General features: G+C 38.8%; 65 protein-coding genes, 2 tRNA genes and 1 riboswitch (1 of these 68 running past the window's edge). Of the genes, 18 read left to right on the top strand and 49 right to left on the bottom strand.

Going from position 1 to position 57671, the window contains the following annotated elements; genetic code table 11:
- Nucleotides 1-961: the 5' portion of an N-acetyl-gamma-glutamyl-phosphate reductase gene (argC, locus tag H9649_RS13325; protein ID WP_191695392.1), read on the bottom strand. It extends 74 nt beyond the left edge of the window; 961 of the gene's 1035 nt are visible here — the first part of the coding sequence; it begins with the start codon at nucleotides 959-961; its stop codon lies off the left edge, out of view.
- A 208-nt stretch (nucleotides 962-1169) separates the two neighbouring features.
- Here argC and fabI point away from each other — a divergent pair, with 208 nt between their 5' ends.
- The 4 genes from fabI (at nucleotide 1170) to H9649_RS13305 (ending at nucleotide 5159) form a co-directional block, all read left to right on the top strand.
- Nucleotides 1170-1949, top strand: coding sequence for an enoyl-ACP reductase FabI (gene fabI, locus H9649_RS13320; protein WP_191695391.1), 780 nt, complete (start codon nucleotides 1170-1172; stop codon nucleotides 1947-1949).
- Between the two features lie 147 nt (nucleotides 1950-2096).
- Nucleotides 2097-2993, top strand: coding sequence for a DoxX-like family protein (locus H9649_RS13315; RefSeq protein WP_191695390.1), 897 nt, complete (start codon nucleotides 2097-2099; stop codon nucleotides 2991-2993).
- Nucleotides 2994-3001: 8 nt separating this feature from the next.
- Complete coding sequence (locus H9649_RS13310) at nucleotides 3002-3610, top strand: DUF4166 domain-containing protein (RefSeq protein ID WP_191695389.1); 609 nt, start codon at nucleotides 3002-3004, stop codon at nucleotides 3608-3610.
- Complete coding sequence (locus tag H9649_RS13305) at nucleotides 3603-5159, top strand: YndJ family protein (protein ID WP_191695388.1); 1557 nt, start codon at nucleotides 3603-3605, stop codon at nucleotides 5157-5159. Before H9649_RS13310 ends, H9649_RS13305 begins: the two co-directional genes overlap by 8 nt.
- 38 nt (nucleotides 5160-5197) lie before the next feature.
- Here the strand turns inward: H9649_RS13305 and argH are convergent, their stop codons facing one another.
- Complete coding sequence (argH, locus tag H9649_RS13300) at nucleotides 5198-6520, bottom strand: argininosuccinate lyase (protein WP_191695387.1); 1323 nt, start codon at nucleotides 6518-6520, stop codon at nucleotides 5198-5200.
- A 296-nt stretch (nucleotides 6521-6816) separates the two neighbouring features.
- Here argH and H9649_RS13295 point away from each other — a divergent pair, with 296 nt between their 5' ends.
- The 3 genes from H9649_RS13295 to H9649_RS13285 are packed head-to-tail and all read left to right on the top strand — an operon-like array spanning nucleotide 6817 to nucleotide 9294.
- Nucleotides 6817-7719, top strand: coding sequence for a cation diffusion facilitator family transporter (locus tag H9649_RS13295; RefSeq protein WP_191695386.1), 903 nt, complete (start codon nucleotides 6817-6819; stop codon nucleotides 7717-7719).
- A gap of 55 nt (nucleotides 7720-7774) precedes the next feature.
- Nucleotides 7775-8341, top strand: coding sequence for a hypothetical protein (locus H9649_RS13290; protein WP_191695385.1), 567 nt, complete (start codon nucleotides 7775-7777; stop codon nucleotides 8339-8341).
- Nucleotides 8338-9294, top strand: coding sequence for a TRM11 family SAM-dependent methyltransferase (locus tag H9649_RS13285; protein ID WP_225229884.1), 957 nt, complete (start codon nucleotides 8338-8340; stop codon nucleotides 9292-9294). Before H9649_RS13290 ends, H9649_RS13285 begins: the two co-directional genes overlap by 4 nt.
- A 96-nt stretch (nucleotides 9295-9390) precedes the next feature.
- Here the strand turns inward: H9649_RS13285 and H9649_RS13280 are convergent, their stop codons facing one another.
- The 22 genes from H9649_RS13280 to H9649_RS13170 all read right to left on the bottom strand — a co-directional run bounded on the left by H9649_RS13280 (nucleotide 9391) and on the right by H9649_RS13170 (nucleotide 25061).
- Nucleotides 9391-10125 (bottom strand): hypothetical protein, encoded by a 735-nt coding sequence (locus H9649_RS13280; RefSeq protein WP_225229883.1) that lies wholly within the window; start codon nucleotides 10123-10125, stop codon nucleotides 9391-9393.
- Nucleotides 10115-10612, bottom strand: coding sequence for an RNA polymerase sigma factor (locus H9649_RS13275; RefSeq protein WP_191695383.1), 498 nt, complete (start codon nucleotides 10610-10612; stop codon nucleotides 10115-10117). Before H9649_RS13275 ends, H9649_RS13280 begins: the two co-directional genes overlap by 11 nt.
- Before the next feature lie 274 nt (nucleotides 10613-10886).
- Nucleotides 10887-11390 (bottom strand): hypothetical protein, encoded by a 504-nt coding sequence (locus tag H9649_RS13270; RefSeq protein WP_191695382.1) that lies wholly within the window; start codon nucleotides 11388-11390, stop codon nucleotides 10887-10889.
- 414 nt (nucleotides 11391-11804) lie between these two features.
- The gene (locus H9649_RS13265) at nucleotides 11805-12119 is read right to left on the bottom strand and encodes a hypothetical protein (protein WP_191695381.1); all 315 of its coding nucleotides are present in this window, start codon (nucleotides 12117-12119) and stop codon (nucleotides 11805-11807) included.
- Nucleotides 12120-12246: 127 nt separating this feature from the next.
- Nucleotides 12247-12795: an aspartyl-tRNA synthetase gene (locus H9649_RS13260; RefSeq protein WP_318241691.1), complete on the bottom strand. Its 549-nt coding sequence runs from the start codon at nucleotides 12793-12795 to the stop codon at nucleotides 12247-12249.
- A 573-nt stretch (nucleotides 12796-13368) separates the two neighbouring features.
- On the bottom strand, nucleotides 13369-13803 hold the full coding sequence (locus H9649_RS13250; RefSeq protein WP_191695379.1) for an NUDIX hydrolase: 435 nt from the start codon (nucleotides 13801-13803) through the stop codon (nucleotides 13369-13371).
- 339 nt (nucleotides 13804-14142) lie between these two features.
- Complete coding sequence (locus tag H9649_RS13245) at nucleotides 14143-14373, bottom strand: ATP-dependent Lon protease (RefSeq protein WP_191695378.1); 231 nt, start codon at nucleotides 14371-14373, stop codon at nucleotides 14143-14145.
- 180 nt (nucleotides 14374-14553) lie between these two features.
- The gene (locus H9649_RS17870) at nucleotides 14554-14871 is read right to left on the bottom strand and encodes a DUF4275 family protein (RefSeq protein ID WP_225229882.1); all 318 of its coding nucleotides are present in this window, start codon (nucleotides 14869-14871) and stop codon (nucleotides 14554-14556) included.
- Nucleotides 14825-14959, bottom strand: coding sequence for a hypothetical protein (locus tag H9649_RS17990; protein ID WP_263614338.1), 135 nt, complete (start codon nucleotides 14957-14959; stop codon nucleotides 14825-14827). The genes H9649_RS17870 and H9649_RS17990 overlap by 47 nt, the downstream gene beginning before the upstream one ends.
- Nucleotides 14960-15305: 346 nt before the next feature.
- A complete protein-coding gene (locus H9649_RS13235) occupies nucleotides 15306-15746 on the bottom strand; it encodes an RDD family protein (RefSeq protein ID WP_225229881.1) in 441 nt (146 codons plus the stop codon).
- 240 nt (nucleotides 15747-15986) lie between these two features.
- Nucleotides 15987-16475, bottom strand: a complete 489-nt coding sequence (locus H9649_RS13230; RefSeq protein ID WP_191695376.1) for a GNAT family N-acetyltransferase — start codon at nucleotides 16473-16475, stop codon at nucleotides 15987-15989.
- Between the two features lie 63 nt (nucleotides 16476-16538).
- Entirely contained in the window at nucleotides 16539-17051 is a 513-nt protein-coding gene (locus H9649_RS13225; protein ID WP_191695453.1) for a nucleoside deaminase, read from the bottom strand.
- Between the two features lie 131 nt (nucleotides 17052-17182).
- A complete protein-coding gene (locus tag H9649_RS13220; RefSeq protein ID WP_191695452.1) occupies nucleotides 17183-17716 on the bottom strand; it encodes a histidine phosphatase family protein in 534 nt (177 codons plus the stop codon).
- Nucleotides 17717-17856: 140 nt separating this feature from the next.
- Entirely contained in the window at nucleotides 17857-18585 is a 729-nt protein-coding gene (locus H9649_RS13215; protein WP_191695375.1) for a Fic family protein, read from the bottom strand.
- Nucleotides 18586-18768: 183 nt separating this feature from the next.
- The gene (locus H9649_RS13210; protein ID WP_191695374.1) at nucleotides 18769-19236 is read right to left on the bottom strand and encodes a DinB family protein; all 468 of its coding nucleotides are present in this window, start codon (nucleotides 19234-19236) and stop codon (nucleotides 18769-18771) included.
- A 398-nt stretch (nucleotides 19237-19634) separates the two neighbouring features.
- Nucleotides 19635-19799: a hypothetical protein gene (locus H9649_RS13205; protein WP_191695373.1), complete on the bottom strand. Its 165-nt coding sequence runs from the start codon at nucleotides 19797-19799 to the stop codon at nucleotides 19635-19637.
- A gap of 687 nt (nucleotides 19800-20486) precedes the next feature.
- Nucleotides 20487-20693: a hypothetical protein gene (locus tag H9649_RS13195; RefSeq protein ID WP_191695372.1), complete on the bottom strand. Its 207-nt coding sequence runs from the start codon at nucleotides 20691-20693 to the stop codon at nucleotides 20487-20489.
- Between the two features lie 145 nt (nucleotides 20694-20838).
- Nucleotides 20839-21285, bottom strand: coding sequence for an NUDIX hydrolase (locus tag H9649_RS13190; protein ID WP_191695371.1), 447 nt, complete (start codon nucleotides 21283-21285; stop codon nucleotides 20839-20841).
- A gap of 90 nt (nucleotides 21286-21375) precedes the next feature.
- Nucleotides 21376-21993 carry an NUDIX hydrolase gene (locus H9649_RS13185; RefSeq protein ID WP_191695370.1) on the bottom strand — a complete coding sequence of 206 codons (618 nt, stop codon included), beginning with the start codon at nucleotides 21991-21993 and terminating at the stop codon, nucleotides 21376-21378.
- Nucleotides 21986-22636: an HAD family hydrolase gene (locus tag H9649_RS13180; RefSeq protein WP_191695451.1), complete on the bottom strand. Its 651-nt coding sequence runs from the start codon at nucleotides 22634-22636 to the stop codon at nucleotides 21986-21988. The genes H9649_RS13185 and H9649_RS13180 overlap by 8 nt, the downstream gene beginning before the upstream one ends.
- Before the next feature lie 823 nt (nucleotides 22637-23459).
- Nucleotides 23460-24836, bottom strand: a complete 1377-nt coding sequence (locus tag H9649_RS13175; RefSeq protein ID WP_191695369.1) for a leucyl aminopeptidase family protein — start codon at nucleotides 24834-24836, stop codon at nucleotides 23460-23462.
- 69 nt (nucleotides 24837-24905) lie between these two features.
- On the bottom strand, nucleotides 24906-25061 hold the full coding sequence (locus H9649_RS13170) for a hypothetical protein (protein WP_191695368.1): 156 nt from the start codon (nucleotides 25059-25061) through the stop codon (nucleotides 24906-24908).
- Between the two features lie 233 nt (nucleotides 25062-25294).
- Between H9649_RS13170 and H9649_RS13165 the strand changes: the two genes are divergently transcribed.
- On the top strand, nucleotides 25295-25618 hold the full coding sequence (locus tag H9649_RS13165; RefSeq protein ID WP_191695367.1) for a PadR family transcriptional regulator: 324 nt from the start codon (nucleotides 25295-25297) through the stop codon (nucleotides 25616-25618).
- Entirely contained in the window at nucleotides 25611-26639 is a 1029-nt protein-coding gene (locus H9649_RS13160) for a DUF4097 family beta strand repeat-containing protein (protein ID WP_191695366.1), read from the top strand. The genes H9649_RS13165 and H9649_RS13160 overlap by 8 nt, the downstream gene beginning before the upstream one ends.
- A 45-nt stretch (nucleotides 26640-26684) precedes the next feature.
- Here H9649_RS13160 and H9649_RS13155 read toward each other — a convergent pair whose 3' ends face one another.
- A complete protein-coding gene (locus H9649_RS13155; RefSeq protein ID WP_191695365.1) occupies nucleotides 26685-26915 on the bottom strand; it encodes a hypothetical protein in 231 nt (76 codons plus the stop codon).
- Nucleotides 26916-27043: 128 nt separating this feature from the next.
- Here H9649_RS13155 and H9649_RS13150 point away from each other — a divergent pair, with 128 nt between their 5' ends.
- From H9649_RS13150 to H9649_RS13140, 3 genes are all read left to right on the top strand, one after another.
- Entirely contained in the window at nucleotides 27044-27496 is a 453-nt protein-coding gene (locus H9649_RS13150) for a YaiI/YqxD family protein (RefSeq protein WP_191695364.1), read from the top strand.
- A gap of 182 nt (nucleotides 27497-27678) precedes the next feature.
- Nucleotides 27679-28758: a type III polyketide synthase gene (locus H9649_RS13145; protein ID WP_191695363.1), complete on the top strand. Its 1080-nt coding sequence runs from the start codon at nucleotides 27679-27681 to the stop codon at nucleotides 28756-28758.
- Nucleotides 28759-28770: 12 nt separating this feature from the next.
- The gene (locus H9649_RS13140; protein WP_191695362.1) at nucleotides 28771-29301 is read left to right on the top strand and encodes an isoprenylcysteine carboxyl methyltransferase family protein; all 531 of its coding nucleotides are present in this window, start codon (nucleotides 28771-28773) and stop codon (nucleotides 29299-29301) included.
- A gap of 256 nt (nucleotides 29302-29557) precedes the next feature.
- Here H9649_RS13140 and nhaC read toward each other — a convergent pair whose 3' ends face one another.
- The 9 genes from nhaC to H9649_RS13095 form a co-directional block, all read right to left on the bottom strand.
- Entirely contained in the window at nucleotides 29558-30937 is a 1380-nt protein-coding gene (nhaC, locus tag H9649_RS13135; RefSeq protein ID WP_191695361.1) for a Na+/H+ antiporter NhaC, read from the bottom strand.
- A gap of 328 nt (nucleotides 30938-31265) precedes the next feature.
- Nucleotides 31266-31997 carry a thermonuclease family protein gene (locus tag H9649_RS13130; protein ID WP_191695360.1) on the bottom strand — a complete coding sequence of 244 codons (732 nt, stop codon included), beginning with the start codon at nucleotides 31995-31997 and terminating at the stop codon, nucleotides 31266-31268.
- Nucleotides 31998-32102: 105 nt separating this feature from the next.
- Entirely contained in the window at nucleotides 32103-32462 is a 360-nt protein-coding gene (locus H9649_RS13125) for a fluoride efflux transporter FluC (protein WP_191695359.1), read from the bottom strand.
- Entirely contained in the window at nucleotides 32459-32836 is a 378-nt protein-coding gene (locus H9649_RS13120; RefSeq protein ID WP_191695358.1) for a fluoride efflux transporter FluC, read from the bottom strand. The genes H9649_RS13125 and H9649_RS13120 overlap by 4 nt, the downstream gene beginning before the upstream one ends.
- Nucleotides 32833-34992: an ATP-dependent helicase gene (locus H9649_RS13115; protein WP_191695357.1), complete on the bottom strand. Its 2160-nt coding sequence runs from the start codon at nucleotides 34990-34992 to the stop codon at nucleotides 32833-32835. Before H9649_RS13115 ends, H9649_RS13120 begins: the two co-directional genes overlap by 4 nt.
- Nucleotides 34993-35131: 139 nt before the next feature.
- Complete coding sequence (locus H9649_RS13110) at nucleotides 35132-35320, bottom strand: hypothetical protein (RefSeq protein WP_191695356.1); 189 nt, start codon at nucleotides 35318-35320, stop codon at nucleotides 35132-35134.
- 76 nt (nucleotides 35321-35396) lie between these two features.
- Entirely contained in the window at nucleotides 35397-35924 is a 528-nt protein-coding gene (gene lepB, locus H9649_RS13105; protein ID WP_191695355.1) for a signal peptidase I, read from the bottom strand.
- A 106-nt stretch (nucleotides 35925-36030) separates the two neighbouring features.
- Entirely contained in the window at nucleotides 36031-36603 is a 573-nt protein-coding gene (locus tag H9649_RS13100; protein ID WP_191695354.1) for a histidine phosphatase family protein, read from the bottom strand.
- 21 nt (nucleotides 36604-36624) lie between these two features.
- Nucleotides 36625-37413 (bottom strand): alpha/beta hydrolase, encoded by a 789-nt coding sequence (locus tag H9649_RS13095; RefSeq protein WP_191695353.1) that lies wholly within the window; start codon nucleotides 37411-37413, stop codon nucleotides 36625-36627.
- A 108-nt stretch (nucleotides 37414-37521) separates the two neighbouring features.
- On the opposite strand from H9649_RS13095, the gene H9649_RS13090 reads away from it, so the two are divergent.
- A complete protein-coding gene (locus H9649_RS13090; protein WP_191695352.1) occupies nucleotides 37522-38034 on the top strand; it encodes a gamma carbonic anhydrase in 513 nt (170 codons plus the stop codon).
- Nucleotides 38035-38265: 231 nt separating this feature from the next.
- Here the strand turns inward: H9649_RS13090 and metK are convergent, their stop codons facing one another.
- The gene (metK, locus tag H9649_RS13085) at nucleotides 38266-39471 is read right to left on the bottom strand and encodes a methionine adenosyltransferase (protein ID WP_191695351.1); all 1206 of its coding nucleotides are present in this window, start codon (nucleotides 39469-39471) and stop codon (nucleotides 38266-38268) included.
- A gap of 186 nt (nucleotides 39472-39657) precedes the next feature.
- A riboswitch (SAM riboswitch) is annotated at nucleotides 39658-39770 on the bottom strand.
- 174 nt (nucleotides 39771-39944) lie between these two features.
- Between metK and pckA the strand changes: the two genes are divergently transcribed.
- Nucleotides 39945-41531, top strand: coding sequence for a phosphoenolpyruvate carboxykinase (ATP) (pckA, locus tag H9649_RS13080; protein ID WP_191695350.1), 1587 nt, complete (start codon nucleotides 39945-39947; stop codon nucleotides 41529-41531).
- 78 nt (nucleotides 41532-41609) lie between these two features.
- Here pckA and H9649_RS13075 read toward each other — a convergent pair whose 3' ends face one another.
- The 7 genes from H9649_RS13075 to H9649_RS13045 all read right to left on the bottom strand — a co-directional run bounded on the left by H9649_RS13075 (nucleotide 41610) and on the right by H9649_RS13045 (nucleotide 47647).
- A complete protein-coding gene (locus H9649_RS13075; protein ID WP_191695349.1) occupies nucleotides 41610-42485 on the bottom strand; it encodes an ABC transporter ATP-binding protein in 876 nt (291 codons plus the stop codon).
- Between the two features lie 2 nt (nucleotides 42486-42487).
- Entirely contained in the window at nucleotides 42488-44974 is a 2487-nt protein-coding gene (locus tag H9649_RS13070) for an ABC transporter permease subunit (protein WP_191695348.1), read from the bottom strand.
- Nucleotides 44975-45185: 211 nt separating this feature from the next.
- Nucleotides 45186-45986: an alpha/beta hydrolase family protein gene (locus H9649_RS13065; protein WP_191695347.1), complete on the bottom strand. Its 801-nt coding sequence runs from the start codon at nucleotides 45984-45986 to the stop codon at nucleotides 45186-45188.
- Nucleotides 45976-46440 (bottom strand): NUDIX domain-containing protein, encoded by a 465-nt coding sequence (locus H9649_RS13060; protein ID WP_191695346.1) that lies wholly within the window; start codon nucleotides 46438-46440, stop codon nucleotides 45976-45978. Before H9649_RS13060 ends, H9649_RS13065 begins: the two co-directional genes overlap by 11 nt.
- 53 nt (nucleotides 46441-46493) lie before the next feature.
- The gene (locus tag H9649_RS13055) at nucleotides 46494-46826 is read right to left on the bottom strand and encodes a transposase (protein ID WP_225229878.1); all 333 of its coding nucleotides are present in this window, start codon (nucleotides 46824-46826) and stop codon (nucleotides 46494-46496) included.
- Nucleotides 46827-46955: 129 nt separating this feature from the next.
- Nucleotides 46956-47135 (bottom strand): putative motility protein, encoded by a 180-nt coding sequence (locus H9649_RS13050; RefSeq protein WP_225229890.1) that lies wholly within the window; start codon nucleotides 47133-47135, stop codon nucleotides 46956-46958.
- Nucleotides 47136-47197: 62 nt separating this feature from the next.
- A complete protein-coding gene (locus H9649_RS13045) occupies nucleotides 47198-47647 on the bottom strand; it encodes a Dps family protein (RefSeq protein ID WP_191695344.1) in 450 nt (149 codons plus the stop codon).
- A gap of 97 nt (nucleotides 47648-47744) precedes the next feature.
- Here H9649_RS13045 and yidD point away from each other — a divergent pair, with 97 nt between their 5' ends.
- Both yidD and H9649_RS13035 read left to right on the top strand, forming a co-directional pair.
- Nucleotides 47745-47972 carry a membrane protein insertion efficiency factor YidD gene (gene yidD / locus H9649_RS13040; RefSeq protein ID WP_191695343.1) on the top strand — a complete coding sequence of 76 codons (228 nt, stop codon included), beginning with the start codon at nucleotides 47745-47747 and terminating at the stop codon, nucleotides 47970-47972.
- A gap of 118 nt (nucleotides 47973-48090) precedes the next feature.
- Nucleotides 48091-49074: a metal ABC transporter solute-binding protein, Zn/Mn family gene (locus H9649_RS13035; RefSeq protein ID WP_191695342.1), complete on the top strand. Its 984-nt coding sequence runs from the start codon at nucleotides 48091-48093 to the stop codon at nucleotides 49072-49074.
- Between the two features lie 37 nt (nucleotides 49075-49111).
- Here the strand turns inward: H9649_RS13035 and H9649_RS13030 are convergent, their stop codons facing one another.
- The 5 genes from H9649_RS13030 to H9649_RS13010 are packed head-to-tail and all read right to left on the bottom strand — an operon-like array spanning nucleotide 49112 to nucleotide 55373.
- Nucleotides 49112-50566 carry an o-succinylbenzoate--CoA ligase gene (locus H9649_RS13030; protein ID WP_191695341.1) on the bottom strand — a complete coding sequence of 485 codons (1455 nt, stop codon included), beginning with the start codon at nucleotides 50564-50566 and terminating at the stop codon, nucleotides 49112-49114.
- Between the two features lie 59 nt (nucleotides 50567-50625).
- A complete protein-coding gene (gene menB / locus H9649_RS13025) occupies nucleotides 50626-51444 on the bottom strand; it encodes a 1,4-dihydroxy-2-naphthoyl-CoA synthase (RefSeq protein ID WP_191695340.1) in 819 nt (272 codons plus the stop codon).
- Nucleotides 51445-51462: 18 nt separating this feature from the next.
- Nucleotides 51463-52290 carry a 2-succinyl-6-hydroxy-2,4-cyclohexadiene-1-carboxylate synthase gene (gene menH, locus H9649_RS13020; RefSeq protein WP_191695339.1) on the bottom strand — a complete coding sequence of 276 codons (828 nt, stop codon included), beginning with the start codon at nucleotides 52288-52290 and terminating at the stop codon, nucleotides 51463-51465.
- On the bottom strand, nucleotides 52283-53995 hold the full coding sequence (menD, locus tag H9649_RS13015; RefSeq protein WP_191695338.1) for a 2-succinyl-5-enolpyruvyl-6-hydroxy-3-cyclohexene-1-carboxylic-acid synthase: 1713 nt from the start codon (nucleotides 53993-53995) through the stop codon (nucleotides 52283-52285). Before menD ends, menH begins: the two co-directional genes overlap by 8 nt.
- Nucleotides 53988-55373, bottom strand: coding sequence for an isochorismate synthase (locus H9649_RS13010; protein WP_191695337.1), 1386 nt, complete (start codon nucleotides 55371-55373; stop codon nucleotides 53988-53990). The genes menD and H9649_RS13010 overlap by 8 nt, the downstream gene beginning before the upstream one ends.
- Nucleotides 55374-55565: 192 nt before the next feature.
- On the opposite strand from H9649_RS13010, the gene H9649_RS13005 reads away from it, so the two are divergent.
- Entirely contained in the window at nucleotides 55566-56477 is a 912-nt protein-coding gene (locus H9649_RS13005; protein ID WP_191695336.1) for a 1,4-dihydroxy-2-naphthoate polyprenyltransferase, read from the top strand.
- Between the two features lie 166 nt (nucleotides 56478-56643).
- The gene (locus H9649_RS13000; RefSeq protein ID WP_191695335.1) at nucleotides 56644-57378 is read left to right on the top strand and encodes a TraR/DksA C4-type zinc finger protein; all 735 of its coding nucleotides are present in this window, start codon (nucleotides 56644-56646) and stop codon (nucleotides 57376-57378) included.
- Nucleotides 57379-57423: 45 nt separating this feature from the next.
- Here the strand turns inward: H9649_RS13000 and H9649_RS12995 are convergent.
- Together H9649_RS12995 and H9649_RS12990 are read right to left on the bottom strand one after the other, a co-directional pair.
- Nucleotides 57424-57495 (bottom strand) — tRNA-Glu (locus H9649_RS12995).
- A 7-nt stretch (nucleotides 57496-57502) separates the two neighbouring features.
- Nucleotides 57503-57593 (bottom strand) — tRNA-Ser (locus H9649_RS12990).
- Between the last annotated feature and the right edge of the window lie 78 nt (nucleotides 57594-57671).

The raw sequence follows: 57671 nt of genomic DNA, 5'->3' as shown, positions 1-57671 counted from the left end.
CTTGCCCCGCTGCTCCTTTAACGACATTGTCTATGACTGAAACAATCGTCGCCCGATTAGTACGCGGATCCACCTTCACATGGATATCGCAGAAGTTAGAACCGTACACTTGCTTTGTACAAAATTTCGCCGTTTCGGTTACGATTCTTATGAATGGACTATGTGCATATTTCTCTTTCAGACATTCGATTAAATGTTGTTCGGTGACATTACTTTTGAGAGGTGCATAACTCGTTATCATGATTCCTCTAGTCATTGGAATGAGATGGGTAGTAAATGTCACTGCTACTTTTTCATTACTGAAAAGGCTAATTCCCTGTTCGATTTCTGGTATATGCTGGTGCTCATGAATTTTATAAATAGAGAGATTTTCATTTGTTTCGCTGAAATGCGTCATCCGGCCAGGTGTATTCCCCGCTCCTGACACACCACTTTTTGCATCTATGATAAGTTGCGATGCATCGATGAGCCGCTCTTTTACGAGTGGTAATAATGACAGTAGTGTCGCTGTAGGATAGCACCCCGGATTCGCAATAAGTTGCGCTCGCCGGATACTATCTCTATTCCACTCGGTCAATCCATATGCACTTTCTGCTATTGCTCCACTCGGAGGCGGGCTCTTCCCATACCAATGTGCATATACATCTGGATCTTTTAACCGAAAGTCACCTGCTAAGTCTATTAGTCGCGGTCCATTTCCGATAAGTGGGGGAAAAATTTCCGTTGTGACGCCTGCAGGTGTACTTGCAAAAATGACATCAAGAGCTTTCAAATGAACCTCTTCAATTTGTTTGAGTGGCCGGTCGTATAATTTCGACAAGTGGGGAAATTTACTGGAAAACTGGGTCCCCTCTTCTGACGAACTGTATAAATCGATATGTTCTACTTCTCGATGGTTATGCAATAAACGGACAAGTTCAAGTCCTCCATATCCTGAAGCACCTATGATTCCTACCTTCATGACTGCCACCCCTTTTATCATTAGGAATAGTATACGTATGTATAAATATAAAGTCAACTGCATTTTTATAAATTAATAGATTTATTTTCAACTACTTTATATGCTAACTTCTTTAGTAGTTTTGAAAAGATGATTAGTATGGTATAATTCATTTATCATCTGGTACTAATATTAGGTAATAGATTTTTTACCGGCTCAGGAGGTTATTATGGAAGATTTATTGAAACTTAAAGGCAAAAATATCGTCGTCATGGGTGTGGCAAACGAGCGTAGTATCGCTTGGGGAGTAGCAAAGTCACTTTTTGACGTCGGAGCAAACGTCATTTTCACTTATCGCAAAGAACGTTCTCTTGTAAAGCTTGAAAAAGCACTAGAGAAAAATGAATTGGAAGCAAAAATGATTGTCCAATGTGATGTTAATGAAGATGAAAGCATTAAAAATGCATTTTCACAAATCGGTGAAACACTAGGAGCAATTCACGGTGTCGTTCACTCCGTTGCATTTGCACATGCAGAAGATTTGAAGAATGATTTCGTTGAGACGTCGAGAAGCGGCTATGCATTTGCACAAGATACAAGTGCTTATTCACTTGTTGCTACAGCTCGGGAAGCACGTCCTTATATGACGGAAGGCGGTTCAATCATCACAATGAGTTATCTCGGTGCTGAACGTGTACTTGACGGCTACAATGTAATGGGCGTTGCAAAAGCAGCACTCGAAGCATCCATGCGATATTTGGCAAACGATCTTGGTAAACAAGGAATCCGAGTAAATGCGGTTTCTGCGGGTGCTGTTCGTACTTTATCTGCTAAAGGAGTACCATCCTTCAATACAATTTTGAGCCAGATTGAAGAAAAAGCACCTTTAAAGCGCAATATCACAAATGAGGAAGTCGCTAAAATGTCCATTGTAATGTTAAGCGATCTATCCAGCGGTGTAACCGGTGAAGTTATTTACGTTGATGCGGGCTATCATATAATGGGATGAAAAAAGGAGCAGATCATGCTCCTTTTTTTCTTAATTGAATATAGGTTTTTCATTTCTATTCAGGGTATGGTTCCAGTGTATAAGATGAGCAATTTCCGACGGTAACTTTCATTTTCCAAAAACGTCATGTCAATGAGGTGGATTTCAATGAAAACAAGACCAATTTATGTTGAAATAGATATCGATACTGAAATGGAGGATATCTGGGATGCCTCCCAGCAACCCGATTTGCATGCCCAGTGGGATTTACGATTTTCATCCATTCATTACTTGCCTAAAAAAGAAGGTGAACCGCAAAAGTTTACCTATATTCGCAAAGTTGCACCATTTATAACAGTCAAGGGCTGGGGGAAAAGTGTCGGTACAAGAAGCGAAGCGAGCGGTCCTCTTTCCTCTTCCCTCCATTTCGGAACAGATCAATGGTTTTCCCCAATTAAAGAAGGAAAAGGTTATTGGAAGTATATCCCGCAAGATCGAGGCGTTAAATTCCTGACACAATATGATTACAAGCCGAATTTTTCTGGTGTCGGCAAGTTTGCTGACGCTATTGTTTTCCGCCCCCTGATGGGTTGGGCAACTGCCTTGAGTTTCGATGTCCTAAAAAGATGGCTTGAAAAGGATGAAGCACCCAGGTCACAATATTTACGGTTTTTCATTACATATGGACTCGCTATGCTTTTTTCATTAGTGTGGATCTATCAAGGACTCATACCGAAAATTATCGCAAGACATCCCGAAGAACTTGCAATGGTTCAAAGTGCAATACCTGGAAACCATGCAACAGCAATCGTCATTGGCATAGGGATCGCTGAAATACTGTTCGGTCTGTTTTGGCTAGTTTACAAACGCAAGAAGCATCTATTTGCGTTTCAACTTGTTGTTTTCCCACTCCTCACAGTTGCAGCGATTGTTTCAGTACCGGAGACAGCAATGCATCCTTTTAATCCTGTTATGTTCAATCTTTCTTTAATTGCATTATCATTGATTGGGTATTTCAGCAGTGGAGATGCACCAACAGCAAAAAGTTGTAAAAGGAAAAGGTGATTCAATTCATGTCCATTTATGAGAAAGTGCTTGGTGATGACTTCTATCGCTTGCATCCGATGCTTCAGAAACGGTATGCAATTGAAGAAGGTAAACCGTTTAAAGCCTCTGGTACGATGAAGACAATCAAAGGTGGTCCAGCATGGCTGTACCCGATTTTTAAGCTCGGTGTCCATTGGAAACTGCTGTTTCCTGAAAGGGGTAGTGCTATTCCTTTTACGATTAAGAACGAAGCCATGATGGGATTACATGGAGAACAGCAAGTGCACTGGGAACGGGTCTTTTACTTTGGATCCAAAAAACGCTATTTTAATGCATTGATGAGTATGGATTCCAACCGTTCAGTTATCAAAGACTATCTTGGGGAACCCGCTTTGATTTACTCCGACTTGGCATTTGACGTTTCCATCGACGGTGCAATTACAATCCACTCATTGCATCAACGCCTAGTTCTAGGAAAGATTGAACTTCCACTCCCGAAGATTTTACATGGGCTTGCGACCATCTCAGAACGGTATGATGAGATGAAGGACGTATACCGCATACATGTAAGCGTCAGAAACCCATTGATCGGACCTATTTTTTCGTATGAAGGAGAGTTTGTCCAAGATGCGTAAATTCGCCTTTATTCATTTGGTATTATTTTTGATCATTGCCCTATTCGCTGAAAATCCGTGGCCTTATCTATTATTGACAGTCGCCCAGATTGTCTATGTACCTATTGCATTGAAAATGGTGATGCAGCGGACTGAATGGCTTTCAAAATACTATTATTACTTTTCGATTCCTGCCTATTTGTCCATTGCGCTGTTGCAGACAACAAACTTGTTTCCCGTCTTCTTTGCATCTATCTATTTTGCATTCACAATTTGTATCGCTTTGCTCGGATTGACGCGTTTCTTAAAAAGAGGGTTCACAAATATAGAAGAGTTTGCGATCGATCTTGCCATGATGTATATCGCTCTTGGAGGGGCATGGTATTTTGCATACGTAGCGGATATTGACACAGGTTTTACACCATTGCTGACATGGCTGACCGCCATCCACTTCCACTACTCTGCATTTCTGCTGCCGCTTTTCATCGGCTTTTTAGGCAGGCTATCCAAACCTCGTTCTTATAATTTTTACAGTGGATTACTGCTAATTGCTCCGATGATTGTTGCCATCGGAATCACGTTTTCCAGGTGGATTGAACTATTTTCAGTTCTATTATATATCGTCGGATTAGCAGGTATTATAATGGCCTCTTGGCGCACCACATTTGCAAATCGATTGCAGAAATCGTTTGTCGTCCTATCATTCACCTCTCTTGCCGTGACGATTGCATTCTCGCTTTTATATGTGCTCGGCAACGGATTTGGGCTGACTTCTATTACGATTGATTTCATGCTCCGTTTCCATGGTTTCCTGAACTGCGTTGTATTTGCTCTTTTCGGCATTGTAGGATGGTCATTGTCCGTCCCTATTCCTGTGTTCCAGTTGCCCACATTCCCGATAAGTCAAATTAGAGGGAAGCAATCTGTTACTAGTCTCGGAAAAGTAGGACAGCATCACGGACTCGTTGATGACATGGAGTTGTACAATATCAAACACGTATCCCCTGCCGTATCCGATTTCTATGAAAACACGATGGATTACCGCCTGCACGCCTCAGTCCGATGGCATCGTTGTTTTTTGCCGTTTGCGTTTATCTATTCATTAATCAGTCGAAAAACGGAGCAGATTAACTTGCCACTGCACTCCAGAGAAGTTGAAATGACTGGGGACATTCTCATGCTCGATCAACAGGATCGACGGAAAAACACCCGTGCCTGGGTACGTAAAATCGGGGACAGGTTAACCTTCCTTGCCCTCTATTCACATCATCAGAACGAGTTTGGGAGAAGCTTCATGAATATCGCCTTGCCACTTCCTTTTTCGACGATGACAGGTGTTCTCGAGTTGAATAAAATCGGAGAGGACTTGCAACTGACTAGCCAAAAAAGCAATGTTGAATCTGACGCTGGCACTTATTTATCTTTCAGATGGGGAACTTATTTCAAGCTGCCTATAGAGGAAAACTTCCTCGTAAGAGAAGAATCCGATGGAAGGCTGTCGGCAAAACATACAATGCGGATTTTCTTGTTTCCGTTTTTGACGATTGACTATACGATACGGAAAAAATGAAAACAGCCGAGTGGATTAATATCCTCTCGGCTGTTTTATTAGACTTCCTTCATCAGTCCTTTATTGCCTTTCGTCAATATATTTTCATAATCGATATATGCATATATATCATCCGAAATATCCGGACTGAAAGCAGCAAGCTCTTGAACCGTCAGATCCTCGATTGCTTTCCTTTCCGCTTCACAATAAATAATGATCTTGCCGACAATTTCATGAGCATTACGGAATGCTGTACCTTTACTAACTAAATAATCCGCAACTTCAGTGGCATTCAAAAAGCCCGCTTTGATGGCCGCTTTCATATTATCTGCATTCACAGTAAGTGTATCGATCATTTTCGCCATAATTTCCATACAGTCGAGCACAGTATCGAGCGCATCGAAGAATTGCTCTTTATCTTCTTGCATATCTTTGTTATACGTAAGTGGTAGACCTTTTAATGTTGTAAGTAAAGCAAATAACGAACCGTATACTCTACCCGTCTTCCCTCTAATCAATTCTGCCGCATCGGGATTCTTCTTTTGAGGCATAATGCTGCTTCCTGTCGAATAGGCATCCGCCATCGTAATGAATTTAAATTCTTGGCTACTCCAGAGAATCAATTCTTCACTTAAACGGCTTAAATGCATCATAATAATGGAGAAATCAGACATGAGTTCAAGCATATAATCCCGATCACTTACGCCATCAAGGAAGTTGTCGACAGGTTTCGCAAAGCGCAACAGTTCAGTCGTCACATTCCGATCGATATCATGCGTTGTACCCGCTAGCGCACCGCAACCCAATGGATTCTCATCCAGCAGTTCCAGCGCATTACCGACCCGCTTGCGATCACGCGTGAACATTTGGACATAAGCACCGAGATGATGTCCGAACGTGACCACTTGTGCACGTTGCAAGTGAGTGTAGCCGGGCATGATGACATTATTCGCTTTCGCTTTTTCACTTAAAGCATCGATCAGCACCTGAAGACCGTCCATTACATTGACAGCTTTATTCTTCGCGTACAAACGCATGTCCACCGCGACTTGATCATTACGGCTTCTCGCTGTGTGCAATTTTTTCCCTACTTCACCGACTCTTTCTGTCAAATGCACTTCGACAAATGAATGGATATCCTCATAATCTCCTTCAATTAGCAAATCACCAATTTCAATATCGCGTAGAATCGATTCCAATCCCTCTACAAGTACATCGCCTTCTTCTGGCGTTAACAAATCACTATAAACAAGCATCGTAACATGTGCCAAACTACCCGCAATATCCTCCTGGTACAATCGGTAATCGACCGGTAATGATGTATTGAACTGTTCCATTATTTCATCTGCACGGCTTGAAAAACGTCCTCCCCAAAGCTTCATATATAATCAACCTCTCATATGTATTTTTATTCACTTTATTGTATTATAATGATTTAGTCATTCGTTTGCAATAATATCCATAGTACATGATAAATTCCACTTATAGTACATTTTCAATTTCTTGCTACCTTTTCTTTAACGTGCTATGATTGACTGTACGGTTTAAAATACGATTAAAAAGAGTGATGACAATGTTATTTTTCATTGACACAACTGTATATAATTTTTCACCAACAAACCCCTGACTAACTGTCAGGGGTTTTTCTTTCCCTGGGAAAACAATTGGAGGTTACATGATGACTACTAGACACGCCCACTCTTTCGCTTCAGTTTTTGCAATCTGGATCAGTCTAATTAGCAATATCATTCTTACTGTACTAAAAATAACCGTCGGAATTCTCTTTAACAGTCCTGTTCTACTTGCTGACGGCTTCCATAACGCAGGAGATGTAGTCGCTTCCGGAGCCGCCTTGACATCTATGCGATTCTCCCAAAGACCGGCTGACGAAGATCATCCGTATGGACACGGAAAAGCAGAAGTAATCGGTTCGGGACTCGTGGCAATCATTTTAGTAATTGCCGCGTTATATATCGGATTTGAAGCCATTGCCACTTTCTTTGAAGAACCGGCTAAAGCAAGTTTTATCGCATTGCTCACTGCAATCGTCTCCCTCGTTTGGAAACAAGTATTATATGTGTATACAATGCGTGTCGGTAAGAAAGCGAATAGTAAAGGCTTGATCGCTACTGCGTATGATCATTTGGCGGATGTGTATGCTTCCCTTGCAGCAGTTATCGGAATTGGATTAGCACTTGTTGGTGATGCATATGACATTCCATTTCTTGCATATGGTGATCCATTTGCCGGTGTCATCGTTTCTGTCCTTGTCCTTCGTCTCGCCATCACAATCGGACAAGAAGCCATGGATATACTGATGGAGAAGTCAGTTTCTGAAGCGCGCCTAATGGAATTTGAAGCATTGATACTAACAGTGCCAGAAGTGAAACGCATTGATCGACTACGCGCTCGCGAACATGGACATTATGTACTTGTTGACTTGCGTATTGCGATACCTGCTACATTAACCGTGCAGGATGGCCATGATATATCGAGTAAAATACGCAATTTGATTATTAACGAGCAGACAGATGTAGATGAAGTACTCATCCATTTGAATCCTTGGTATCCAGGGGAATAACAACACGGGAATTCTCAAATTAAGGTATACTGTACAATGTAAAGGAGTGTTATTCATGTTAAAAGATAAAATTACGCACATCATTGAGAACGAATTCGACAACGGATTATTTCCGATCGAAAAGGAATACGCGGAGAAAAATGATTTACTTGGCGATAAACATACAATCGAAGATAAAAAATGGACGTACCCTATTATTGAAAGATGTCTGAAAGAGACGGAGGATGTAATCAAGGAAGAAGATGCTTCTTTCATGGAACAGCCTATATCTTACTTTTCTAACCATATCGAGGAATTCGTCTATATCGATTCTCTTGCTTTTGACACGATCCGAGTAGATGGCATGGCGTTTGAAACAGATGATGTGTTCCACACGTTCACTGTTTTATTCGGCTTAAAAGTTCAAAAGAAGCATGGATCTTTCCTGAAAGACTATCTGAAGGACAATGTTGGCTTACAGACGTCCAGTGCAATGTTTTCCGATCAGGATGGTCTATGGGACATCAATATACCGCTTGATGCATTAGATGGTTTCCAAAGTGACATGACACTCGCAGAAGCCGTCGACCTCGCCTACCGTTTCATATTCAAGCTACTTGAAACGCTTGAGGTAACCAATTGAAACACGCATTTGAAACCAAAAATCGGGAATTCATCTACACGTATGTAAGACAAGTGGATGAGCATGATTTGTGCAGATTGGAAATGCGGGCTTTTTTCGGTTTCGATCGTCCAGGTAATATTCTAAAAAGCTCTATTGAAATTGATCCTAGCCGAAGTCCATTCATGAAAGAACGACTTGAAGTTCTATTCTCAAGCGGCGATTGGGATGGATTACTTGAACAGGCTACTGGTTTTGTCAGCCATCAATCATTCAAAGTGACTTGCTTGAATTCCATTGCATTTGACAGCACAGAAAAGATTCATCATCCGGAGAGAAGAGTTTTGGAACGGGAGATCGGTGAATTGATCCAAGGAGAAGCCGATTTGAATGATCCATCTGTAGACTATGGATTTATTTTATTTGAAGACATATGGTATTTCGGTATCGTCCGCTTGAGTGAACCTTTTTGGCGATACCATTTAAAAAAGCCACATATGTATTCCACCGCTTTGAGCACCCGTGTTGCCCGTGCCGTCGCTAATATTGCAGTGCCTCATCCTGAAGGGATCCGAGCGATCGATCCGTGTTGTGGAATTGGTACTGTACTCGTTGAAGCCCGTTCAATGGGAATCGACATGGTCGGCAGAGATATAAACCCACTTGTAGTTCTAGGATCCAGAAAGAATCTTGCCTATTTTGATTTGGAAGGTGAAGTGAAACTCGGTCCAATTGCGGAAGTGAAAGATACATACGATGCAGCGATTATCGATATGCCCTATAACCTGTTTACACATATATCCGCTGAAGGTCAGCAGGGTATATTAACTGCAGCAAGAAGCATCACGTCGAAACTTGTCGTCGTGACAATAGAACCGATGGATCATATGATTAAAGAAGCTGGTTTTGAAATTGTAGATCGCTGTGTAGCTAAAAAAGCGAATTTCAAAAGACAGATTGTTGTTTGTGTATAAACACTAATAAAAGCCCTAATTCGCATATGAATTAGGGCTTTTAATTATTTGTTGCATGGCTTTTGGTGATTCTTTCAAGAATCGACGACATCAACGTTAATTAAGCTCTAACGAAACCGAATCTGCTTCTTGCGTTACAAGAATGTCTTGCTGTTCAGAAGTGCCGTCTGTATATGTTACATTTACATTAATGATTACGTCGTCAGCTATTACATTATTGCCATCGTGAGGAATTGCGAGTGTATATTTATGATTATCTTGTTCATTATAGAGGACTGTGTAGGAATTCCCGATTTCCTTTATACCTTGGTATACACCCGAACCAGGCTCACTAGTAATGAAATTTATCTTTTCCGATTCAAACCATTCATAGTCCAGCAGATGATTTTCAGATGTAAATGTTACATCCTCTACAAACATGCCTTCACTTAAGGTGTATGTGATTGATTCGATATGCTTCCCAGTTATGTTAAGCAAAACATCTGTAAAAATTAAATTTGCTCCATCACCACCTAAACCGATAATACCAAGTCTAAATTCTGTTGCTAATTCAATAGTAGCTTTTTCTGATGTAATTAGCTGATTCACATCATCACTTAATGCATAGGCAGTGATTGCAAAATTTGCAACTTGGAGCTCTCCATTTTTATTAAAATATGGAATACCCATCAGAATCGCCAATAAGATTGCAAATACACTTGCTACTGGGATCCATCTTTTATAATATACTTGTCCCGATTTTCTCTTTCCAATATTCTCTTTCAAACGATTTTCCATAGCTTTTGACATTTCAATAGAAGTAACAGCATCTTTGATTTTCTCAAAATCCATATTCATTCTCCTTTCGATAACTTTCTCTAAGAAGCTCTCTTCCCCGTTGTAACCGCTTTTTCACTGCTGACGTAGTAATGGTAAGGATTTTAGCTATTTCATCGACTTTATACCCCTCCACATAATGAAGTAGCAAGACAACTTTAAGTTTAGTTGGCAATCTCATTAGATGGTCAAGTAAATCATGGTTTTTAACATTCTTAGAGTATAGTTGTAAATCATTGATATCTATATGCTTACGGATAATATTGTACCTTCTCATATTTTTGCAGCGATTCGTGGCAATCTTTATTAACCATGCTTTCTCATGTTCTGAATCATTAAAAGTTGGGGATTTCGTTAGATAAGTAATAAGAGTATCTTGTACGACATCCTCTGCATCTTTTTCATTACATAAAATAACAAGACAAATACTAAATAGCATATTGCCATATGTATCAACAATTCGTTCTACATCTAGTTCAGCCGACCAAACTTGTTGCAACATTCCTCAACTCCTTTCACTACTAACACACTTGAAGATGCCAAATGGTGACATTTGTTTCTAAAAAACCATAACTTAATTAATATGTGACCTTTTCAGTACAGTAATGAGGCAACAATTATTCGAAATCATGTTTAAATAAGTAAAATACCGGCACAGCAAGACTTCTGTGAATAATTTCCAAATAAAGAAGTGCTTAGTTCAGTGAAAACTAAGCACTTCTTTATTTGGGGATTAAAATATTCAACAAAATTGTTGTTTGCCATGCCTCGTAATTTTATAATGGTATTTCCAAAAAATCTCTCATTAGCTCGTTTGAAATGGTTAATGCTTCAAAATAATCTTTAGCAGGAGCTGTAATCATAAATCCTTCATTTGCATTCCAAGACCCTTTTAATATAGTTATTTCTGTAAAGTTATAATTTGCGAAGATACTAGCATAATGATGCGTATACGGATGGCCGTTTGAAATTCCATAGTATACAATATCGCCCCGACCGTCACTATCAAATTTAATAGTAACATTTCTCTCTCCTTTAGGGATTGGGAGTTCTTCATCTTCTATATCGATAACACCTTCAAAAGTCTTTCCCCCAAATAGACCACGCCGTAATTCCCCATCGATTTGAATAGACACTTCATATAGTTCTTCTTCATTCCCTAATTGATAATTTATTCCTTGCAGTGTTTGATTAAATTGTTCCGGGAAGGTAACCCAAACCGAATAAGTTGCTAAAATTAGGAGGATAGGTATACCTAGTCGCACTATATTTTTCTTCATTCTTCACAACCTCTCTCTTTATGCGTCAGAAGAACTTTATTTATTAAACTATTTAGCTCTTATTTTCGATATAATTGTGTTCCATTAATGCTCCCATGTCTGGAACATTGTTAGACACGTTGATTTGCGTTCCAGCCGTTCGCTTTCCGGAGGGCGTGGCTTGAGCCAAGCGAACAACGAAGAGTTCGCTTTGCCGTATTTCTGTGCACTTTACAGAAATTGAGGCAGGGATGCTCGAAATGCTACCGCTTTGTCTCGCAAAAGCCGTTCTTCGTTACGGCTTTCGCTGAGCCTCTCGGAGTCGACGGCTGCCACTCCAATCAACTAAGAGTGTGGTACTAAACAAACGCATCCGATAATCCAATACACAGTTATGTATTCCCAACATATTATATCCATTTTTTATAATAAGTTCTAAAATTGACCATTGTAATCTCCAGGTACAATTGTTCTTAATTTATACGTACCAGGCTTTTTCCTTAAATCATATATAATAGTATAGTTTTCGTTTGGTTGTATTAATGCCCAGATACTAAAATCTTCTACATAGACTTGCTTGTCGTTTGAAAGTACTATCCATTGTTCCCCAGTAGTTAAATTTTGTCCTTTACTAACCACATCAATATTTTGGGTAGTATTTTCAAGAACAGGATTGTAGATTACAAAACGATACAAAAAAAATATTATAAATAACACAAAGACTAATAGTACTATAGATTTTCTCTTCATAATCTTCTCCTTTGAAAGATAATGAGTCTTTAAAATTCAAAAGATATGTTACTTAACAATCTGGTCCCATTGAGGCACTAACCTTTTGCCGTTAAAGCTCCGATTCTTGCATAATTGCCTATATGCCTTAAAAATTTGCCGGATTTAATTCTTCACCTGTATCCTTATCCAATAATTTAATCTCATCTTCAGTAATGGATTCATCACCTTCAAAATACCAGATAAATAATTCTTCTAACCGATATTCTTCTATGTTTTCTTGACCCACTGTCGCCAGATTGAGCATTTTAGCCTGTTCTTCGTTGACCTGAACAATTCTGTCATTTCCGTTCTTAATCAAACCATAAAGTAAGCTCCCACCTTGCCTTTGTGTCCCATTAAGATGATAACTGTCATAATGTCTTTCTTTATCAATCGCACTCCAAGTCAACATACCTGCTTTCCAACCAAAAAGTCCTTTTCGAACATATACAGCTCCTAAACTATCCTTGTCCTTTATAAAAAAGAAGAGGGCTTTGTCATTCATCTGATATGCGGGTATTAATAACAATTCATTATCAATTGCAAAAAGTGCTTTTTGGGGTTCTGAATATGTTTCGGATTTCTCTACCATCACCCAAACAACAGCTAAAATAATTGCTACCAGAGCTACCGTCGTTATTCTCCACTTTTTCACTATTCCACCTCATTAAGAACATTGAATATCACGATTTTGACCTTTTACAGAAGAGGGCACAAACCTTATTTCATAATCACTCCCCGAATCCGGAATAACTAAAGTGATTTTTCAGTGAGTTGATTCAATTAGTTCCCCATTTTCTGTACTTACGTAGTAATAAACAGCGAACATATCCTCTGGCGTTGATAGCAACACGTCGTATACTTTCATGTCTCTGTCATACTTAATTGAGTAAACGAAAGCAATTTTCGAGGAATTCCCATCTAGTAAAGTAGGGGATTCATAACCATCAGCCCTGGCTTGTTGCAAGGCAATCTCGATTGCTTCTTCTTCTGTGATATTTACAGGATCATCTATGTGACTTTTTATTTCAACATCTTCTTTTGAATGCGAAGATTGGTTATCCGAACATCCGAAAAGAAGAAAAAAAGCGAAAAATAATATCATAACTTTTTTAATATTAATTAAGATTCTTCCTCTCTTCTATTGCAATAGATTCCTCTTATAAGACTAAATGGACCGATCCTGGTACAGTGTAGTCCTACAATCGCCCCGATTCCTGAAGGGAAATTAAATTATCTCCTTCAGCAAATCCTTTAATCCATTAGGATAAATAACTTTTTTTCCGGAAATTATTTCATCCTTAGATACCCACTTAGCAACAGTAACCTTCATCCCTTCTGATACAGTGAAGTTTTCTTTCTGATATAATTTTTTATCCTTGAAATCAACTAAATACATTTGTGTTAATTCGTGATCTATTTTGTCATCTATTCTGAAGATATTTTCTACACAAGAAATATATCGATTTATAATAATTTCAACGTCCAATTCTTCACGGAACTCTCTAATTAATGTCTCATCTGACTTTTCTCCAAGTTCTATTGTTCCACCAATTGGACGGTAATAATATCCTATTCCTTTCGAATGCTTTCCTTCTTGTTCCTCTAAAAGAATATAATTGTCTTTAATAATTAATCCTAATGTTTTTGCCCTTGGATACATCAAATGCCTCCTAACTACAATGCTTTATAATAAAACTACAACGTGCAATAAAATGGCTAGTTGATAGAGAACGTCCCAGAATTAGACTTGTTATTTTTATTCTTTTCTACCAATAAAACCAGTTAAAGTAATTCCAAATCAATATATATAATTCAAAACCGTTCCAATTATTTGATTGGTCCACCATGATAAATCCGGCTAATAACATAACACTTATACCCAGTAGCATTTGCTGAATAGCTTTCAAAAAGATTGTCTCATTTAAATAAAGTCTTAAAATAAATGATAATAACAGGGCGTTGTTCCTTAAGTGGCCCGAATGTTTAAGTACGTCGTACATTAGTTTTCCGTTTCTTTTTCATCGCTCTCTTTTATATATCTTTCGTAGGCCTCTTTCGCCTTGTCATTGCTATGGGCTGGTACTAATTGTTTATGAATCTCATTAATTAAAATAAAGGACCTGAAAATGACTCCGGCAATAATTGCGCAAAAAATATAAATTCCAATAAAACCTTGAATAGCCAAGATTCCTAAAAGCCCAGCAAATAGAATGGATAATAATAACTTCATAGAACTCTCCCTTCAAATGAATAATTAATTCATCAATCTGGCCCGATTGAAGCACAAGTCTTATACAAGAAATGCCACCGATTATGGAATTCTAAATTATAAGTGATCATTGGGCTTATTATTTTCTATGCATCATAATGTTGAAAGTTTTTATCAAAGTTCCACAAGATTAGAAAATAGTCATTTTACCTTGTAAAAGTATGGTCCACACGTTGATTCATGTGTATGCACGTAGGTCCAATTGAGGTCTTTGTTAAAGATATATATATCTTGCTGGTTATCAAAATCAGTCGCTACGATTTCTTTTGCTTGGCTGCAGTGTATAGTACGAGGTGAATTTTGATACATCATATAAAGTTCATCCTTTGATTCAGTATCAAAGGCTATTCTTGCTTCCTCTGCATTCAGACAATCTTGCTTTTCATAGCTGAAAATATGCCATTTAAATTGATTATAGTGTATTGAATTCCCGGGTCTCTTTATTGATATTGTTGGCAAATGTATTGTCCCATAATTCCCTAATCTCTTCTTCGTCAAATAATTCTTCGAGGATTACGCCTTTATCAAGTAGATTCTTTTTGAACATGTAATCTTCTTGGATATATTTAATTTACCAATAAAATTTTTCCAACTCTTCTTTTGGTAAACTATCTAAGATAACATTAACTTTGTCTCTAATCATTATTATCTCCTAATATTAATAGTTTTTTTAATAAGTAAGTAAGTATCTGAGCGTGGTTTTCACGACGAGGAGGCTGTAGCCGTGTCCGCGGAAAGCGCACGCCGTAACGGAGAACAAACAGTAGACTCGAAACATAGTGGGCAGTTTAAAGCATCCCCCTTATTCCTTTATTGTCCCGTTTGTCGTTTTGTTATGTAAAAGTCTTGCAGATTCAATAAGGGAAATTCCGTTAGTCCAAGAAATCAATATATTAGAAAATACTCTTACCTTTAAATCGTTCATCATAACTAACGTAAGTTCCACCTATTAAATCATGAATAGCTCTTTTGTCTTCTCTGAAAATCACCATGAAAACACTTACTATATTCGATATGCCGAATGTTATATATACGAGAAGAACTTTTCCTACAACTTCTCTTAAAAGCATGTTTTTCAGAGTTAAGTTTTGCTCGTCAATTCTTTTCACCTTAATTTTTAACATATACTTTCCGATGCTATATCCGCGCCACATAAGAGGGACAGCTGTTAAATATAAAAGATCAATAACTTGCCAAGTTATTCCTGAGGTCCAATCATACGAATATTCCCCTCTAATAAAGTACAAAACAAGAGTAAAAGGTAAAACAATAATAAAAAAGTCCAAAAAATTAGCTATCACCCTTTCACCAAAACCACCTGGATTTTTCCTCATCAATCCCTCTCCTTCATTCCTTCATCCAACATACTTTTCATTTCTTGATTTTGGATGGGATAAAATCACCCTGTTTTTTTAAAAATATTCTTACAAATTAAATCATAATTATTTACCTAGCTTTTATCACTAAATGGCCCAATTCAGGCAAGTTTCTCCCCCTATAACTAAATAATGCTTTCAAGAATCTGGCCTGATTGAAGAACAAGTCTTATGCAAGAGAGGCCCTCGTTAATTGAATTAAATACTAAACGTTTGAATTAGGCATAGCTCCTCATCAACTAAGTCTTGTCTTTCGATAGTTTCAATATCTAATTCAGAATATACCTTTTTCCAAAATGCAACTGCACGTTTATTCTCAACAACCTGTATTATAAAATATTGCCCTTGTTTCTTTTCAAATATCTTTTTAACAGCTTGAACAGCCAATCCCTTACCTTTATATTGATTAAGTATAAAAAAATCGTTTATTCCATAATCATTGCTTTTTTTCAGAAAAGGGCGTTCTAGCAGCAATATAAAACCAATAATACTTTCATTCAAAGTTATAAAATAGGGGGATAATCCATCTACCTTCCAAAAGTCATCCAATTCCTCATAATGAAAAATACCGTCTACACCTATGTTTAAATGTGTAGTGAAATTCGAGAGCTCATGAAGATACAATGAATAAAGGTTACGCAAAATAGATTTTTCTGATTCCAAAACTTCTTTGAGTTTAATAGTCAACCTATAACATCCCTTCTCTGCGCTATTGCAATATTGGCGAATTCCTTACCACAGAAACGCGCCCTATTCTGGAACAACAGCCTTCCGTAAGTTTGTAACATTATTAGGATTCGCAGACCATTTACCCATTAGTTCCATTTGTCTCTTCTTTAAATCATCATAAGGTTCTTCAATAGCTTCAATTTCACTGAACTTCCTATCAAAGACTTTTGCATCTTTTATTTTTTTGTAACCACCAAAACCTATATCGTCATTTAGTAACCAAACAACTCTTTTTATTTTGGCAAAAAGAATTCCACCAGCACACATTGGACAGGGTTCCAAAGAAGAGTATATTGTATACTTTTCACCATTAATTTTAGCGTTAAATATTGATTCCCCAGCATTACGGATAGCATCAATTTCAGCGTGAGCAGTCGCGTCTTGTTGGGGATGTACCTTATTGCGTCCTTTTGCAATTATGTTTCCATTGTCATCAACTATAATTGCCCCAACTGGATAGGTATTCTCATTCAACGCCTTTTCTGCTTCCTCAAGAGCCAACTCTAAAAAATATCTATCTTGATTGATATTTATAATAAACAACCTCCCTACATCTCTTTATTTCACCACAAAATGGCCCTTTTATGAAAACGGGCCAGATCTTTCTTTAAGAATCGCGCCCTTTTGCGGATTATCTTTCACTTTCAGATAAATAGAAAAGAGATTCAGATCTTCTTAAAATTAAATGTTTTATAATCACCAGTATCAGATGAGAACTTCAATAAGTTCTCCTCAGTAGGTATCCCTTCAAAATAAGCACCAATACAACCAGTGGTACATCTGTGGCCAGATATGAGAATGTTGAGTTCCTTTTTTCCATATTGAGATTCAAGTACTTTCATAAAACTAAAAACACGGTTAACAAATATGCTTGGTTCTTCAACACCCTTATATACAGTTGAATCAGGCAGTGAGCCAGCCATAATTACTTCACTAACGTGCAATCTGTCTGCCTCTCCTAAATCAAAAACATCTAGCCTGTCATCTACAACAGTTTTTAGGCCAGTAGCAATTTCTGCTGTTTGTATAGCTCTCTCTTGTGGAGATGAAAATACTAAGTCGAAATTTATATTTTTAAGTTTTTCTTTTAAGGACTTAGCTTGTTCTATCCCATATTCGTTTAATGGTAAGCCCTTTCTTCCCTGCATTTTACGCTCTCTATTTAAATCTGTTTGCCCGTGCCTAATAACATAAATCACTTTTATTCCCCCATAAAGCCTCTTCATTCTAACCATCTTGGAAGATTTGGTATTTTCTTGCATCCCCTGTTCAAATTTCAAGATAATGGCCCGATTGAAGCACACCTATTGGTTGCAAAAAAGCACCTCATAGGTACTTTCTAACTGATTGTACTTAGATATAAGTCAAGGGAGTCTTCTACTTCACGTTCTACTAGTGCTATAAAGTCACTATAATTTTCTGTAGTATGTGCTTTGTCGAGCGCTTCATAATAGGCCAATCGATTTTCCACCTTAATAATGACTGGAGGAAATCCTTCTTTCATTACTTCTAAATTAAGCAAAAGTCTTGATGTACGTCCATTTCCATCTATAAAAGGATGAATGCCTACAAAAATAGCATGCAACATCGCTCCACGCTCAACAGGATGAAGATAACTACCTTCGTTACGATACCAATTCATCATTTGTTCCATTTTTTCTTGGATTAGATAATGCGCTGGTGGTATATGCGTAGCGCCAGAAATAAAGACTTGTTCTTTACGATAAATACCTGCGTACTCGTCATGAATTCCTTTAAGTACTAAACGATGTAAATTCTTTATTTGCCATTCAGAAAGTGATTCTTTCATTTGGACAATTTCTTCAACATAAGAAATGGCATCACGATGATTGATTACCTCTAAATGTTCTCTCAGTGTCTTACCACCGATTGTAATTCCTTCAAGGACCACTTTCGTTTCGTTCATTGTTAAGGTGTTTCCTTCAATGGCATTCGAATTATAGGTCCACTCTAGAAATAACTTTTCTCGTAAACTTTTCAATGTATATTTTGGTAAAGGACGAGCAGCATCTAATTGTGCCTTCTTTTTATTAATAACTTCAAACAAATGATTAACCCCCCAAGTATACAAGTAAAGCATTTCTATTATTGTACCGCATAATGGAAAAGTTCTATACCAAATTGATATTCATCATATTTTTCAAATTAGAACTATGTGATTTCAGTTAATTATTTCTATTACATCTGTTTTGTCTTTATCACGCAAACGCCCCCTATTCTTGAATAAGAATTAAATTGATTTGAGGTCTCTTCCAATAAAATTAGCTGAAACTGAGCTTAATTCTAATTCTCTTGCCCAAACAGAAAGTTGACCAACATGATGAATTTCGTGCGTAATTATATGATTTAATATTTCACCCTTGGTATAATTATCTTCATCCCATGGAATAGACACAAGGTTATCATTTGATTCATCCGAATTTGTTTGCATAAACTTAACTATGTCACTACAAAATGTATTTGATAGAGATTTTATTTTTTCAAGAGTATTATAATCATTAAATTGAACTACCACATCGTCTTTTCCCTCAATAGCACGAATCCAACTATACTCCACATCAATTATATGAAAAAGGGTATATAAAATACTTCCTACCCCTCCAACACGGTCTTTTAACAAATCATCTGTGGATAATTGATTACACCAGCTAAACCATTCGTCCCTTACCTGCCAGTTATACTTAAAAAACTTTATCATTGAAAACACCCCAATGTTTAATTGTTAGTCTGACATAAGACTCTTATCCTAAAACTCCTTATTCGTTTTAAAATGAAGTGGCCCGATTCTGGCACAAAGCTTTGCTATTGAAGCCCCTTTTACTTTAATAAAACTATTTTTTTATCCGTAATTTTATAGGGTAGAAAAATACAACAGTTAATACCAATCCTAAATACAAAGAATATTTTAAAATGTTATTAGTTGAGTATCCCAATAAATAAGGCATGCCTATTAGAGAATGTAAGATACCAATTACTAACAAAATAAATCTTATTTTGTAGATCATATATTTCCCCCTATAAAAAACTGAGTTCGTTTTTGTCATACTTTTCACAATCTGGTCCTTTTGATTAGTGAACGCCCCAGGCTGTGATTTATTATTTCTCTTCTTTTCTACCAATAAAACCAAATAAAGTGATTCCAAACCCTATTAACAATATATATAGTTCAAAACTGCTCCAATTATTTGATTGATCCATCAGGATAAATCCGCCTAATAACATAACACTTATACCCATTAGCATTTGCTGAATAGCTTTCAAAAAGATTGTTTCCTTTTAATAAAATATTATAATAAATGATAATAACAGCGCGTTGTTTCTTAAAGTGGCCCTATTGCGACATAGTGGTGTTACAGAAAAGCACCCATTTGTGTTTAAGTTATTGAATTAGAATATTCCCTACGTATTGCGCTCTACCTGCTTGACTTTTAAATACAACCACTAAAACATAACTTCCTTTGTCGGATGGGAATCTAAATTCTCTAAGGTTTTTCAATTCAATTTCAATTTGTTTCTCATCACTTATTAGAACAGCTGTAATCTCTGGATCTGTCCAAATATCTCCACCATTTTTTTCATTTTCTCTAAAATCTAAAATGGCTTCCTGATTTGCAGAAACTTTAACTTCGTCCTGAGATAGTCCGAATTCTTGGACATCCTTTATTATTTCGTGGACATTCTCACTCTGCGTTTCCCAACTGATATTGGCTTCTGTTAATTGTATATCTCAAATATCAAGGTATAAATAGGCAGTTGGAACACCTACGTCATAATCTTCTCCAAAACAACCTGTTAGCGTTAAAATAAAAACTAATCCTATAGGTAACTTCAAATATAGTTTCATACTTCACCCCCCATGATTTCAGTTTTCATTAAACAAAATCGCCTGATTAGTGCATAGAACTTGTTCAATTAATGTCCACGATAATTGAATGAATAAGTAAAATTTTAGAGATGCTGTTCTTTAATAACCTTTTTTCCATTTGGTTGAGTAATCATTTTTATAACTAACGTAGATAGTACGATAAACATCATAATAGTATAAGCTCCTACGATTAAACCACCTGCTCCACTGTTAACAAGTGCGTATATTATTAACACATTAAAGAGATTAAGAATAACAACAAGTAACGCTCTTTTTTGATTTTTTTCCACATTGCTCGCCTCCTTATACCTCAATTTGGCCCGTTTGTTGAAATGGCGCAACTCCTTGTCCAAGAATTGCGCCTAATTGGGATAATCATAGTATTGAACTTGTTGAGTAACGCTTAGTGTTTATTGAATAAGCAAATTACCTATACTAATCTAACACGGGACCAAACTCCACATAAAATGGGTGTTTGTTGTTATCAAGACAGTATTCTATTCTTTGTCTGAAGTTTTCAATAGTTATCATTTCTAAAGCTTGATCAATGGGGAAAAATCCAACCTCTAAACTTTCTGATGAGGTTGTAAATTCTCCACCAATTGGCTTAGCTAAAAAGAGTGTATTACAAATTGACTTACTCACATTTTGAAATACCCCACAAAATTTTATAACTTCAATATCAATACCTGATTCCTCTTTAGTTTCCCTTATTGCAGCATCTTTTATAGATTCCCCTTCCTCCACTATTCCTCCAGGCATTTCCCAACCCCTCATTGGCCCTTTAATCAACAGTATCTCCCTTTGGTCGTTGAGTACGATAGTTGCAGCTGAAATAAAGTGTTTAGATGGTGTGTAAGTATGAGATGTGTTTTGTCCCATAGATGTTGCCCCCTTTTTTTGTGAAAACCTTCCTCGCTTAAATGGTCCGATTGTTGAATGGTCATCTAAACATAATACTTTCTTTTAATTTCAATCAAATAGTGTTTCCTTTTTAGGGTTTCTCAAGAACTCAAAGAGTGTCTTAATCTGAGATTCGGTATTTCTATTAGTAGATAAGTTTGGTAAATGATGTTCCGAAAAAAAATGAATATCTTTCGTTTCTATACCAATAGTAGCCTCCCCACCAATAATTTCACACAAAATAAACACTTTGTAGTAATGATAAGGTTCTGGGGGGTGTGGATGTTTATTATTATCCAACAATGCTATTAATCTAACTGGGATTACATCATAACCAGACTCCTCTTTAATTTCCTTTACTACATTCTCAGTAGGGGATAATCCAATATCACAAAAACCACCGGGTAAAGCCCATTTATCATCAATACTTTCTTTTACCATTAAAATCTGTTCGTTTTTAAAAACTACACCTCGAACATCAACTTTTGGAGTTTGGTAACCAGTTTCATTGGCAAACAAGTTTTTAATTCTTTTCATGTCAAGTTCAGTGTATTCCGACATAATCTCTACACTAATCTTACGTAACTCCTCATATCGCTCGATATCATATATATCTTTAGAAAATGTTAATCCTGCCTGAGATAATGCTTGTATTCTTTTTGCCCACTCCAACCATTGATTACTCATAAGCGCCTACTTTATAGAATATCTTAAATTCCTTTATACTGTTTATTAACAAATCAGGTTGTTTGCTGAAAACCGGTGTTTGGTATTCAGGTAACCACTGTACGCCAATCGTATAAACATTAGCCTGTACACCGGCTAGTATATCCGCATCACTATCTCCAATATAAATTGCAACGGAGTTTTCCACTTCTAAAAGAGACAAAGCTTTCAGCAGGCCCTCGGGATCAGGTTTGGGTTTTACTACATCATCACCAGTTATTATGACATCGAATAATCCATCCATATCTAATGCTTTTAGAGAAATATCCAAACTTCTTCTTGCCTTTCCAGTAAAAATTCCGAGTTTAATTTCTGCTTCTTTCAAGGAATTCAGTAATTCCAGAATTTCTGAGTTGGCTTTGACAAGACTTGTGTGTAACTCCGAATACTTTGTGTAGAAATATTCAATTGCCGCTTCCTTATTAGGATTTAAAAGGTTATTTTTTATAATACCTGTTTCAGAAGGACCAAACATTTCTTGAATTTTTTTTGTTGTAAGATCCTTTTTATCAAACTCTATAAATACTTTTTGAAAAGCATAATAACAAATTGGTAACGTGTTCGCCAATGTCCCATCAAAATCAAATATTATAGCTTTCATAATTATCTCCTTTTAGTTAGCAAAAGAAACGTACTATACACGTAAACATAAATAATCTAAGTGATTATGTTCTCTATTTTTAAGTAAATCATTATTTTTTAATTATCTGCTTCTTACTCAACTAACTTCAACTAAATGGTTAGTTTGTTTAAGTGACTTTATACGTAATACTTTCCGTCGCTTGGAGTGCAGGTGCCGACTCTAGAGGATCAGCGAAAGCTGTCACGTAGAACAGCTTTTGCGAGTGAAGCGAAGCGTAAGGAGCACATCTTTGCACTGAGCCTTGAGACCCCACTATGATGCCTTAATTTCTGAAATACACAGAAATAAAACCGCCTTCCTTAGTTTCTATAAAGAGCACAGAAACTAAGGCAAATGAACTCCTCTTTATTCGCTTGGTTCAAGCCATGTCCCTCGGAAAGCGTGCCATCTGACAATGACGCTGGCCCGTTTCTTGAATAAACTTCTTTTATTAAGGGTTAAAGATTATTTGAAACTCTAAAAACCTCGGCAATAAGAAAATTAAACATAAACCTGTAAATGAGTATTTTATGAAACCTTTTTTATCCACGCCGACTCTTAGTTCCCAGAGTCCCAGACTAACTAAAAACAAACCTATCAGTATACTAATAGATGGTAAAATATTTATATCTATAACGTTCTCCCCCTCATTTAAATTATCCTAATTCACACATATATTACCTTATTCTAATTTTACCATATCAGAATTATTTTAAAAGACTAAAAAAACCAATTAGCCACCTCTATAAAGAGATGCTAATTGGTTTTCTATTTTGGTGTTAATTGGATCAGAACACACTATTGTTTATTCAGAAATTTTAACCGTATAATCAGCAAGCAATCTTGCTCCGTAACCAGTTGCCGACTTTGCATAATAGCCCGAGTTGCTTGTCTTGCTCATCATGCCTGCCATATCGACATGCAACCATTTGCTGCCTTCAGGGACGAATCTCTTTAAGAACAGGCCAGCAGTAATGGAACCAGCAAAATTCATTGAGCTGATATTATTCATATCTGCATAATCGCTTGCCAATGATTTGTCATATGCCTCTACTAATGGCATCGGCCAGACGAAATCACCATTCACATCGCCGACTTTTTTCATGACATGAGATAGCTCCTCGTCACCGAATACGCCACCAAGCTCTGTTCCTAGTGCTGCAACGACAGCTCCCGTAAGCGTTGCAATATCCACGATATATTCAGCATTCAATTCACCGGCACGGATTAGTCCGTCAGCTAGGATCAAACGACCTTCTGCATCGGTGTTACCTACTTGAACCGTTTTACCGTTCTTATACGTAATGACTTCACCCGGGAATACAGAAGTATTGTCCGGACTGTTTTCCACCATTGGGATGAGCGCAACGACGTTCACTTTTGCATTTGTTTTCGCAAGCAATTGCATTGCGCCTGCAACAGCGGCCGAACCACCCATATCCATACGCATATCGCTCAAGTCTTTACCGCTCTTCAAACTGATTCCGCCTGTATCGAACGTAACCCCTTTACCGACTAGCGCAACTAACGGTTTGGATGCATCTCCTTGATAAACAAGCTCCACGAATGAAGGCTTATATTTGCTTCCTCGGCTAACTGTCAGTACACCGTGCATCTCCATCTTCTCAATAGCTTCTTTATTGTGTACAGTCACTTCAATTTCGGTGCCTTCGTATTGCTTTTTCAATACTTCAGGATATGTTTCTGGATTTAGGACGTCTGACACTTCATTCATTAAATCGCGTGAGAATGCCATTGCCGCTGCACGGATTTTACCGAGTCCAACAGCATTTTCCGCACTTGCATCTTCTACAGCCAATTCAGTCCGGAAAGGTTTTTCTTCTGATTTATATGTCAAGAATTGATAAGAACCGAGGTCCCATCCTTCCGCAAATGCAGTAAATACAGATTCTCCATCCAAGTCTTTGAAAAGCTTACCAAAAGTGCCTTCGACAACAGTTGCCTTGTCTAGTTTTTGGCTTGCTAAATCGCGAGCGATATTGCCTGCTGTTGAACGTACTTTTTCAAGTGTTGCTTCTTTCACTGATTTAATGACGACATACTGTGTATCTTCGATGACTACTGAACAATGTCCAGCTTTTTGGTTATCTACAAAACTTTTCAATGTGGCATTTCCATCGATCAATTCATTACACGCACAGATGATTTTCACTTCAGTCATTTTATTTCCCCCTAGATATCTATTTCGACTATAGAAATAGTTTACCATAAGTTTGATTGATTGAAAGAATTATCTCTTTTCGCTGATAACGAGGAAAAATGTCGCAATCGGTCCGAACAATAACGACAATAAAAACCAATTGAGCCCGCTTCTATTTTTACCCTGTGCAATTCCTGCATTAATTAATGATAGTGTTCCCCATCCTACAAAATAACCTGTATCCATACTTTACACACCTCCAAAGGTAATACTAATTAATACGGATGAGAAATTTTAAAGTTTCATGCACCTATCGCAGTTATTGTCCAATCAATCCTATATTAAATGATTCAATATTGTTGTAAGTATTTTCATCCAGTACCTTGCATAGTATAATACCGTATGTTATATTGTTCTCACAAAGATAATTTACTACTTCACTACTGTTCATTGAATAGTAGTAGAAAGGGGTTAGGTCTATGAATATCCAATTTAAAAAAGGCGTTTTAAATTTATGCGTACTCGTTTTATTAGATAAACAGGATCGCTACGGATATGAACTCGTTCAAAAGATCTCAGACCAGATTTCGATTTCCGAAGGATCTGTTTATCCTCTGCTGCGCAGATTGACAAAGGAAGGTTATTTCACTACCTACTTACAGGAATCTACTGAAGGACCACCACGCAAATATTATAAGCTGACAGATGTCGGACGCACGTATTTACATGAACAAGTCAAGGAGTGGAAACTTTTTTCTGAAGGTGTAAATACATTGATCAAGGAGGGCGTACAAGATGAATGAAAATAATTTTATATTTGAACTTGAAGAAGCATTAAAAGGTCTACCAGCTGAGGAACGAAATGATATTCTCAAAGACATCCGTGAATATTTTTCAGATGGTCGTGAAGATGGAAAAGAAGACGAAGAGATTGCCGCTTCACTCGGGTCACCTAATGTGATTGCTGCTGAATTGCTTGATGCTTATCCTTTCGATAGTCGTGAAGTAGTAAATGATTCATCCCATCAAGTCCAGACGATTAAAAACGATAGTTTCTCAAATGTCGATATCAATGTTCATCATGGTTCACTTCATCTTTCTCTTTCAGAAACCACTGATACAATTATCAAGCTCAATGGCCAACCTGAAAAACACACTTTGACTGCAGAAGTAATTGGCGACACTTTAGAAATCAAATTGAAGAATAAGTCCACTTGGTCATTTATGTTCAACTTCTCCATGAAAGCAGTTCACCTGGATGTATGCATTCCAAAAAAGCTTTATCAATCTATTAACATGAAGTCCAATAATGGCAAGATTTACGGAGAAAAGTTGATTGCTAAAAGAATTTCTTCGCAATCGGATAATGGACGAATCCTTCTTACTGAAATCGCTTCTTCTAACTTGCATGCGGAAACTGACAATGGACGGATTGAACTTGTAAAAGTACAAGCCGACCAGTTGAAGGCAAAAACAGATAACGGAAGAATTTTAATGAATTATATAGAATCAGATACTATTCATGCTGAATCAGATAACGGACGTATTGAACTTGATCAAGTCAATGGTGATATCACAGCAACGACTGATAACGGAAGAATCTTATTGAATACTGAAACACTCGATCAAAACATCGATTTTAAAACAGCTAACGGTAGTATTGAAATTAATTCTTCTCAAATGCCGCTGAATGCTGCAATTTCTGCAAAAAGCGGCCATGGTAGAATAGACATTTTCGGTGAAAATAATTCTTTGTCGAAATTTGGGGATGCAACGCATCAAATCAAACTAAAATCTTCCAATGGCAAGATTTCAGTACGATAAAATCAAAAAGCAATTGTGGGAATCATTTGACTCCCGCAATTGCTTTTAGCTGTTTACTGAATTCAATCCGTCATTTCTATGGACGTTCGTGTAGTTCCCTTCCCCAACCCTTCTTTTAATTTCCTCTTCGCTTAAAGGAGGTGGGATCTGGTCGACTGGCGTCACAACAACTTCTTCTTGCACTTCGACGTTTTCAAGTGCTGCATTGCGTGCATCTGTTAGACGTCCATAGTCTTCGGATTCTTCAATCGACATTCGTTCATTTTTCTCAAACATAGGTTAACACCCCTTTTTACATATTTTTAGTACTATTCCCCTTTTTGAATGAAAAGAAAACCAATGAATATGATATAGTGAGACACAGTCCAAATAATAATTAGTTAATAATGAAGAGGGGTCAACTCATGGTAAAAATATTCGTCGATGCAGATGGCTGTCCCGTTGTCAATGAAACGATTAAAATCGCAAAACAATTTAAGCTGACCTGCACGCTGATCTGCGACACAGCGCATGAGATGCATCGTGAAGGTGCTGATACGATTATCGTTTCCAAAGGCGCGGATGCCGTGGATTTCGTATTAGTGAATAAGGTAGAAAAAGACGACATTGTTGTAACACAAGATTATGGATTGGCCGCGATGGTCCTCGCAAAACAAGGTCATCCGATTGACCAGAACGGACGGCGTTATACAAACGACAATATTGATCAGCTGTTGTATGCGAGACATACTGCACAGAAAGTCCGTATGGCCGGCGGACGTCTGAAAGGTCCAAAAAAACGTTCCAAAGAAAATAATGAACTATTCATTCTCAAACTCCGTGATTTGTGCAATTCCCTTCTTTCAAATAAAATATGAAACCTTTCACTTTACGAGGGGTTTCATATTCCACACGTATTGTTCATATACTACTTCACGTTCTAATTGGTAGATTGTATACTACTGGACAAGTACAACACATTCATAAATACCCTTCTCTTAACAAGTTTACCAACTAGCTAACTAGGTTATAGATTCTTAAAACAATCGGAGGTCTATCAATGCCAAAAATCCTTTCAGTCAGTACTATTCTTCCTCCCTACGAAGTGAAGCAGCAAGAAGCTGTTGAACTCACTCGCTCACTTTTCAGCGAAAAATATAAAGATATCGAACGCCTTTTGAAAGTCTTTCAGAATGGAGATATCGAGAAGCGTGATGTTTGCATGCCACTTGAATGGTATGGAAAAGAGCATGACTTTGAAGAGCGCAATGAGTTATACATCCAAAATGCCGTCAGACTGGGTGTCGATGCAGTACAAAGTTGCCTTACTGAAAGTTCTTTGCTCGAAACCGCTGTTGACTATGAACAGATTGATGCCATCGTTTTCGTTTCCAGTACAGGCATCTCCACGCCTAGTATCGAAGCACGCATTATGAACAAACTCCCTTTTCGCGATGATGTGAAAAGGATTCCATTATGGGGGCTTGGCTGTGCGGGAGGAGCTGCCGGAGTGAGTCGCGCTTATGAATACTGCTTAGCTTTTCCAAAAGAAAATGTTCTTGTTCTATCTATAGAATTATGTAGTTTAACATTCCAGAAAGATGATTATTCGAAAAGCAATCTCGTCGGTGTTTCTTTATTTTCAGATGGGGCAGCGTGTGCATTAGTTTCCGGTGACCAATCGGAAATCGCCGTGAATGTACCTGTCCCATCCATTATCGGAACGACTTCGAAACTGATGCCTGATTCAGAAGATGTCATGGGATGGGATGTTAAAAATAGCGGTTTGTACGTTGTATTCTCAAAAAGCATTCCCGCGATCATAACGGATTGGCTTGGGCCGTTTGTCCACGAATTCCTATCATCATATGGACTAAGCAATGATGATATCAGTCATTTTGTCGCGCATCCTGGTGGTAAGAAAGTGTTGACCGCTTATGAAAAAGCGTTAGGATTCGAGTCATCCATGACAGATATTTCGCGGGATGTTCTGCGTAATCATGGTAATATGTCATCGCCTACAGTTTTGTATGTGCTGAAGCGATTCATGGAATCTAAACCGCAATCGGGTGACTACGGAATAATGGCTGCGCTCGGACCGGGTTTCTGCGGTGAATTGCTGTTGTTGAAATGGGATTGAGGTGAATATCGGATGATCGTAGCAATCGTTCTAACAATCGTCATCATACAACGTCTCGTTGAATTGTTCATCGCAAAGCGGAATGAAAAATGGATGAAAAGACAAGGTGCTTTCGAAGCGGGTGCCTCTCATTATCCTTATATGGTCGCGATGCATGTATTATTTTTCATTTCGCTTATTATGGAAGTAATTGTGTTGGACCGTGAACTTTCGCCTGTTTGGCCATTATTCCTTGCGATTTTTTTGTTGGCTCAAGTTCTCAGAGTGTGGTGTTTGACATCACTCGGGAAGTATTGGAATACAAAAATCGTCGTGCTGCCAAATGCAAAAGTTGTGCGCAAAGGTCCGTATAAATGGATTCGTCATCCTAACTATGTCATTGTTGCGACCGAGCTAATTGTGTTGCCATTATTATTTAGCGCTTATTTTACTGCGATATTGTTTACGTTGTTAAATATGTGGATGATGTCTGTGCGAATTCCAGTGGAAGAACAAGCGTTGAAAAGTGTGACGAATTATAAAGATGAGTTTTCGATAGATTGACGTAAAAAGCCGCGACTTCATTCTTATGAATGAAATCACGGCTTTTTTAATTTGGAATGAAGTGCTAAGCATGTGTATCACAACGTAGGTGCTTCGTATCGAAACGTAGCGCGGGCGTAACGAAACGTAGACGTCTCGTATCGAAACGTAGACGCTTCGTATCGAAACGTAGCAGGCGTATCGAAAAGTAAACGCTTCGTATCGAAACGTAGACGCCTCGTTTCGAAACATAAAGCGGGCGTATCGAAACGTAGTTTTACTTCACCTGTGTCAGCGTCTTCCCCATATAACCGAAAATCACCGTAAGGATTGGCGATAACAGACAGAAGAACGCAAACGGGAGATAGTCCAATACTGGTACACCTAATACGCCCGCTATGAAAATCCCGCACACGCTCCATGGAACAAGTGGGTTGACGACTGTTCCCGCGTCTTCCATAACTCGGCTCAAGTTTTTACTCGCCAGACCCACTTTCTCATATTGACCGCGGAATGCTTGCCCTGTCAGTAAAATCGACAAGTACTGCTCGCCGATCATTATATTAATGCTGATTGCTGTCAATGCTGAAGCAAGAATGACTGATGATACTTTCTTCAAAACTGATTCAAGTTTCGCTAACAAGCATTGAACAATCCCAAGTGTAAACAACATACCACCCATGCTCAAGGCGAGCAACACCAAACCGACCGTGAACATCATGCTTTCCATTCCGCCTCTAGACAGCAATGCATCAACATCTTCCACACCTGTTGTAGATTTGAATCCGGAGAAGAGAATACTCAACATGTCAGACATAGCATACGTATGGTGGAAGTATGACAGCAACACCGCCACAGCTGAACTGATCGCCAACGTGATCATTGCCGGCACTTTCTTGATGGATAATAAAAATAGCAGCACTAGCGGTATGATTGTGTACCAGTGAATCATCCCCGTCTCTAGCAACGTCTGTTGGAAGACAGCAATTGTATCAAATTCTGCAGTAGAAACAGATGGTGATAATATGCCGAACAGCACAAACGATATGATAAATGCAGGAACGGTCGTCCAGCTCATATTGCGGATATGCTCGAACAGATCGACACCCACAATCGAAGAAGCCAAGTTTGTCGTGTCCGATAAAGGAGACATCTTATCCCCAAAGAATGCTCCTGAAACAATTGCTCCTGCCGCTATCGGTAGAGACAATTCAAGCACATCAGCCATTCCAATGAACGCAACGCCGATTGTAGCAACCGTCGTCAATGAACTGCCGATGGATATTCCGACAATCGCCGTGACGACGAAAACAATCGCAAAAAAGAATGTCGGTGTGATGAGATGGAAACCTGCGTAAATCAGTGTCGGTATCGTTCCGCTCATCATCCAACTACTAATCAGAATTCCGATGAAGAAAAACAGGAAGACTGCGCTCATTCCAGCTCCTGCTCCTTCCACAAGACCCGTCTCTAATCGTTTATAGGGTATTTTCTTCAAAAAGCCATACCCGAACAACAACAAAATCGAAAACAGAATTGGTAAATGTGGCACGGAATCGAAAAATATGATGCTCGCGCTAATCATTATAATTATACTGGCCGTCAAAAGGACAGCTTCCCAGAATGCGGGTTTATGGATCGCTTTAATCTGAAACATGGTGTATTCCTCCTATTTTCTATTGTGAACAGAAAAAACCCCTTCCATCCCTGTAAAAGGGACGAAGGAGTTCTCCGCGATACCACCCTAGTTGAAGATAGCATTAGCCGTCTTCCACTTCATTTCAAATAGGAGATCTATCGTCGGTGTACTTCATCCTTGCCGCTGCCTGAATTTTCATTGTCCATTCAGTCTCTGCTTGCTGCCCACGACAGGATTACTATGCCGACTCTCCAAAATCATATATGTAATTCAATTAAGTCATCGATGCTTGTGTTGAATAATAACACGTTTGGAAAAGATGTCAATACTATTTTTATTAACAATCTTATTCGCAGGCATGTCCGTCTTTATTGCCATCCATCCGTTCTGTATATGCACGATGACCTTTTTTGACACCATTCGGATACTTTTTACGCAGTTCTGTACAATTCTTAAAGGTTTCGGTCGCTTCATTACTAGACGTCTGTACAGTTTTATCAGCGGGATACGACTCGCTGTCAAAACCACGGTCAGTCGCGTAGTCTTCTAATGTCCATATGCCGATGCCTGCTTTCTTTGCACGTTGCTGAGCCTTTTCAAACGGATCCAAATGTCTCGTGTTCGGCGGATAGACATAGGCGACTCTTGCTAAACCTTCTTCTAGTAATTTCTTTTGGACACTTTCACCATCGATATAAATATAGGCAAGCAATCTTCCGTACTTATCATACTTTTCACCAATATCGAATTCGATTTCAAGTTTACCACTATTCATCAATTCCTGATTTCGCTGTTTTGCCTGTTCACCATACGGTTGCTTCCCGAGTCTTGGATGGTTCGTTTCGGGCGTATCAATCAGTAAATAACGGACATTCTGTTCTTTGCCATCGTACATAATTTTAATCGTGTCGCCATCAATCGTTTTGACAAGCTCAACGGGAATAAGACCATCACGAGTCGGTTCCGTTTCTTCCTCGTTCCAAACTGTATATATACCGATGGCAATCAAGACAATTACAGTAAGTAGCATACTACTTTTCTTAGTTTTATTCGAAGATTTCTTATGTACTTTATTCATTAAAGACTTCCTTTCAAACTACAACTGCATTTTATTCTTTATGGTTGCTATCCTCTCATTTTTGTTGGTTTGTTACTCATTAGATATGATGATTTTCATCATTATCTACAGTAGCACGCCCATATAATAGCCAGTATACGCCAAGATAATACCGACTGCATACGTTATAAATAAATAAACAAAAAACGTCTGCTTACAATCACTTTGCCAAAACAGTATTAGTTCTTTATTCAACGTCGAATACGTCGTCAAAGCGCCAGCAAATCCCGATACTAAGAAGACGGTCCAGACAAGAGATAATTCTAAACCAAAAATGAATCCAATGAAAAATGAACCGACTAAATTGACGAGTAAAGTGCCTACCGGAAAACCTACGCGCTTATTCAGTTTCTCACTTACCATGTACCGCACAATCGCACCAATAAAACCACCTGTTGCAATGAGGAGAATATCTGCAATCGTCACGCTTCCACCATCTTTCGGCTAATGTGCAAGCCAACCATTCCAATTACCAAACCACCGAAAATACTTCCCATGACATAAAGGGAAGCGGTCAAAATAGCCCCTTGCTGAAATAATGTTACTGTTTCATAACTGAAGGCGGAAAACGTTGTAAATGAACCAAGAAAACCTGTCATGATGGCAGTAGCAATACTTTTATTCGCAGTGATTTTCCAGATGGCTCCAGCACTTAACATGCATAGCAGCAATGTTCCAATGAGATTCACTATCAATGTGGCGATAGGGAATACTGTGACCTGAGCAAAAAGTACTCCTATCGTCATCCGGCAAATCGCTCCAATAGCGCCAGCTACGCCGACTAAAATAGCGGTTTTCATGCATTCACCTCTTCCAGCAATCTGCGAGTCAAAATCAGTTCAAGGGATAATCGTTTTTCAACTTTTCCAAATCGGATTGCGATCGTATCTTCACCGATTTCGACGACTTCTCCTTTTCCGAATACATGATGGGACACTTGCATGCCAACTACCAATGCTTTTCTATCACTTATGCCATTTGGATTCACTTCTGTAACTTGCTTCGTTTTTTTCTTTGTAGGTTTCTCAATGTTCTCTATCCGGTCAGATTTCGTCATTATGGCACGTACTTCATTCACAAACCTGGAATCTTCTTTCGTCTTGCCATTTGACTCTCGATAAGAAAGCAATTCCAACCGTTCTTTCGCCCTCGTCATTCCAACGTAAAATAGTCGGCGTGCTTCTTCTAGCAGCAATGGATCAGATTCATCTTCATCTGATGGAATCGTTCCTTTCACTAAGTCGATCATGAACACTCGTTTGAACTCCAACCCTTTTGCGCTATGGAATGTTGAGAGCGTCAACGCATTCGCAGGTGGATTGAATTTTGCTTGCTGAACCGCCTCTTCCAATTCTTTTAACCTGTGTGCAAATTCCACCATCGTCCGGACTTGTGATGCTATTCCTTCAAGTGTGTCCATAATAGCTAGGAGGCTTTCAAAGCGAAAACCGAATTTCTCGGCTCGGCTTTTTATCGCCACTTCATAGTCAAGCTCATAGCGGATCATGCGAATTACTTGCGCGGGACGCATAGTAGGTATCTTCTTGTACACTTCTTTATAGTCGTTCAATTTTTCAATTTGACTACTTTTCAACTGAACCGTATCGATCATTGCTTCAAAGACATTGCCAGTTGTTTCTCGATTTAAGAATTCATTGAGCATTGTTCTAGATAGGAACAGATTCATTTTCATTACGATTTTAGAAAAAATATCCTTTCGTTCATCATTGAAACTAAGACGCATGAAATTTAACATGTCTTCCACGACCCAATGCGAAAAGAATTTATCATCGGCATCTTTCATATAAAAAGGAATTCCTCTACGGTGCAGTTCGTTGACGAACAGCGTAGATGACGCATTATTTCGGAATAAAATTGCGACATCCTGTAAATCCTGTTCCGCCAGCAGTTCATATGTAATATAGTCAAGCTGCCGTTTTTGATCATCGAATTGCTTGATGAGGATGGGACCGACACTACCATTATCCGTTCGCATCTCTTTGACGTATCGGTCTTTATTCCGCGTGATGAATTTCGCCGCAGTTTCAACGATTTCTTTAGATGAACGGTAATTTTGTTCCATTAGCAACAGTTTCGCATCAGGATACACAAGTTTGAAATCAAGTAAATATGAAGGATCTGCCCCTCTCCATGTGTAAATGGACTGATCATCATCCGCAACGACGCAAAGATTGCCGTGATGCGCGACAAGGTGTTCAACGATACGATGCTGAACGAGTGAAGTATCTTGGCTTTCATCTGTCAGTACGTAGTCATAGCGAGAACGGAACTGCTCGGCTAGGTGATCATCAACACGCAAAGCTTGTTCAGCGATTGTAAGCATATCGTCAAAATCGAGCAACAGATGTCCTTCCGTTTTCGTTTTCAGTTGTTCATATTTCAAGGCAATCTCGCCAGCCTTATCGAATGGTCCTTGTATAGACTCCCACTCTGTAAAAGGCGTCATACGATTTTTGAGCGAACTGATGAAAGTTGACAATGCATTCAATTCATCTTCAGGGCAATCGTCGCGGAAGACTTGCTTGTATAAGGTTTTAAGCATTTGTGTTTTATTAAGAGCTGGCCGACCTTTCCCGCCGCCTTCTATCAGTTCATATGAAACGCCGATTTTAGTCATATATGTACGTGTAATTGCAAATCCTAAACTATGGATCGTCGAAAAATCGACTGGACTATGTTGAGGAAAAAAACGTTTAAAACGCTCTGTCATATCTCGGGCGGACGCCTTACTGAATGTAATTGCTTTTATTCGTTTCGGATTCACATTATTTTCTTCGATTAAATAACCGATCCGCATGATCATCGTTGTTGTCTTGCCCGATCCAGGACAAGCCAACAGCAATAATGGTCCCTCTGTTTGCACAACAGCTTGTTTTTGTACGTCATTAAGATCTATATGTAATTCACTGGATTTCCTAATAAAAAAATCATTCATTATACAGGTACTCCTTTTTCTTGCGATGTATTCAATTTACCATATGAGCGGTCACTTGTAGAGAAGTTACATTGGAAAAAAATAAGCGGAAGAGGGGATTGTGACTAATCCCCTCCTCCGCTACAAATGACGCATTCTGTTAAAAACCGCCAGATTCCAGTCGATCATTTTTCAAATCGACTTTTTCCTTCTTACTTCCTTGATAGGCAGTAGAAGCAACCTCGTTGGTTCTTCGCTGCCCGTCCGTATACTCAGTTTCTGTAAACTCCGCTTTTGTCGCATGGTCTTGATTGCTCTCATGTGATTTGTGCTTATCAGAACTTGTCAATGTCATCTCTCCTTCAAGAGTAGTCTTATTCAGAATACCCGTAAAAGGAGTTATTACTCGTAACCTAAATCATTCTTCACTTAGGAAAACCAATTGAATTGAACGGATAAAATCTGAATCCGACTTTGCCAACTACGGAATCTTCATCGATGCAACCAATCATCCGACTATCTGTACTATGCCTACGATTATCGCCCAATACGAATAATTGACCTTCTGGAACAGTCACTTCGAAGTCTTCTGTCAATTTCTGATCTTTGAAAATACGTTCTTTATTCGCTTGCACATATTTTTCTTCATACTCTTTACCGTTGATGAAAAGCTTATCATCTTCCATGACAACTTTATCTCCAGGCAGACCAATCACTCTCTTTATGTAATCTTCCTTCTCTCCTGGCGCATGAAACACGATTAAATCAAAATGATCCAGCTTATGGATTTTGGATATGACAACTCTATTTTCCGATGCAAATGTCGGCTCCATTGATTGACCAGATACGATAACTGGAGAAAACAGGAATTGCCGAATGACAAATACAAGAATACACGCAATCGCGAGGGATTTGATCCACGAAAATAATTCAGCACTAGTTTCTTTCTTCACTCTACATCCTCCATTCACCCGTCTACTTACTTCTCTTTCTAGTATAGACTATTCTATTTGTAATAGGTCCCTATATTTCTAATTTCATAGAACATTTCTGTTCTATCTATAAGTGTTTTGTACAATTGAATAGCTGACAAAAACTCTTGTCTTGTTGAAGATCTACAATTGTTAAGGACGTGTTATCTAAACTGACGTCAAAAGTTGAGTCATTAATTAACTCATTGAGCATTCTTTTAATGAAGCTGCCATGACTAACGACTAAAATCCGTTGTTCCGGATACTTTTCCTTAATTTCTTCTAAAACAGCCAATCCACGGGAGATGATGGATTCTTGTAATTCGAAACCCATATCCAGTCGTCGCCAATCTTCTCCCCATTTTTCAATCCGTTCTTTTTCAGTTGTCCCTTCAATCATACCTCCGCCCACTTCTCGTAGTCGGTCATCTACAACGAGCTCTATACCAGCCATGTTGTCAACTATGATTTCTGCCGTTTGACTCGCCCTTTTTTGAGGGCTTGTGTATATGGCATCCCACTGTTCATTCGCGAGTCGATTGGAGACTCGTTTGGCCATCTCCATTCCTTCATCATCCAATGGGATATCTGAACTTCCTTGTGCTCTGCCTTCTTTGTTCCATGCAGTGATACCATGTCTGACAAAACCAATAATCGTCAAAAAAATCACCCTTTCAATTTCTCAAACGACATAACCAAGAGACCGGAGCACATTATTCATGAATGACTCGATGTATAGATAGACCTCTTCTCTTTCAGGTTCCTGATAGAGATCATGATATAAATGCTTCCATTCCTTATATTGAAATTCCGAAAGATGCTGGTTTGAAAGCCATCTCTTCGCGAATGAAGTGTCCGTAATCTTATCATTGCCCCCTGTATGAATGAGAACTGGCACGTCAAAAACTCTTTCTTCGCTATTCATGATTGACTTCATCATTGCTAGAAGTTCACGATACCACGAAGCTTGCACAATCGAGCTGTAATCACGATCATTCTGGAATTCTATGTACATATCGTAATTTCGTGTCAGCAATTCAATCGTAATATCATGATTGACTTTCATCGAGCTTGAAAGTTTCGTTAACACACCGGAAAACTTCGATGGCTGATGTTGCATTGAAAGCCATGGTGAACTAAAAATGAACCCTGCACATTCCAATTTACTTTTCTGAAGTATATGCATGACAATCGATGCTCCAAGTCCGTGTCCAAGAACAAATAACGGTAAATTGTCATGCAAAGCAATATCAATCATCTTCCTTACATGTTCAATGTATGATTCAAATGTTTCGTCATGAATTTTTCGTCCGCTTTCAGATCCATGACCAGGCAGATCACTTGTGACTACATGGAACCCTCCGTTTCGTAGTTCCTGAATGAGCCACGCATACCTCCGATGGTGTTCATATGCATTATGGACAATTACGACGACCGCTATAGGTTGCCCTTCTGCATCCCATTTCCACATGACTCTCACCTCCAAGCCTTCCTGTTCAAAAAGGATTATCCCTTTATGGCAGGTCAGATTTTATGATACGATAAATTATACACGATTTTAAGAAAAGAGGAGACCTTCATGATTTATACTTACAATGGAAAGTCGCCGCAAATCGACCCTTCAGTCTATATAGCGGATTTTGTAACAATTTCCGGAGATGTGACAATCGGAGCAAACAGTTCCATCTGGTTCAATTCAGTCATCCGAGGGGATGTGGCACCTACTATTATCGGTGAACGTGTCAGTATCCAAGATCTCAGTTGCTTGCATCAAAGTCCTGGTAAAACGTTATTGATAGAAGATGACGTTACTGTCGGTCACAAAGCACTTTTACATAGTTGCATTGTTCGTAAAGGAGCTCTAATTGGAATGGGTTCAATTATTCTCGACGGTGCTGAAATTGGTGAAGGATCTTTCATTGGTGCCGGTGCGCTCGTCCCGCCAGGCAAGAAGATTCCCCCCGGTTGTCTAGCTCTCGGATCCCCTGCAAAAGTTGTCCGCGAATTAAATGATGAAGACCGAAAAGATATGCAACGGGTTGTCGATAGCTATGTTGAAAAAGGGCAGATTTATAAAAGTATGCAAAAGTGAAAAAGCTGCTCATAAGGGCAGCTTTTTCATTTTCTCATTACTACTGCCATTATAATAACCCCGATAATTAGAATAGAAATAATTGCTGCACCTATGAGCATTAGTAAAAAGCTGATTGCCATTTCCTCCCCTCCTATTCTTATACTAGTTAGACGGAATGGGACAGAATTAGTTGCTCAAAATAAAAAGACAGAAAGCGTGAATATATTCGCTTTCCGTCTGTTGTCTTAATTAGCGTACAGCCAAACCGGCCATTTCTTTAATAGCAGACGCTTTGTCTGTCTGCTCCCAAGGAAGCTCGATGTCTGTACGGCCGAAATGTCCGTACGCTGCAGTCTGCTTATAAATTGGACGACGCAGATCAAGCATCTTGATGATACCAGCAGGGCGTAAATCGAATAACTCTCTGACGATCTCGACAAGTTGGCTTTCTGTTAACGTGCCAGTTCCAAATGTATCGATGGAGATGGAAACAGGTTTAGCAACGCCAATCGCATATGCCAATTGAACTTCACAGCGGTCAGCAAGTCCTGCCGCTACGATGTTCTTCGCAACATAACGCGCTGCATACGAAGCTGAACGGTCAACTTTCGTCGCATCTTTACCTGAAAATGCGCCGCCACCATGACGTGCATAACCACCATACGTATCGACGATGATTTTACGTCCAGTTAGACCTGCATCTCCTTGTGGTCCACCAATTACGAATCTTCCTGATGGATTAATGAAGTATTTTGTTTCTTCATCTAATAGCTCTGCAGGAACGACTGGTAAGATGACATGCTCTTTTACTTCTTGTTGAAGTTGAGCAAGCGCGACATCAGGATGGTGTTGTGTAGAAATGACAATCGTGTCAATACGGACAGGTTTGTCGTTTTCATCATATTCAACTGTCACTTGTGTTTTTCCATCTGGACGTAAGTAATCAAGGATTTCTTCTTTCCGCACTTGTGCAAGTCTGCGGGAAAGCTTATGAGAAAGACTGATTGGCAATGGCATAAGCTCAGGGGTTTCGTTACATGCATAACCGAACATCAACCCTTGGTCACCTGCACCAATTGCTTCGAGTTCTTCATCAGACATTGTTCCTTCACGCGCTTCAAGTGCCACATCGACACTTGCTGCGATATCAGGTGACTGTTCGTCGATGGACGTCAATACCGAAGACGTTTCCCAGTCAAAGCCGAATTTCGCTCTCGTATAACCAATTTCTTTTACTGTATCGCGGACAACTTTCGGAATATCCACATACGTAGTAGTTGTAATTTCTCCGATCACCAAAACTAATCCTGTAGTAATTGTTGTTTCGCACGCCACCCGCGCGTTTGGGTCTTCTTCAAGGATCGCATCCAATATGGCGTCCGAAATTTGGTCGCACATTTTGTCAGGATGTCCTTCTGTTACCGATTCAGATGTAAACAGTCGGCGAATTGTCAATGTAGTTTCCTCCTTAACGGCTTGTTAATATTGATACGGTACTCTATTTGTCCCAGTTTGTTCCACGCCTGAAGAGAGTCGACGTCAACATACACAAGGATTAAGGGCCGAGAAAATGAATATAAAAAGCCCTTCGCTCACGTAAATACATGAGGAAAGGCATATTTTCAAAAGCAGCACCTTTCACTCTTATCGTCCAAGGATTTAACCTTGCTCCAGGTTGGCACCTTCTCGCAGAAGTTCCTGCGCAGGTTGCCGGGTTTCATAGGGCCTGTCCCTCCACCAGCTCGGGATAAGAGTATCCGTTCATCTAACAATGCTACGAAAAAGATTGGATTTTGTCAAATACTTTCTCTGTTTCATACTTGAGTTTTCAATTAGTATAGATTATTATACGTAATGTGTTATACTATTTACGAAATGTGATGATACCCATTCAGGTGGGATTACATGTAAAGGACGGTACGATATATATGATCTCAGCGAAAATTGAAAACGGACTAAATGAGTTACTTTCAGGCAATAACGTCAACTTGCAGCCTTCAGTGGCGGAATTAGTTGAAAAAGCGACATCTCGCGGAGAAGCGGAACTTTCAACGGACGGCGCAATTACTGCGCGAACTGGTAAGTATACTGGCCGTTCTCCTGAAGATAAATACACAGTTGAAGAAGATTCTTCGAAAGATAAAATTGATTGGGGTAAAGTGAACCGTCCGATCTCCACAGAAATTTTCGATTCCTTATATACGAAAGTGCTTGGTCATTTAAAAGCGAAAGACGAATTGTTCGTCTTCAAAGGCTATGCCGGTGCTGACAAGGATTCACAGCTGTCAATTCAAGTCATCAATGAGTACGCTTGGCAAAACCTGTTTGTTCATAATCTATTCATCCGCCCTACGGCAGAAGAATTAAAGACGCATGAAGCACAATTTACAATTCTTGCAGCTCCTTCATTCAAAGCAGATCCTGAAGTGGATGGAACAAATTCCGAAACTTTCATTATTGTATCACTTGAAAAGCGTATCGTGCTAATCGGAGGTACTGAATATGCTGGAGAAATGAAAAAATCTATTTTCTCTGTTATGAACTATTTGCTTCCTGAACAAGGAATCCTTCCAATGCACTGCTCCGCTAACGTTGGAGAAGAAGGCGATGTAGCTTTATTCTTCGGTCTTTCCGGAACAGGTAAAACGACTCTATCTGCTGATGCCCACCGCAAACTAATCGGTGATGATGAGCACGGCTGGTCTGATAACGGCGTTTTCAACATCGAAGGCGGATGTTATGCAAAGTGCATCAACTTGTCCCAAGAGAAAGAACCTGAAATCTATGGCGCAATCCAGTTCGGTTCTGTTCTTGAGAACGTAGTACTAGATGAGAAGACTCGTAAACCTGATTATGACGACAATTCATTAACAGAAAATACGCGTGCGGCTTACCCTATCCAAAACATTGAAAATATCGTCACACCATCAGTTGCAGGACACCCTAAAACAATCGTGTTCTTGACTGCAGATGCATTCGGCGTATTGCCTCCAATCTCTAAATTGACGAAAGAACAGGCAATGTATCACTTCCTAAGTGGATTTACATCTAAACTTGCAGGAACTGAGCGCGGAATTACAGCACCTGAAGCAACATTCTCAACTTGCTTTGGATCTCCTTTCCTTCCATTGCCGGCAAACGTCTATGCAGAAATGCTAGGACAAAAAATTGACGAGCATGATTCACAAGTATTCCTCGTGAATACAGGTTGGACTGGAGGCGTTTATGGGGTAGGTAACCGTATGTCACTCAAGCATACTCGTACAATGGTACGTGCAGCAATCGCAGGAGATTTGAACGATGTAGAATATGAACAGAATGAAGTGTTTGGTCTAGCTATGCCAACAGCGATTGAAGGCGTTCCAACAGAAGTGTTGAACCCTCGCAACGCTTGGTCTGATCCAGCAGCATACGATCAGAAAGCGAACGAATTGGCTGATCTTTTCCGTGAAAACTTCAAGAAATTCAATCACGTTTCTGAAGCTATTTTGGAAAAAGGCGGACCGACAGCATAATGAAAAAAATCCAGGGGCCGATACGGGCACCTGGATTTTTGTATTTGCAGAAAGCTATATTAATAAATATTCATTCTTCTAAACTCCATAAAAACTCTTGTACAATTCTTCTAATTTTTTCTTACTTCGATTGACTGAATTGATTTTCACGTTATTTTCTAATAAATATGCTAAATAATTTTCAATCGATTCCTCTTCAGATGTGAAAATTCGATTTTCGATTATAGTGAAAGAAAGATGACTATCTTCCATGAGAGATTCAAGTGATAGATTGATGGAGTCTTCAACCTCAATTTCATAAATCGAGTCAGATTCATTCATATTCAGATTTCTTGTTAATTCACCTTCTTTAATAAACCAAATGGTGCTCGTTAAATCTTCCAAAATATCTAAGCTATGTGTCGATACAACGATACTAATTTTTTGATTGTGCAGGGTCCGAATTAATTGTTTTAATTCGATAATACTCGTAGGATCTAAACCATTAAAAGGTTCATCCATCAATATTAATTTTGGCTTCGTAAGTATACTCAAAGCTATTAATAAATGCTGTCTCATTCCATAAGAGTATGATTTAACAGAATCATTTACATACGAGCGTATTCCAATTAAGTCAATGACTTCTTCTATATTATATTTCCCTAACTTATAAATATTTGCAACGAAAGCTAAATGATCGTAGCCGGATAATTGAGTATATAAATAATTATCGCTCGGTAAAAATGTTACGTGCTTAAAAAAGTCGGAGTTCTTATTTGAAATACCCTTAACTGTAACTTCACCACCATCTACTTCTTCCAAAGAAAGAATTGCCCTCATTAAAGTGGATTTCCCAGCACCGTTTGGTCCCACTAAGCCGATTAAATCACCTTCATTTATTTCAAATGAAAAATCTTTTAAAACGTGTTTTTTACCATAACTTTTCGTAAGTTTATCTACTTTTAATACGATCATATTTATTTACGCTTCCTTCCTAACAATCCTGCAATAAATAATAATAAACCGCCTGAAAATAATACATTCGTTCCATACACAAAATTTACTTTTGAAGAGTTGGCTTCGATAGAACTCCACCCATCTATAACATTCCAAGTATCAAAATATATAAATGGATTTAAATAGATCCAGCTTGCTTCAATGTCATAGTTTGCAAGAAAATAGCCTGAAAATGTTAACAATAGTGTAATCATAATCGTTGCATATTGATTCCTGAACCATCTGCCTACCAAACTAAATAAACTGTTCAGGAAGAATACATGTCCGACGATAAGTAGTCCGCTTTTTACTATCATCATTAACAAACTTTCAAAGTGGAAATAAATTCCTTCTTCGAATGAGAATAATAAGCTTTCGTTATAATTTTCAAGTGAATAAACGAGCATTGGGTATTGAGATTCACCTAAACCACCGAACACTATGCCTACGAGCAAAGTAACTCCCAAAACACCCAGTAATAAAGAATACGTGATGAATAAATTGTATACCCATTTACTAACATAAACTGATTTAAATGAAATTGGTTTTGTTAATAAGAAGTTTTTGGATAATGTCGGCCTATATTCTGCTGAAATACTCGTCCACATCAAAATGACAAAAGCAGCTAAAGCAAGCCACATTATATTCCAATCAAAATATTTATAAAGGAAAAACAGCGCACTGTTGTCATATTTTACACTTTGATCATAATTTGCTTTTGCGACTTTATAATATATTTCATCGTTAATAAATTCTTTGGGATGATAAAATTTTGTGTTTAGTAAATAACTAACTTTCCACGGTGTTATATTCTTTTCATCTAAGATTCTATTTTGTTCGATGGAAGCAAGAATATTTAAACCAGAACGATTTTGTAAAGTCTTTGATATTTCTTTAATATGTTCAAAGTCTACAAAGAAAACTTCTTGATTAAATCGTTCTGTGAAATCCCCCTTTTCAATTTCATCGTAGAATTCATTCAAGTGTTTAATATCATTATTAGCAAGCTCAATCTTTTTCTTTACAGAGGCAATCTCCTCGTCAAAACCCTCTACAAATTCGCCTTTTGCTAGTAAAATCTCGCTCTCTGTTTCCATTGAAAATAAAGAAGCAGTGTTATTAGAAAGACCTACCATTCTAGTATCTATTAAGCCATCAATAATATTTGTGTACTTTTTAGGGAGCGTTACATATTGCTGATTAACATAAATAAGCGTCCCGCCAATAATTAAAAATAAAATAACAGCGTTAAAGAGTACCATATTTTTTCGTTTAGATTTTATATATTCAAATTGAATTAACTTCCACTTCTTTTTTGGGATGTATTGTTTTTTCTGTGATGAATTCGAATAATTAAATTTATAACGCAAATTTTTCATGTTAAATATAGGATATAGGGCGATTAAACATAATACCAACAAACAAAACATCAATAATAAGTAAAAGATAAAACGGTTTAGCGATAATAAATTTTCTTCGTAAAAAAATATTAAATGAATCGGGTTGAACAGTGAAAATTTAAATTGCGTGAAGATAAAATAACCTGCTAAAGGTAATGATGCAAAAAGAGTTAATGTTAGCCCCATGGACAATCTCATTCTTAGCAATGCCATTAAAAAAACCAGGAGTATTGACACAAAAATACTCCAGCCAATTGGCATATAAATGAGCCATTTCCAAACATAAACTAAGTTGCTTTCCCCAATTAAATTCACATCAATCGGATAATGAATTGTATTTATGTTTCCCGTTAATAAGACAGGTAAAAATGAAAGTAGTGCTGCAAAGAAAGCATATCCTACAATCATTATTATAAATGGAATTAGGTAACCATAGTAAATTGATGTTGGCGATAAAGAATTTAGTTTTAAAAATTCAAATGTCTGATTATCGCGATCAGATATGTATTTGTAAATAAATAACAATAAGAACAAAAAAGCAATTACAGGACTAAAAAATATCTGAAATAACTGTTTCGTAAAAAGAGAAGTATTCCATGGAGTTTTTTCTTCCAAGTAAGGAAGTTGATGCTTTTCCAACAACTCAATTTTATCTAACGGATCGAAAAAATTATTTCTCGAATGAACGATAACATCAGAATGCTCTGTGTACGTTTGATACTCTTCAATATATCTTTTTTGTTCAGTAACAAAATCTAAACTTTCTGATCGTACTTTTTGAATGATTTCTTTCAAATAATTTTCATGTATAAGTAAACTGTCTAGCGAAATTTGTTGTTCCTCATCTAAACCAAGCTCAGATTCCCTCAGTAGAAACTTACCAATAATAAAATTCAAATTACTCTTGTCATTTAAAACAGTACTTTCGAATTCTTTCAATGTTGAACTAGGCTGCTGCTGATTAAGAATTAATAACGACATCGCAACTACAATCATAGCCAATAGTGCGAATAACAAGTATTTACTTTTAACAATTCCTTTTAAAACAAACTGAACAACTTCTTTCATTTTGAGTACCTCCAAGACAGGAATATGCCTTATTTGCACGTCTATTCTTATAATTCAATATTTACATATATCTTACAATAAGTATATAGGATTTTAGCCATGGTTAAAAACTATATAAAAAAAGAAAAAGCACCGCTAATGCGATGCCCATTTGTCTTTTAATATAGTGTTATTAAGCAATGTTAACTTTTATACCACTGCTTTAGCTCTATTAGAACAAATCATTTCCTTGCATCTTCATCCAATCACATAAATCCCTAACCGTCTGTGCATTATGTTCTGCGGGAAAATGATGTGTATACTCCGGAAAGAACCACGTTTCGTATGTTTTTTTATGTTCACGCAACGCATCTTCCAGCAATATTGCCTGCTCAAATGAGACATTTTCATCTTTCATCCCATGTATAATCAGGACATTCGCTTCGATTTCATCCACACGGAACAAAGCCGTTCGTTCCCGATACGCATCAGGCATATTGACAGGCGTCCCACCAATAACTCTCTTCATCATCCTTCGCATATCTTCCCGCTCATTATATGTAAAAACAACATCTGAAACACCCGCCCACGTGACGACGGAAGTGATATCGTCGCGCAAAATAGCTGTCCAAAGCGCCATGATTCCGCCTCTTGAGAAAGCATATAGATGGATTCTGTCTTTATTCGCAGGCATGTGCTGTTTCAGGACGTCAACCGCATACACTGCATCCGAACGGTCCCCTCCGGCAAACTCATCACGTCCTTCGCCACCCCTGTTGCCACGATAGTAAGGTGCAAATACGATAAAACCTTGTGAAGCAAATTGGGCAATTCTTGACGGTCGTACCATTCCGATATGTTGCATGCCGCCACGTAAGTAAAGAATGCCTTCATAGTTCCCTTCAACTTTCGGCTGGGCCAGCAAGCCTTTTACTTTAAGACCATCTGACATATAGGTGATTTCTTGCAGAAGTATATGTGGGTTCGGGGAGGGGTAATCCCTTTTGGATACAATTGATCCGTTACTTTGCAAACTGCATCACCCGCTTTCGTATTTCTTTCATCCCTTCATCTTTCATATGGAAGCTCAGCTCATCACAATTTGACAATTCCTCATCGGTCATCCACAACGCACCTAACGTTTCGAACAATTGAGGATGTCCATCAATACTCGCAACTTTTGCAGTATATACAGCTTTGCAGAATGGCTCATCACTGTTTACTACATACTCCGCAAAACGGATTAAATTTGTAATCGTCACGCCAGTTTCTTCGATGGTTTCCCGGATGGCTGCTTCCTCGAGTGACTCGCCTTCTTCTGCCTTGCCACCCGGAAATTCAATTCCTCGTAAATTATGTCTCGTCAACAACCATTTACCTTCATGTTTTAACACGACGAGCACATGCCGTGCTTCCATTCCTAGCCGATTCTCTCCAAATGTCAATTCGACATGTGCTCCTAGCAAATCTGTATAAATTGTACTCATGTCGCTCTCATCCTTTCTTTCAAATATCGGATGAAGAACGGAGTCCTTGTGAACTAGCGCGTTATTTCTACCGGTTTGAATAACGGCAATCCTTCAATAAACTTCTTCGTTTCAGCATCCGAAAACTCATGAATTAATGCATATAACTTCCTCGTCTTCATATCAACTTCATGATTGTTCTTATCATAATGGTAAGGGACATATGGCAAATGTGCACGCAAGAAGTTCCTGAATTCCAATTTGTCCATCTGCCTGAATATCTCCTGAAATACAGGTAGAAATTCCTTGCCCATTTCTACTTCATATTCCCATGGCGACGCATATTTATGAGGATAGATCTGCTGACTACCGATTGAAACATACATTTTCACTTTTTCATTTTCCATATGAACCCACCCTTTTTTTTAGTAGTATGGCTCATAGGTCTAAAACAATGCACTACTATAATTAAAAATCAAAACGCTTATTTTAACAAAAAAGCACGAATCCCCAAAATAAGGAATTCGCACTTCTACCTAAGCTTTACTATCGATGACAGTGCCTTTATGAGGATGGCTGGCAACAGAAGGTTGGTCTGGTAAAGCATTCAACATTTCTGTCGCTGCAGTCGTATTCATCGTCAGTGCTTTACTCATTACACTCATTTGAACGGTCGACTGCAAACTTCTCAATTGGCTTGCCATAATGGAATTCATGTCCACAATCCATTCCTCCCTTCATATTACTTCTATCGGAGGATTAATGAATAAGTGAAGCATTACTTATTATCTTCACCAAGAAATGCGTTCAACATCCATTGGTGCTTTTCAATGCTCTGATAAATAGCATTCAATAGGTCTTCAGTTCTATCGTCACCATTTTCAGCAGCTAGCTCCATGCCTTTATTTAACGACTTCATAATCTTGTCGAAATCATCGACAGTTGTCTTTACCATATCTTCCGCTTTTTCTTTGCCAGTTGCCTCTTTTACGACAGACTCGCTTAAATGCTCTTTCAATGTTGCTGTCGGTTCTCCACCAAGTGTCAAAACCCGTTCTGCAATTTCATCCATATGCAACGTCGCTTCTGTATAAAGCTCTTCGAACTTAGCATGCAACGTAAAGAACTCTTTGCCTTTTACATACCAATGATAGTTATGCAATTTCGCATACATGACTGACCATGTGGATACTTGTTTGTTCAATTCTGTCATTAATTCTTTACTCATCTAAACAACCTCTTTCCGTTATATAATGCTTCTCTCTGTTAATTTACCACTGAAACAAATAAAATAAACATACGACAGAAAGTAAGGTGTTTAATTCGTGAAATCGATATTAATCGGTATTATAAAGGTGTACCAAAAAATACTATCTCCCTTAACTCCACCAACTTGCCGCTTCTATCCAACTTGCTCGCATTATGGAGTTGAAGCTTTGCAGAAACACGGAGCTTTAAAAGGTTCGTGGCTCGCTATAAAAAGAATCTCAAGATGTCATCCTTTCCATGAAGGCGGATTCGACCCTGTGCCAGAGAAAGAGTTGAAAAAGTGAAAATACCGGTATAATCCGGTATTTTTTTCTTTTTCTATTGCCAAACTGTTAATCATCTTGTATTATAAGAAAGTATTCAAATCGTAATCATTACTATTAGCAAGCGGAGGTATTACAAATGAAGAAAAGACTATTCTTTATTTCTCTCTTATTCATTCTGACGTTGATTGTCAGTGCATGTGGAAATAAAGATCATAAAAATGAAGTGGTAAAGAAAGAAGATGGAGTGCTGTCAGTATACACAACTGTCTATCCTCTTCAATTCTTCACTGAACAAATCGGTGGCGAATATGTAGATGTCAAATCGATTTATCCAGCTGGGGCAGATGAACACTCTTTCGATCCAACACAAAAAGATATGATGGCTTTATCAAAATCTGATCTCTTTTTCTATATCGGACTTGGTCTAGAAGGATTTGTTGAAAACGCCCAGAAAACACTAAAAAATGAACACGTTGAAATGATTGCTACTGCAAATGCCATTCCCGAGAGCAAGTTAAGTGAAAATGATGAGCATGAGCATGGAGAAGATGAACATGATGAGCACGGCGAAGAAGAGCATCATGACCATGGCGAATTTGACCCCCATGTATGGATATCTCCAACATTAAGTATTGAATTGGCACGGTCAATTCAAGATTCACTTATTACAAAAATGCCGGAACAGAAAGACACATTCATGAAGAATTTCGATAAACTTGAAAATAATCTTCTTGAGTTGGATGACCGTTTCAAGAAAATGACCGAGCAAGCTCCTACTAAGACATTCTTCGTATCCCATGCTGCTTTCGGATACATTGCCAATGACTACGGATTGCATCAAGTCGCTATTGCTGGGCTGAATTCCCAAAATGAGCCTTCACAAAAACAACTGACTAAAATAGTAGAGCAAGCAAAGCAAGAGAATGTGCAATATATCTTATTCGAGCAAAACGTCTCGTCAAAATTGACTGAAGTCGTCCGCAAAGAACTAGGTGCAGAAGCGTTGACTCTTCATAATCTAGGCGTGCTTACCCAAGAAGACATGGATAATAATGAAACATACTTCACATTAATGGAACGGAACTTGAGCGTCTTCGAAAAAGCGCTCAACTCTAAATAAGAAAATGCCTCTTCCGACAAATGGAGGAGGCATTTTTCTATTCGTTCCGTTTCAAATCCAACGATGCTTTCAATTGTCGTCTAAGCAATTTATTTGATGCGTTACGAGGAAGTTCATTGACAATATAAAAAGCTTTCGGTACTTTGTATCCTGCTAATCTTTGCTTACAGAAATCATTCAGTTGTTCTTTAGATATCTTTTTATCCGTAACGATAAACGCTACAGGAACACTTCCCCACTCCTTATCCTCCTGACCACATACACCAGCTTCCAACACGTCCGGATGAGATACAAGTACATTTTCAATTTCAGCGGGATAAATATTTTCGCCACCTGAAATAATTAAATCAGAACGTCGATCAACGATATATAGATAGCCTTCAGCATCTATATAGCCTACATCACCTGTTTGAAGCCATCCATCAACAAGCGGACTTTTTTCTGACGCATGACCGATATACCCTGGCGTGACATGTGGACCAGCGACTAGCACCTCACCGATATCCAAAGGATTCACAGCAGCCGCTATTGTTATCCGGTTGAAAAATAGTGGTTTCCCTGCAGATCCCGACTTTCTTAAAGCATCCTCTGCTGCAAGCGTTGCAGTTTGGGAACTCGTTTCTGTCATGCCGTAAGTCTGTAAGACCGGTAATCGTCTTTCAAGTGACCTTTGTAAATAATCGTCAGGAATTGGCCCTCCACCTGCAAGAATCGTCTTGAATGAGGGACTGGCAACAGCGTCTGTTTTTTCCATCTCAGCAAGAATACGTTGCAATCCAGTAGCGACAACAGACAGTCTCGTCACAGATCCCCGAGCTATTTCCATCGCAACTTCACGTGCATCAAATTTCGCATATAGCCTCACTTCCATGCCATACAGAACGGATCTCACTAAGATTGAAAAGCCGCTAATATGAAATAACGGCATTGTGCATAGCCAACGATCTTCTTCATCTAAACCGAGATTCAGTACGGAAGAGAGCGCACTGGACGTATGATTACCTGCTGTTTGACGGACTCCCTTTGGAAAACCGGTTGTTCCGGACGTATACATAATTGTAATCGTTCTAGATGGATTCCATATTTCTGTAATTGTATAAGGTATTTCAGGTAGTGATTTGATTTCCGTAAATGTCTTCGTTTCAGTCTTACTTACACGTATGATCTTATGAAATTCATCAGCCATTAACACTACTTTCGCTTCGCTATCATTCAGTTGCCAATCAATCTCATCAGCAGTCAAACGATTATTCAGCATAACAACTTCCATCCCTGCGAGAAGGCAGCCGTGAATAACGAAAACCATTTCAGGAGTTGACGATCCCAACAAGGCAATGCGATCTCCTTCTTGCAATTCAATTGAACGTAATTTCTTTGCAATCGTTACCGCTTCTTTTTTCAGTTCGCTGAATGTCCACTTATCGTCACCAAATGACAACGCGATACGGTCTGGTGTCAAAAAAGCCCTTTGAAGTAACCAATTTGGAATCACAACAAAACCTCCTTTCATCGAAAAAACTGCCTGTAAAAGGCAGTTTAGATTGTACAGTATTAAGGGAAACGAGGGAATTGACCAAAATCAGGCTTGCGCTTCTCTTTGAAAGCGTCTCTTCCTTCTTTCGCTTCATCAGTCGTATAGTAAAGAAGTGTAGCGTCACCAGCCATTTGTTGAAGACCTGCAAGTCCATCCGTATCAGCATTCATTGCAGCTTTAACGAAACGAAGGGCAGTCGGACTCATACCAAGCATCTCTTCACACCATTGAACCGTTTCATCTTCCAACTGATCGTAAGGGACGACTGTGTTGACGAGACCCATATCCAATGCCTCCTGCGCATCATATTGACGGCATAGGAACCAGATTTCACGCGCCTTTTTATGACCAACGATACGTGCAAGGTAACCTGAACCATATCCAGCATCGAATGAACCGACTTTAGGTCCTGTTTGACCGAAACGAGCATTGTCTGCAGCAATCGTCAAATCACAGACAACGTGTAAGACATGTCCGCCTCCAATTGCGAAACCTGCAACCATTGCCACGACGGGTTTTGGTATTACGCGGATTAACCTTTGTAAGTCAAGTACGTTCAAACGCGGGATTTCGTCATCGCCTACATATCCGCCATGTCCCCGGACAGATTGATCTCCACCAGAACAGAATGCTTTTTCACCTTCACCAGTTAAAATGATGACACCTATACTAGAATCATCTCTTGCGCGTGAAAAAGCATCAATTAGTTCCATTACAGTTTTCGGACGGAATGCATTTCGCACTTCCGGACGGTTGATCGTAACTTTAGCAATGCCATTGTACTTTTCATATTTAATATCTTCATATGTACGAATTGTTTCCCATTGACGAGTCATATTGTTCCTCCTTAGATTTTAGTGTAACTCATTCATATAGTCCTTAATCATTGTAGCAAACAATGACGGTTTTTCCACGTGAATTGCATGGCCTGCGTCAGAAACGACAGTATGCTTCCAAGACGGCACACGTTTTTTCATTTCCATAGCTATGTTGACGAACTTTTCATCCAGTTCTCCCGTTAGCAGTAAAACAGGTTTCCTTATCGAGTCGAGCATATGCCAATAAGACGGCTGGCTTCCCGTACCAATACCTAAGAGACTATTGGATAGTCCTTTTTCGGTTTGACTCAACCTCTCCTGACGAATCTGTTCACGTTGTTCAGTCGGCAACGCCTTCTGTGAATTAAACAAAGGGATGTTCTCCCAACTGTTTACAAACGACTTCAATCCATTGTCCATTATTTTCTTTGCTAATAGTCGATCGGCTGCTTTCCTAGTATGACGATCAGCTTCATCTTCCAATCCAGGTGAACTGCTTTCAAGAATGAGGGCATTAACCTTCTCGGGATATTCCACTGTATAGCCTAATGCAATCCGGCCGCCCATTGAATAGCCGACAAGGTGGAAAGCCTGCATATTCAATTCATTAAAAAGCTCATTCAGATCGGTCAATTGTTCCTTCATCCCATAACGTTCTGGATCATCCGGAATACTTGTTTTCCCATGCCCCGTCAAGTCGACTGCGACTGTTCTGTAGCTTCCAGCCAAATGACGGCGGACATCCATCCATGTAGACGTACTGCCTGTAAAACCATGCAAGAAAACAACCGTAGGCAAATGCTCTTCCCCTTCGATTTCCACGTAAATTGACTGTCCACGAATCGGAACATTCCGTTTAGTCATCCGCTTCGATCCTTTCGACAATATCAGCCCAATAAGCACGATGCGACTGTACATTAATAGGTCTGTTTGTGAACACTTCCAATATGCGTACGTCTTTGGTTTTTTCTTTTCGTATTTCATCTTCGAATTGTTCCACTGTATGAATTGCTGCATACTGTGCATCATACATTGCTGCAATATGCTCAAACGTCAAACCCGTTGGCGTTCCGAATAATTCTTCAAAGTGATTGGAAACAGTCGCCTGTGGCAAGTATGAAAAAATACCTCCGCCATCGTTGTTTAAAATGATGATTGTCAAATCTGTTTTGTGAAAGCGCGACACAATCAATCCATTGACATCATGTAAAAATGATAAATCCCCAATGAGCAAATATGCCGGTCGTTTGCGAGCTGTTTGAATGCCAAACGCGGTGGAAACAACCCCATCAATACCGTTCGCACCTCTGTTTGAGAATAAGCTCAACTCTTTATCCGTTTTCGCAAAAAAAGTATCCATATCACGGATCGGCATACTGCTACCGCTAACAAGATCACTTCCGTCCGGCACACATTCAATCAACTTCTTGACGATTACTCCCTCATCCCCGGGAATTCCTTCATATGACCTCGTTGCATCCTCGGCAATACTGTCTGCAAATGACCAGATTCTCGTATAGTCGGGCTGTTGATTAGTGACTAGGATTTCCATCACTGAGTTAGTAGAAACTTGTAGATGATGCGTAACGATGCCAAGAGAATCTCTAAACTCTGGAGATTCATCTACCGCAATGAAAAACTCCGGAGGATAATTCTTTAGAAATATTGATAACGGTTTTGAAACTGGTTGTGGGCCAAATCGGATAACCGTATGTGCTTGTACTTTTTCTTTGAATACATCACTTTTCAACAATGCGTCATAATGCGTAATGCACAACTCTCTGCAGTCATCCGGCACTTCAGATCGTAAGTTGGATAAAGGATCCGCCACTACTGGCCACTGGAGCGACTTTGCAAACTTCCAAAACAGCTCTTTATTAAATCCGACAGGCATTTCACCTGCGATAATCAAACCGTTAGGAGCATCCGACAATATTTTTCGGATTTTCTCCATTGCTTCATATGGAAGAGCAGTATCTCCTTGAACGGACTCCATGAAAGAACCTACTGGTGCTTTTTGTGCAAAATCGATTAATAAAGGTTCGCGCAAAGGAATATTAAGATGAATTGGCCCCATTGGTTCCGTCAATGAAACCGAAACAGCACGTTGAATATGCCTTTCTAAATAACGATCCATCTCATCATTCTCTTCAGCTAAAGGCAAATCGACACTGAATTTCACATGCTTTCCATACATATTCAGCTGATCGATGGCTTGTGGAGCTCCTACTCCACGCAGTTCATGAGGACGATCGGCAGTTATGACAATTAGCGGGAGACGCGCATAATACGCTTCTGTGATCGCTGGATGATAATTCGATGCGGCTGTCCCTGAAGTACACAGGAGAACTACAGGTTTACAGGATGCCTTTGCAATCCCTAATGCAAAATAAGCTGCGGAACGTTCATCTACTTGCATGTAAGTGTGCAGTTGTTCTGAAGCAGCAAATGCATAGGCTAACGGCGTTGAACGCGATCCTGGGCTAATGACTGCAACTGTCACTCCTGCTTTGATTAATGACTCTGTCATTCGCAACACGTGTCCCGTTAAAACTTTCTGATCAGCCATTCAACTTTCCTCCAAGCGACCTTAATACAGGTCTGAACTTCACCCATGTTTCGTCATACTCTTCGTTTGGATCGGAATCTGCCACTATCCCTCCGCCCGCATATAAATAAGCATGATTAGCCTGAATTAAAGCCGAACGGATGCCTACTGCAAACTCTCCATTTCCTGAAGCGTCTGTCCAGCCGATTGGGGCAGCATAATAACCCCTATCCATCTCTTCGTGTTTCCGGATCATCTCCAGAGCAACCGTTGTCGGGACTCCTCCCAATGCCGGTGTTGGATGTAATGCTTCTACAAATGAAAAGATATTATTTTGCTGTCCAATTGATCCTTCAACCGAAGTGTATAAATGTTGTATATCACGGATTTTCATTAATTTCGGTATTTTAGGTATTAGAACGTCTTCACAATATGATTCGAAAACTTTTGAAATCATACTAACAACATGTTGATGCTCCTCACGATTCTTCGGATCACCTAACAACTCTTCTCCTAGTTCCCGGTCTTCCTTAGCCGACTTACCGCGTCTAATCGAACCAGCTACACAAGCAGAATAGACTTTTCCATCTTTCACTTCAATTAACCTTTCTGGTGTTGCGCCAAAGAAAAGCGAAGTACCAACTTGAAGTCCGAAATGATAACTTTCCTGCTGTTCATTCGTAATGGCTTGCAATACAGTCGTTGCAGCAAGATCTTGTTCGAACTCAAGCTCGATAGCACGTGCAATGACAACCTTATCTGCTTTTCCTTCTTTAATCTGTTGTGTCACATTTTCAACTGCTTCAATATATTTTTCTTTCCCACGTTCAATCGTTTCGATCACTTTATTTTTTACAGTAATATCAAACTCTTCTACTTGTGCAATATGAATGAGCCTGTCCCTTTCTTCACGAAGCTTATCGAAAATGGTTGTTGCATTTTCACTATCAGTTATCAAATTCACGGAAAGTAGTGTTTTTCCATCAGCAATTTTCAATTGAAATGAAGGCACAAAGAAATAGGATGAGGGAAATTCATTCCACTCTGAATGGTGTCTATTTTGTTCATCGTATGAGAATCCTCCAAACAACACTGGAGCCATGTCCTTCTCTTCTTTCACCAATTTACTGCATAGTTGTTGCCACTTGTCGGAGATATCACTGTATCGTCCATGCTTTTTTTCATTCATTAAAATATGAGCATGACCAATTCCAACTAGCGTCATTGTCTTATCAGCATTTTGCCAATAAAACCTTTCGTGATTATATGTTGAATGTCCTGCTTCAAAAAACAATAATGGTGAAATCCTTCCGACTTCAACTGTTTCCGTGAAAAAGTGCGTATAAGGAGACAAGACTGTCTGTTTTGCTTTAGCCCCATCCGTTATTTTGTAACTCATAATTTTCTCTCCTTCTGTTTAAATCGAGCAATATGTGAGATCGTAAATGAATGTAATTATGAAGAAGTGACTTCTTACTTCTATTATACCGAAACTCTGATGATCTCGCATAGATAATGCAAAGAAGGATACCTTCTTAGTCGAATTTGGAGTACAATGGATAACGGAAACATTAGAATAGGAGAGAATACAATGCAACATACGATTAAAGCAGATACAGGGTGGAGGATATGGTGGCAACTTACCCGTCCGCATACATTGACGGCCGCGTTCGCCCCGGTATTTCTAGGAACAATGATCGCATTAACTTATGACAAGCTTCACTTCCCATTATTTATCGCTATGCTCGTCGCAAGTCTGCTAATCCAAATGGCGACTAATATGTTCAACGAGTATTATGATTTTAAAAGGGGATTGGATACAGAGCACTCTGTTGGAATAGGTGGTACTATTGTCCGAAATGGCATTCGAGCAAAAACTGTCCTAAACATCGCCTTAGCACTTTATGCAATATCAGTGTTAATCGGTATTTATATTTGCAGTCAGACATCTTGGGGACTAGCAGTCGTTGGACTTATATCCATGTTAATTGGGTATCTCTATACTGGTGGTCCTTATCCGATAGCCTATACTCCCTTTGGAGAATTAGTGTCTGGCGTTGTAATGGGGATGCTACTCATACTCATCGCTTTCTACATTCAGACGGGAACAGTGACAAAAGATGCCATACTAATCTCCATACCAAGCATGCTTCTCGTCGGAGCTATAATGATGGCGAATAACATTCGGGATATTGAAGGAGACAAATTGGGTGGCAGGAAGACGTTAGCGATTTTAGTTGGCAGGAAAAATGCTGTCACTGTTTTAGCTATGTTTTTCATCATCGCCTATGTTTGGATAATCGGTCTCATTATCACTGGACATTTGACAATTTGGGGTTTACTCGTACTAATAAGTGTCCCCAAGCCGATAAAAGCAATTACTATTTTTAAGAACCATCTTCTGCCTATTCAAGTCATGCCCGCTATGAAAAACACAGCAGTCACTAACACCTTGTTCGGTCTGCTTCTTGGCATTGGAATTCTAATTGCACATCTTGTATGACTAAAAAGGACATGCCTTCAAGCATGTCCTTTTTTTGTTATTTGATGTGAATGTTTAGTTTATCCGTAATAGAGGGAAATGAAAAAGTACACTACCAAATTGTGTACGATATGAACTTAAATAGTAAGAGCATACTAAACGGAATAAACTAAAGGATGTGCTGTAGATGTTGACAGATAAACAAAAAGAACAACTTAAAAATGAGCTCTTGGAATTAAGGACGCAATTAGCCAAAACTGAAAAGGAAACAGACATTAAAGAGTCTTCACAAGACGATGTTGGGGAATTATCTATGTATGACAATCATCCAGCCGATATGGGAACCGAATTGTTCGAACGTGAAAAGGATATGGCTTTAAATACACACGCTTCGGATGAAATAGAAAAAGTAGAAAAGGCGTTAGAAGCAATTAATGAAGGAACCTACGGCATTTGTGAAGTGTGTAAGACAGAGATACCATTTGAACGTTTGGAAGCTATACCGTATACAACCTACTGTATCGACCATGCTACCGAGAGAGATATTCGTGAAGATAGACCTGTTGAGGACGACATGCTAATTATGGCCAACCCAAATTCGTTTGCTGATCGAAGAGAAGGTGTAAGGAGAGATAGTGAAGACAGTTTCCAAGAAATCGCAAAATCGGGTACATCTGAAACACCATCCGATTTCATAGGAGATCATAATGACTATAATACTTTATATGATGATAAGATACTTGAGGGCGCAGCAGATAAAATGGAGGAATTCGTCAGTACAGACATCAGCGGTGAATCCCGTGGATTTGTCCGATCCGAAGCTTCTGAGAAATATGAAGAAGAATTAGATGAAGAAGGAATCGAGTCCCCTTTAGGAGACATTCCCTATAAAGAAAAAGACAGCTATACAGAAGATAAATAAAAAAAGTCCACAACCATCATGTAAATGGTTGTGGACTTTTATGTATGACCCCTACGGGATTCGAACCCGTGTTACCGCCGTGAAAGGGCGGTGTCTTAACCGCTTGACCAAGGGGCCAGCAATATGGCGGAGAAGGAGGGATTCGAACCCTCGCACCGCTTTCGCGACCTATGCCCTTAGCAGGGGCACCTCTTGAGCCTCTTGAGTACTTCCCCGTAAAAAATGGCTCCGCAGGTAGGACTCGAACCTACGACCGATCGGTTAACAGCCGATTGCTCTACCACTGAGCTACT

The organism is Sporosarcina quadrami (genome assembly GCF_014836615.1).
Classification (GTDB): Bacteria; Bacillota; Bacilli; order Bacillales_A; family Planococcaceae; genus Sporosarcina; species Sporosarcina quadrami.
This window is presented reverse-complemented; position numbering and strand designations above follow the sequence as displayed.

Coding starts and splice junctions, on each gene's coding strand:
- H9649_RS13145 (WP_191695363.1), top strand. CDS start 27,679: ATGCCAAAAATCCTTTCAGTCAGTACTATTCTTCCTCCCTACGAAGTG.
- nhaC (WP_191695361.1), bottom strand. CDS start 30,937: ATGTTTCAGATTAAAGCGATCCATAAACCCGCATTCTGGGAAGCTGTC.
- H9649_RS13235 (WP_225229881.1), bottom strand. CDS start 15,746: ATGAGGAAAAATCCAGGTGGTTTTGGTGAAAGGGTGATAGCTAATTTT.
- H9649_RS13010 (WP_191695337.1), bottom strand. CDS start 55,373: ATGAGTTACAAAATAACGGATGGGGCTAAAGCAAAACAGACAGTCTTG.
- argH (WP_191695387.1), bottom strand. CDS start 6,520: ATGAAGCTTTGGGGAGGACGTTTTTCAAGCCGTGCAGATGAAATAATG.
- H9649_RS13280 (WP_225229883.1), bottom strand. CDS start 10,125: ATGGATTTTGAGAAAATCAAAGATGCTGTTACTTCTATTGAAATGTCA.
- H9649_RS13170 (WP_191695368.1), bottom strand. CDS start 25,061: ATGGATACAGGTTATTTTGTAGGATGGGGAACACTATCATTAATTAAT.
- H9649_RS13270 (WP_191695382.1), bottom strand. CDS start 11,390: ATGAAGAAAAATATAGTGCGACTAGGTATACCTATCCTCCTAATTTTA.
- H9649_RS13275 (WP_191695383.1), bottom strand. CDS start 10,612: ATGTTGCAACAAGTTTGGTCGGCTGAACTAGATGTAGAACGAATTGTT.
- H9649_RS17990 (WP_263614338.1), bottom strand. CDS start 14,959: ATGTTCAAAAAGAATCTACTTGATAAAGGCGTAATCCTCGAAGAATTA.
- H9649_RS13075 (WP_191695349.1), bottom strand. CDS start 42,485: ATGATCGTATTAAAAGTAGATAAACTTACGAAAAGTTATGGTAAAAAA.
- H9649_RS13175 (WP_191695369.1), bottom strand. CDS start 24,836: ATGACTGAAGTGAAAATCATCTGTGCGTGTAATGAATTGATCGATGGA.
- H9649_RS13305 (WP_191695388.1), top strand. CDS start 3,603: ATGCGTAAATTCGCCTTTATTCATTTGGTATTATTTTTGATCATTGCC.
- pckA (WP_191695350.1), top strand. CDS start 39,945: ATGATCTCAGCGAAAATTGAAAACGGACTAAATGAGTTACTTTCAGGC.
- menB (WP_191695340.1), bottom strand. CDS start 51,444: ATGACTCGTCAATGGGAAACAATTCGTACATATGAAGATATTAAATAT.
- H9649_RS13045 (WP_191695344.1), bottom strand. CDS start 47,647: ATGAGTAAAGAATTAATGACAGAATTGAACAAACAAGTATCCACATGG.
- H9649_RS13295 (WP_191695386.1), top strand. CDS start 6,817: ATGACTACTAGACACGCCCACTCTTTCGCTTCAGTTTTTGCAATCTGG.
- H9649_RS13250 (WP_191695379.1), bottom strand. CDS start 13,803: ATGTATCCAAGGGCAAAAACATTAGGATTAATTATTAAAGACAATTAT.
- H9649_RS13035 (WP_191695342.1), top strand. CDS start 48,091: ATGAAGAAAAGACTATTCTTTATTTCTCTCTTATTCATTCTGACGTTG.
- H9649_RS13265 (WP_191695381.1), bottom strand. CDS start 12,119: ATGAAGAGAAAATCTATAGTACTATTAGTCTTTGTGTTATTTATAATA.
- fabI (WP_191695391.1), top strand. CDS start 1,170: ATGGAAGATTTATTGAAACTTAAAGGCAAAAATATCGTCGTCATGGGT.
- menD (WP_191695338.1), bottom strand. CDS start 53,995: ATGGCTGATCAGAAAGTTTTAACGGGACACGTGTTGCGAATGACAGAG.
- H9649_RS13160 (WP_191695366.1), top strand. CDS start 25,611: ATGAATGAAAATAATTTTATATTTGAACTTGAAGAAGCATTAAAAGGT.
- H9649_RS13210 (WP_191695374.1), bottom strand. CDS start 19,236: ATGATAAAGTTTTTTAAGTATAACTGGCAGGTAAGGGACGAATGGTTT.
- H9649_RS13155 (WP_191695365.1), bottom strand. CDS start 26,915: ATGTTTGAGAAAAATGAACGAATGTCGATTGAAGAATCCGAAGACTAT.
- H9649_RS13115 (WP_191695357.1), bottom strand. CDS start 34,992: ATGAATGATTTTTTTATTAGGAAATCCAGTGAATTACATATAGATCTT.
- H9649_RS13095 (WP_191695353.1), bottom strand. CDS start 37,413: ATGTGGAAATGGGATGCAGAAGGGCAACCTATAGCGGTCGTCGTAATT.
- H9649_RS13150 (WP_191695364.1), top strand. CDS start 27,044: ATGGTAAAAATATTCGTCGATGCAGATGGCTGTCCCGTTGTCAATGAA.
- menH (WP_191695339.1), bottom strand. CDS start 52,290: ATGACTAAACGGAATGTTCCGATTCGTGGACAGTCAATTTACGTGGAA.
- H9649_RS13165 (WP_191695367.1), top strand. CDS start 25,295: ATGAATATCCAATTTAAAAAAGGCGTTTTAAATTTATGCGTACTCGTT.
- H9649_RS13140 (WP_191695362.1), top strand. CDS start 28,771: ATGATCGTAGCAATCGTTCTAACAATCGTCATCATACAACGTCTCGTT.
- H9649_RS13185 (WP_191695370.1), bottom strand. CDS start 21,993: ATGAGTAATCAATGGTTGGAGTGGGCAAAAAGAATACAAGCATTATCT.
- H9649_RS13120 (WP_191695358.1), bottom strand. CDS start 32,836: ATGAAAACCGCTATTTTAGTCGGCGTAGCTGGCGCTATTGGAGCGATT.
- H9649_RS13000 (WP_191695335.1), top strand. CDS start 56,644: ATGTTGACAGATAAACAAAAAGAACAACTTAAAAATGAGCTCTTGGAA.
- H9649_RS13050 (WP_225229890.1), bottom strand. CDS start 47,135: ATGAATTCCATTATGGCAAGCCAATTGAGAAGTTTGCAGTCGACCGTT.
- H9649_RS13245 (WP_191695378.1), bottom strand. CDS start 14,373: ATGAAGTTATTATTATCCATTCTATTTGCTGGGCTTTTAGGAATCTTG.
- H9649_RS13130 (WP_191695360.1), bottom strand. CDS start 31,997: ATGAATAAAGTACATAAGAAATCTTCGAATAAAACTAAGAAAAGTAGT.
- H9649_RS13005 (WP_191695336.1), top strand. CDS start 55,566: ATGCAACATACGATTAAAGCAGATACAGGGTGGAGGATATGGTGGCAA.
- H9649_RS13055 (WP_225229878.1), bottom strand. CDS start 46,826: ATGGAAAATGAAAAAGTGAAAATGTATGTTTCAATCGGTAGTCAGCAG.
- H9649_RS13090 (WP_191695352.1), top strand. CDS start 37,522: ATGATTTATACTTACAATGGAAAGTCGCCGCAAATCGACCCTTCAGTC.
- H9649_RS13290 (WP_191695385.1), top strand. CDS start 7,775: ATGTTAAAAGATAAAATTACGCACATCATTGAGAACGAATTCGACAAC.
- H9649_RS13315 (WP_191695390.1), top strand. CDS start 2,097: ATGAAAACAAGACCAATTTATGTTGAAATAGATATCGATACTGAAATG.
- H9649_RS13190 (WP_191695371.1), bottom strand. CDS start 21,285: ATGGGACAAAACACATCTCATACTTACACACCATCTAAACACTTTATT.
- H9649_RS13310 (WP_191695389.1), top strand. CDS start 3,002: ATGTCCATTTATGAGAAAGTGCTTGGTGATGACTTCTATCGCTTGCAT.
- H9649_RS13070 (WP_191695348.1), bottom strand. CDS start 44,974: ATGAAAGAAGTTGTTCAGTTTGTTTTAAAAGGAATTGTTAAAAGTAAA.
- H9649_RS13060 (WP_191695346.1), bottom strand. CDS start 46,440: ATGAGTACAATTTATACAGATTTGCTAGGAGCACATGTCGAATTGACA.